Origin of the sequence: Pseudomonas sp. HTZ2 (genome assembly GCF_033173945.1) — a bacterium.
Lineage (GTDB): Bacteria > Pseudomonadota > Gammaproteobacteria > Pseudomonadales > Pseudomonadaceae > Aquipseudomonas > Aquipseudomonas guariconensis.
Map to the genome: position 1 here is coordinate 3,525,450 of NZ_CP137332.1, position 57,164 is coordinate 3,582,613.

Consider the following 57,164-nt stretch of genomic DNA (forward strand, 5'->3'; position numbering starts at 1 on the left):
CCGGCCAGTGCCTGTGCCGCCGCCGCGTTTCGCCCTGCAATTGCTGCGTGCCGGCAGTTGCCTGCTGTTGGTGGAGCTGGCCACCGGCCAGCCGTTCCAGAGCCGTGACCCGTCTTACTTGCTGCTCAAGGACATGCTGCGCGCCGCCGGCCTGCCCGATGCGCCGCAGATCATCGGCGAGCCGGTGCGCTGGCCGCTGCTGGTACGCGGCAACATGGACCAAGGCCCAGAGGCTGCGCGCGACTTCGTCCAAGGGTTCATTCAGGCTCGCCTGGAAGAGGCGCCCTGCACCTGCCTGTGGCTGGTCGGCCTGCCAGCCGTGCGCTTTGCCGGCCAAGCCGACAGCGAGGCCTACTACCAAGAACTGAAGGTCGAGGGCCTGGGCGATGCCTGGGCCTTGCCGGGCCTTGAACTGTTGATGGACGAGCCGCAACGCAAGGCGGACGTCTGGCAAGCGATGCGCCGGCTGATGGCGCGCTGGAAGAGCGTTGAATGAGTGACTCGATCAGTTTCCGCCGAATGACCGAGGCGGATCTGGATGCCGTGCTTAAGATCGAATATGCCGCGTTCAGTCATCCCTGGACCCGCGGGATCTTTCAGGATGCGCTCAAATCCTACGAAGTGTGGCTGATGTTCGACGGGCAGCAGCAGGTGGGGCATGGCGTGATCAACGTGATCATCGACGAAGCCCACTTGCTCAACATCACCGTCAAGCCCGAGAACCAGGGACGCGGGCTGGGCCTGCGCTTGCTCGAGCACCTGATGGCGCGGGCCTATCAGCTCAATGGTCGCGAATGTTTCCTGGAGGTGCGCGCCAGCAACCAGTCGGCCTATCGTTTGTACGAGCGCTACGGATTCAACGAAATCGGCCGGCGCCGGGACTACTATCCGGTCGCCGGCGGCCGCGAAGACGCCCTGGTGATGGCCTGCACCCTGCTCGAAGAGTGACCTTGCAGGAGCAGGTCGTGTCACACAGCCATACCCTGATGAGGCAACGACCATGCATGACCTGCAGGAACTGATCGACAACAATGAGCGCTGGGCCGATGCGATCAAGCAGCGCGACCCGGATTTCTTCGCCAAGCTGGCCCGCCAGCAAACCCCCGAATTCCTCTGGATCGGCTGCTCCGATGCCCGCGTGCCGGCCAACGAGATTGTTGGCATGCTGCCGGGCGATCTGTTCGTGCATCGCAATGTCGCCAACGTGGTGCTGCACACCGACCTGAACTGCCTGTCGGTGATCCAGTACGCGGTCGAGGTGCTCAAGGTCAAGCACATCCTGGTCACCGGCCACTACGGCTGCGGCGGGGTGCGGGCGGCCATGCAGGACCGCCAGCTGGGCCTGATCGATGGCTGGCTGCGCTCGATCCGCGACCTGTATTACGAAAAGCGCGGCGAGCTGGCCAAGCTGGAGAGCGAAGAGGCCAGGGTCGATCGGCTGTGCGAGCTCAATGTCATCCAGCAGGTCGCCAACGTGGCTCATACCAGCATCGTGCAGAACGCCTGGCATCGCGGACAGGAGCTGTCGATTCATGGCTGTATCTATGGCATCAAGGATGGTCGCTGGAAGAGCCTGGACACCACCATCAGCGGCTTTGCCCAGTTGCCGCCTCAATATCGCCTGCGGCCTCTTGAGTAGCTCGTGTCTCAATAGCGCGGGGCCCGTGCTTTACTCGGTGTAGGGACGAGCACAGGAGTGGTAGATGAAAGGCATGACGCTGCTGGCATTGGCGGCAAGTCTGGTGATGGGCGCCCATGCTCGCGCCGATGATCGAGACCTGTGGATGTTCGCCCAATGGGCGGGTGACCACGAGACGCGTGCCTTCCGCCAGATGCTGGTGGATGCACGCCTTTATGGTGTAGTGCCGATCCATCAACTGCTGCGCTCGGCCTCGGACTGGCGCCTGTGCCAGGCCTCGCCCTTCGCCGTGCCGCCGGCCGCCCAATGGCCCCAGGTGCGATCCACCTTGGCGCTGCTCAAGACCCTTGATGAACAAGGCATCCTGCGTCAGTTCGAAGTGGTCTCGGCCTATCGCGATCCGCGCCTGAACGCCTGTGCGGGCGGCGCGCCGGGTAGCGCTCACACGCGGGCTTTCGCGGTCGACGTGCTGCTGCCGGCGTGGTCAGATCCCAATCCGCTTTGCCGCTTCTGGCAGCAGCACGGCCAGGCCTGGAACATGGGGCTGGGGCGCTACCCGACTGGGCGCATTCATCTGGATACCGCAGGGTTTCGGACTTGGGGTGGCGACGGTCACTCGGGCTCGTCGTTCTGTATCAAGCCCAAGTGAGCCAGGCAGCTGTGGCACTCCTGAACCACCCACGTCGCGAAGCGCTGGCGCTTGTCACCGGCCTCCAAGGGGCGGGGGCTGAGCAGGTGATAGGCAGAGCCATCACGCAGGAAGCCAAACGGCGCCTGAAGCTGTCCGCTGTCGAGCTCGTCGCGAACCATCAAGGCTGAAGCGATCGCCAGGCCCAGGCCCGCGCTGGCGGCCTGTATCGACAGATAGAAATGCTCGAAGTCGCTACGCTCGGTCTCTCGGGCCTGTCTACCGTCCAGGCGCAGCCAAGTGCTCCAGGCGTTGGGGCGGGTGGCGCTGTGCAGCAGCCGTTGGCCTTCGAGGCTGCCTCCCAGGTTGGGTTGGCAGACCGGGCCGATCCATTCGTCGCAGATCTTCAAGCTGTGCAGCTGTCGGTCCCAATGGAAGTCGTCACGCCGCAGGGCCAGGTCGACACCCGCTCGTGCGAAATCCAGCGGGCCGCCAGCGGCCACCAGGTGCAGTTGCAGGTCAGGGTGGGTGGCGTGGAAGCGGGGCAGGCGCGGAATCAACCAGCGCATGGCGATGGTCGGCTCGCACGACAACACCAGGACGTTATCGCGCTCCTGGGTTTGCAGGCGCTGCACCGTGCCTTCCAGTTGTTCGAAGATCGATTGGGTGGTGCTGTGCAGTGTCCGGCCGGCAGCGGTGAGGAAGATCGCCCGGTTGCGCCGTTCGAACAGTTCGATGCCAAGGCTCTCCTCCAGCAGTCGCACCTGGCGGCTGACCGCACCATGGGTCACATGCAGGCGCTCGGCGGCGCGCACGAAGCTTTCGGTTTCGGCGGCGATGTCGAAGTAACGAAAAGCGGTAAGTGGGGGCAGTTTCATGATCGTGTCGGCGCGACAGCCCTGTGGGAGTGGGTTCGCCCGCGAAGGGAATCCTGTGTTTTCAAGAGCGAGTTCGCTCTCGAATCCGTGAAAGAAACTAGCGGATTTGTCGCACTATAAATCGATTTTTGCCTGTGGATAAGCCCTCGATAATTGGCGCTTCTGTGTATTTTCATCGCCTATCGAGGAGTTTTTTTTGTGAATGAACTGATCGCTGTCGCCCTGTTCACTGTGCTGGCTGTCATCAGCCCGGGCGCTGACTTCGCCATGGTCACCCGCAGCAGTTATGCGCAAGGGCGCAAGGCAGGACTTGCCGCTGCCATCGGCATCGCATTGGGGGTGCAGGTGCATGTGCTGTACACCGTCCTGGGTATTGCCGTGATCATCAGCCAGAGCCCGGTGTTGTTCATGGCGATGAAGGTGGTGGGGGCGGGCTACCTGATCTACCTGGGCTACAAGTCGCTGACCAACACCTCACGCATCTGCCTCGATGGCCTTGCGCAGGACGGCCAGGCGAGCACGTTGCAGGCGTTGCGCACGGGCTTTCTGACCAATGCGCTGAATCCCAAGACCATGCTGTTCGTCGTCAGCGCCTATACCCAGGTCGTGCAACCGGGTAGCCCGTTAGCCCTGGACTTTGTCTATGGTGCGTTCATGTCCTTTGCCCATTGGCTGTGGTTCAGCCTGGTGGCGGTGTTCTTTTCCAGTGCGGTATTGCGCAAGGCAATGATCGAGCGGCAGGTGATGGTCGATCGGGTGATCGGCGTAGCCTTGATCGGGCTGGGCGTCGCGGTGGTGGCGGCGGGGGTGCGATGAGTGATAGAGCTGGCGCGACTTTTCGCGGGCAAAGAAAAAGGGCTTATCTTTCGATAAGCCCTTTTCAATATGGTGGCTACACAGGGACTTGAACCCCGGACACCGGCATTATGAATGCCGTGCTCTAACCGACTGAGCTATGTAGCCAAGTGGCGCGCATTATTCGCCTGAAACGCGATTGTGTCAACACTCATTTCAAAAAAAATTTACGCGCTTTCAATCGCTTAGCCAGAAAGCCCTGAATCCGCGCATCACCAGACAATGGCCGAGCACCTTGACCAGGCGCGAATGCTGTTCGCCAGCCAAGCGTGCTGCGCGCTGTGTGGGGTGTCGATGGTGAAGTCATCACTGACGCGCCGCTGGAGAGATTGTGGCGACAATATAAAAAGGTAGCTATCTATCTACTTATTTCCGGATAATCGGATCCCAAATTCGCGGACGGAATACCTGCTATGGCCATCAGCAGCGCCCAGACTTCCACTGCCGCCAGCGCGACGGCCCAAGCCAACCCGCTGGTGATGCGCATCATCGCCTTCTGCGCTTTGGCGCATCTGATCAACGACTTGATCCAGTCGGTGTTGCCAGCCATCTACCCCATGCTCAAGGCGAACTATGACCTGAGCTTTGCCCAGATCGGCCTGATCACCCTGACCTTCCAGGTCACTGCCTCGCTACTGCAACCTTGGGTGGGCTTTTTCACCGACCGGCGACCGACGCCGAACCTGTTGCCTCTGGGCACGGTGTGCACGTTGGTGGGGATCGTGATGCTGGCGTTCGTCGGCAGCTTTCCGATGATTCTCCTGGCCTCGGCGTTGGTAGGCATCGGCTCGTCGACCTTCCATCCGGAAACCTCGCGGATCGCCCGTCTGGCCTCGGGCGGACGGTTTGGCCTGGCCCAGTCGACGTTCCAGGTTGGCGGCAATGCCGGCTCTGCCTTCGGCCCGTTGCTAGCGGCGGCGATCGTCATTCCCTTCGGCCAGACCCACGTGGCCTGGTTCGGACTGGCCGGATTGTTCTTCTTCGCCGTGACCTTGCTGCTGCGCCGCTGGTACACCGGGCACCTCAACCAGTTCAAGGCGCGCAAGGCCGTACAGGCCAGCCATGGCATCTCCCGCCAGCGAGTGATCCTGGCGCTGGTGGTACTGGGCCTGTTGGTGTTCTCCAAGTACTTCTACATGGCCAGCTTCACCAGTTACTTCACTTTCTACCTGATCGAGAAGTTCGACCTGTCGGTGGCCAGCTCCCAGTTGCACCTGTTCCTGTTCCTCGGCGCAGTGGCCGCCGGGACCTTCTTTGGCGGGCCGATCGGTGATCGCATCGGGCGCAAAGCGGTGATTTGGTTCTCCATCCTGGGCGTGGCGCCATTCACCCTGGTGCTGCCCTATGCCGATCTGTTCTGGACCACCGTGCTCAGTGTCGTGATCGGCTTCATCCTCGCGTCAGCCTTCTCCGCGATCGTGGTGTACGCCCAGGAACTGGTGCCTGGGAGTGTCGGCATGATTGCCGGGATCTTCTTTGGCCTGATGTTCGGGTTCGGGGGCATTGGGGCGGCGTTGCTCGGGTATCTGGCTGACTTGCGGGGAATCGAGTACGTGTACGGGTTGTGTTCGTACCTGCCGTTGTTCGGCCTGCTGGCGGTGTTCTTGCCGTCCACCAGCAAGCGCTGATGTCGTTGGGACCGCCTGGCGGTCCCGAGATTGACGAGTCGGCGGCCGTTGGCCTAGAGTGCCGGCTCTTTTCTTTCCACGTAGTCGATGCAATGCGCTGTTCCCTGAGTTCTCGCCTTGTTCGCCAGCCTGCTTTCCAGGCTGCACGTCGCACGTGGCCGAGCGACACGGTGCTCAAGCGTCGACGCAGCGTGCTGTTCGCCTTCACTTTCTCGCCACACCTTGCCCTGATCTGATCCGCGCTTACCTGCGCCGCGCCTTTGCGGTGCGCGTCTGCGCTTGCATCTGTTTTCAGTGATTTTTCCAGCCGACCGGGCCCCCATGGGGGCTGCCTGGCGGCGCGCAAGGAGTGGTACATGAACATGCGTTTACTGGCGGGCCTGTTGTTCGCCGTGTCAGTGGTGGGCTTCAGCCTCGGAGCGAGCCTGCCGCTGGTGTCGTTACGCCTTCACGAGGCGGGGGCCAGCACCCTTGAAATTGGCATCATCTCGGCCATTCCGGCGGCAGGAATGATGCTCTCGGCGTTCATGGTCGATGCCTGCTGCCGGCACCTGACCCGGCGCACCATCTACCTGTTCTGCTTTAGCCTGTGCACCCTGAGCATCGCCTTGCTGGAGTGGTCGTTCGCCTCGATCTGGTACCTGGCGCTGCTGCGCCTGGCGTTGGGGGTTGGCATGGGAATCGCGATCATCCTGGGTGAATCTTGGGTCAACGAGCTGTGCCCGGATCACAACCGCGGCAAGATCATGGCGCTGTACGCCACCAGCTTCACCGGCTTCCAGGTGCTGGGCCCGGCGATGCTGGCGCTGGTCGGTGCCAATAGCCCCTGGGTCACCGGCGTGGTGACGGCCTGTTACGGCCTGGCCCTGTTGTGCATCCTGCTGACGGTGCCCAAGGATCATGTGGAACACGGCGAGGAGGGCGAAAAGAGTTTCACCCTCGCCGGCTTCTTCCGCGTGGCACCAGCGCTGTGCGTGGCGGTGTTGTTCTTTTCCTTCTTCGATGCCGTGGTGCTGTCGTTGCTGCCGGTGTACGCCAGCAGTCATGGCTTTGCGGTGGGCGTGGCGGCGCTGATGGTGACGGTGGTGTTCGCCGGCGACATGATCTTCCAGTTGCCCCTGGGCTGGCTGGCCGACCGGGTCGAGCGCACCGGGTTGCATTTGGTGTGCGGGGTAGTGGCGATGTCGATCGGCATAGGTCTGCCGTGGCTGTTGCAGGCAACCTGGTTGCTCTGGCCGATGCTGGTGCTGCTGGGGGCAGTGGCCGGTGGCATCTACACCTTGGCGCTGGTGCTGATCGGCCAGCGCTTCAAGGGCCAGGACCTGGTCACCGCAAACGCCAGTGTCGGCTTGCTATGGGGTGTCGGCAGCCTGGTCGGGCCGCTGGTCAGCGGCGCGGCGATGGATGTGGCGCCCCATGGGTTGCCGATGGCGCTGGCGCTGATGGCGGGTCTGTTCGTGTGCTTTGCCCGGCAGTCGTATCGTCGGGCGGCCAGGCTGCGGGCTGTGACAGACTGACGCCAAGGCGCTGCCAATATCGGTCTGTTCGCAGGCATTTCGCGAAGAAGGCGCCACGGAGCAAGACCATTGAAAGCGGAATTACCCGCGCAAGATCCGTCGTTTAGCCGGTGAGCGATTGGTCTAAGCTGGGTGTTTTCCGCTCCCTGGAGGGCACTGCGCATGATCCACGCCGACCTCTCGCCCGCGGCCTACCGTGAAGCCACGGATTATCTGGCCGCTCTGGACCCGGACTGGGCCCGGCATATCGACACCATCGGCCCTTGCCTGCACAGCGCTGCGCCCGAGCGTGAACCCTTCGAAGCGCTGGTGCGGGCGGTGGCCTATCAGCAACTGCATGCCAGGGCAGCCGAGGCGATCCTGGCGCGGATGCTGGCCTTGTTTCCTGATGCCGCATTCCCCGAACCTGAGCAGCTGTTGGCGACACCGCCTGAGGTGCTGCGCGGCTGTGGCTTTTCTGCGAGCAAGCTGGCGACCGTGCAGGGTATCGCCCAGGCGCGCCTGGACGGTATCGTGCCCAGCCGCGAGCAGGCCATGACCTTGACCGATGACGCACTGATCGAACGGTTGGTCAGCCTGCGCGGTGTTGGCCGTTGGACGGTGGAGATGCTCCTGATCTATTGCCTGGAGCGCTCTGACATCCTGCCGGTGGACGACTTCGGCGTACGGGAGGGTTACCGGCGGCTCAAGGGCATGGACAAGGCCCCGACCCCCGCGCAGTTGCGTTCGTTGGGTGGGGTATGGAGCCCGTATCGGACGGTGGCGTCCTGGTATCTGTGGCGGGCTTGAACCGATGACGCACAGATTGCTCGGCAAGAATCGGAGTGCCACGCTCCAAGCACCCTGTCAGGCTTGAACCATCCGCAGCCAGGAGATGCCCATGAAGCCTGCCTCGACTTACCTCACCGATACCGACCGCTGGCACGCTGTGCAGGCGCGCGACGCTGCGGCCTGCGGTCATTTCGTCTATGCCGTGCGCACCACGGGGGTCTATTGCCAACCGGGTTGCAAGTCGCGGCTGGCCAAGCGCGAGAACGTCGAGTTCTTCGCCGATGGCGGGGCTGCCGAGGCGGCCGGTTATCGTGCTTGCCGACGCTGCACCGAGGCCAAGGCCGAGCAGGTTGCGCGACGCACTGAGCTGGTTGCTCGTGCCTGTCGCTTGATCGAGGCCAGCGACACCGCACCCAACCTCGAGCAACTGGGTGAGCAACTGGCACTGAGCCCGTTCCACCTGCATCGCCTGTTCAAGGCTGAAACCGGCCTTACGCCCAAGGCCTACGCCTCGGCCTTCCGCGCCCGTCGCCTGCGCGAGCGGCTCGATGATCAAGGCAGTTCCGTGACCGACGCGATCTATGACGCCGGTTACAACTCCAACAGCCGATTCTATGAAAGCGCAGGCCAACGCCTGGGCATGCGCCCGCGCGAGTACCGCGCCGGCGGGGCGGGGGCGAGGATCCGATTCGCCATTGGCCAATGTTCTCTGGGGGCGATCCTGGTGGCCCAGAGCGAGCGCGGCATCTGCGCCATTCTGTTGGGCGACGACCCGGAGCAGCTGTTGCGCGAGTTGCAGGATCAATTTCGCAATGCGCAGTTGATCGGCGGTGATGCCGGCTTCGAGCAATTGGTTGCGGTGGTGGTGGGCTTTGTCGAGCAGCCGGCACTAGGGCTGGCCTTGCCGCTGGATGTGCAGGGCACGGCCTTTCAGGAGCGGGTCTGGCAGGCGCTGCGTGAGGTGCCGCTGGGCAGCCGGGTCAGCTATACCGACATCGCCCAGCGCATCGGCGCGCCCAAGGCCGTGCGTGCGGTGGCCCAGGCCTGCGCGGCCAACCACCTGGCCGTGGCGATCCCCTGCCATCGGGTGGTGCGCCGCGATGGTGACCTCAGTGGCTACCGGTGGGGTGTCGAGCGCAAGCGGCAATTGCTGGAGCGAGAAACGGCACTCACGTGATCATCAGGAGCAGCGTAGAATTCCCGCCCAATCGAGCTTGTAAATAGGGGAATTCGATGGGGCGACTCAGCCATTGCCGTTTTTACGTGGGAATCCTCGCCTTGTTGCTGTGGGTGGCGACACCGGCCTGGTCGGCATCCGTCGGGCCGTTGAGCCTGGACGAACTGCCGGTGCTGGACGAAAACGCCAGCCTGAAGCAACTGACTGATCGGCTTGATCAGGTTCGCCAGGAACTGACCAGCGAAGCCAACGACGACCTGCTGTCACAGTTGCGTCAGGCCGCCTTGCAGGTGCAGCGCCAAGCGGACGCCTTGAGCGCCCAGCGTACGACCGATGTCGAGCGTCTGGACGACCAGCTCAAGGTCCTTGGCCCAGTATTGCCGGATGAAGCCGAGAGCATCACGCGTCAGCGCAAGCAGCTCAGTGACGAGAAAAAGCAGGTGCTGGCCGAGCAACAGCAGGCCATCAAGCTGACCCAGTCGGCGCGCGACCTGGCTACGCAGATCGTCAACCTGCGCCGCAGCCAGTTCAACTCCCAGGTCACCACCCGTGCTGCCAGCCCCTTGAGTCCGGCGTTCTGGTCGAGCCTGATCCGGCCGACCGACGAAGATGTCGCCCGCCTGCGCGATCTGCGTGGCGAGGCGACTGACGCTGTGGCCAGCGCCTTCAGTGCCGATCACCGCTGGTTGTTCATTGGCAGCCTGGCGGCCGCGCTGTTGGTCTGGACCTGGGTACGCCGCTTGCTCGAGCGCTTGCTGGCCAATGCCATGGTCCGCTGGTTGCCCGAGGGCCGCCTGCGTCGCAGCGCCTTGGCCTTGAGTGTCAGTCTGGCGACCTTGAGCACCATCGGCGGCTCGGTGTCGTTGGTGCGTTGGGGCCTGGAGAACAGCGCCGAGCTGGGCAATGACATTGCCAGCTTGACCAACCACATTCTGGCGCTGGTGGTGTTCAGTGCCTTCATTGCTGGCCTTGGCCGCGCCATGCTGATGCTCCAGCGTCCGTCCTGGCGACTGCCGCCGATTCCGGATGAAGTGGCCAGCGCCCTCGGCTGGTTCCCCAAGCTCCTGGCGCTGGCGTTGATGGTGCTGCTGACCCAGGAGCGCATCAACAGCGTGATCGGTACCAGCCTCGCGCTCACCGTGGCCACCAATGGCCTGACCGCGCTGGTGGTGTCGCTGATCTTCGTCGCAGCGCTGGTGCGCTATCGTCGTGCCCGCAAGCAGCATCAGCTGGAACGGGCACCTGGGCTTGCGGGGCTGATCCCGTTCGTGATCGTGGTGTGGGTCGCGTTGGTCCTGCTGGCGCTGCTCACCGGTTACCTGACCCTGGCTTATTTCCTCACCGCCAAGCTGCTTTGGGTCAGCGTGGTGGGCACCTGCGCCTACCTGCTGGTCACGGTGTTTGGCGATCTGTGCGAAACCTTGCTCTCGCCACGCCAGCCTGGTGGCCTGGCCCTGGCCGCTGCGCTGGGGCTGCAGCAGCGCCACCAGGCCCAGGCCAGCACGATCCTGGCAGGGATCGGCCGCACCTTCTTGTTGTTTGTCGCCGGCCTGCTGGTGCTCATGCCGTCGGGCACCAGCCCGGGCGAGCTGCTGCAGAGCCTGGCGGACTGGGATGACACCGGCGGCAAGCTGCTGGGCAACCTGAACATCGTGCCCCAGGACATCCTGCTGGCCGTGGCCATGTTCCTGGGCGGTCTGTTCGCCATTCGTGTGGTCAAGCGCTGGCTGAGCGAGCGCCTGCTGCCGGAGACGGACATGGATGCCGGCATGCGTGCCTCCCTGGTGACCTTGGTCGGCTACCTGGGCTTCCTGTTCCTGGCCATGCTGGTGATGACGACCCTGCGCATCAACCTCACCAGCCTCACCTGGGTAGTCAGTGCCCTGTCGGTGGGTATCGGTTTTGGCTTGCAGCAGATCGTGCAGAACTTCATCTCCGGCTTGATCCTGCTCACTGAGCGTCCGGTCAAAGTAGGTGACTGGGTGAGCCTGGCCGGTGTGGAAGGGGATATCCGCCGGATCAACGTGCGAGCCACGGAAATCCAGATGTCAGACCGCTCCACGGTGATCGTGCCCAACTCCCAGTTCATTTCGCAGAACGTGCGCAACGTCACCATGGGCAATGCCCTGGGTGTGGTCGGCATCACCCTGACCTTGCCGCTGGAAACCGATGCGAACAAAGTGCGCGAACTGCTGCTGACGGCCTTCCGCGAACATGAGTCGATCCTCGATGCGCCGGCCTCGTCGGTGACCTTCAAGGACCTCACCACCAGCGGTATGGTGCTCAGCGTCAGCGGCTATGTGGCCAGCCCCCGCCAGGTGTCGGGCGCGCGCAGCGACCTGTTGTTCACGGTGCTGGGGCGTCTGCGCGACGAGGGCATCGCACTGTCGTCGCCGCAGAGCATGGTGCTGTTGCAGGACAATGCACGGCCAGCGGACGGAGCTGTGTGAGGCCCATCGCGGGCACCCCGGTGCTTTTGAGCGAAGCGTAAATCCTGGAGTTGCCCGCGAAGCCGACGGCTCGGTCGTTCAGACCGGCGTTGTCGGTGTTCGTGGAATAGAGGCGTAAGCACCATCAGGCTCAATGCTGCTTCGCCCGCCGGATCCGCAACAGGATCATCCCCAGCAGCAGAATCACCGGCACCGCCATTCCCAGCAACGCCTCGCGCGCCGTCAGCCCAGCCCCCAGCACGTTCAGCCCGCCATACAGCAGCTTGAACAGGTTCAACAGGTAGTAGGTGATGGCGATGATCGACAGCCCTTCCACGGCCCGCTGGATCTTCACCTGGGCGTCAGCGCGGGCATTGAGGCTGCGCAGGATCTCGGCGTTCTGTTCTTCCATCTCCACTTGCACCCGAGCCTGCAGTAGGTCGCCCAGGTTGGCCACGTTCTTGGCCAATTGTTCCAGGCGTTGCTCGGTGGCCGCGCAGTAACGCACGGTCGGCTTGAAACGCCGCTCGATGAACACCCCTAGACGCTGGCAGTCGCCCACATGGCTTTCGCGCAGCTCCCCCAGGCGCTCGAACACCAGCTGTGCATAGGCCTGGGTCGCGCCGAAGCGATGACGGGTCTTGACCGTGCGGCTGACCACCTGGCGCGAGAGGTGGGCAATGGCTTCGAGCAGGGCTTTGGAGTCCTGGCCGTCGACGCTGGCACTGCGTTCGGAGAGGCTCACCAGGGTCCGGTCAAAGGCATCGAGCTCCTGGCTCAACGTCTTGGCCGTGGTGAGTGTCAGCGAAGCCATCATACGGTAGGTCTCGATCTCCAGCAGGCGCCGGATCATGCGACCTTGGCGGTAGGCATTGAGCCGCCGGTTGACGAATAGCAGGCGGTTGGTGCCGTCTTCGGTCAGGCGAAAATCGCTCCACACCACCGCATCACCGCCCCCGACGCAGGAGCCGCAGGGGTCCTTGAAACCGTACCGTGTCAGGTCCAGGTCCTGCTCGCCACGCACCAGCACCTGTACGGCATTGATCACTTGCGCCGCCTGCGGCGCGACGGCCTCGGCCAGGACCTGGGGCAGCCCCTGCCAGCCGGCATCGTGGGCGGCGCAGGGCACCACCAGCGTCAGGGTGAAGAACTCGGCGTGGCGCTCCCATTTGAACGGATGGCCCTCCAGCCGGGTGATGCCTTGGGCGGCCTCGGTGTCGAGTGCATCCGGGCAACAGCGCTGCAGCAAGGCCTGGCAGTCGGCCTCATCGCCCAGCAGTGCCAGGTGATGGACATGGGCAGGCTCGTTGAAATACAGCGAAGGTCGGGCGTGCAGTTCGTTGTGCAGGGCGGTGCGTTGCGGGTGCATGGGAGGTCTGGCCTGGTGTTGTGATTGTTGGGCTACCAGGGGTGGGACTCTTTCATTTTAGATAAAAGTCACCAGAGGCACAGAAATGTGCCGGCGGGTTGTGGGACCCGCTCGCTGCGTAACGTCATTGTGGCGACCGATCGCTTGCAGGATGCAATCGAACGAGCTCTGGTCGCGTCTGAAAGAGTGGGTTGCGTTGCGTCTGTCGTTCATCCGCGTACCGAGCGGCTTGAGCAGTTCTACGCAAACTATGCGGGGTTCAGGCACTGTCCTGATCTGTCACCCAAGACGATGATGCTGGCGCTTCGGTAGCCAGTGCCTTATTTGTGAAAGCCCCTTGTGACAGCCGTCAGCAAGGGGCTTTTCGTCTCCGGCTATCAGCCCAGGCAACGCGTCACATGCTTGACCGACTGATACGCCGACAAGCCCCACGGCCCGAGTTCACGGCCGATGCCGCTGCCCTTGGTTCCGCCCCAGGACGTCTCGACGAATACCGCCTGGACCGAGTTGATCCACACGTGCCCGACCTCCAGCACATCGGCCACACGTTCGGCGCGTTCGAGGTCGGCGCTGCAGACCGTGGCGACCAGGCCGAAGCGGCTGTCGTTGGCCTGGGCGATGGCTTGGTCTTCAGTGGCGAAGCGGCGGGCGCAAAGCACCGGGCCGAAGATTTCCTCGCTCCACAGGCGGCTGGATTCGGGCACGTCCACGTACAGGGTGGGGCTGACGAACCAGCCGTCACGGTCCAGTACCTGGCCGCCGGTCAGGCAGTGCAGGCCTTCTTCGCGCGCGGTAGCGAAGTAGCCGGCGACCTTCAGCCATTGCGCCTGGCTGGTCAGTGGGCCCATGGCCACCTCCTCGGTCAGCGGATTGCCCACCTGCATCTGCTCCAGGGCTGCCTGCAGACGTGGCAGCAGAGCATCGGCGATGCCGTCCTGCACGAGCAGGCGGGAGGTGGCCGAGCACATCTGGCCGGCGTTCCAGGTGATGCCTGCGACGATCCACTCCACTGCTTGGTCCACGTCACAGTCATCGAACACCACGATCGCCGACTTGCCCCCAAGCTCCAGGGTCACCGGCCGGCATTGGGCTGCGGCGGCGCGCATCACTTGGCTGCCGACGCCATTGCTGCCGGTGAACGACAGCTTGTCCAGGCCGTTGTGGCCACTCAGGGCGGCGCCGGTCTCGGCCTTGCCGTTGACGATGTTCAGCACACCGGCAGGCAGGTTCAAGGCCTCGGCAATCTGGCCGTAGGCCTGTTCGATCAGCGGGGTGACTTCCGAGGGTTTGAGCACCACGGTGCAGCCTGCGGCCAGCGCTGGGGCGAGTTTCCAGGCGCTGGTCACCAGAGGGAAGTTCCACGGCACGATCAGGCCGACCACGCCTACCGGCTCCAGGCGGGTGCGGGCGGTGAAGCCTGGGGCGGCCAGGGGCACGACGCGGTTCTTCTCGGGCAGTTGCTCGGCAAGGTCTGCGTAGTAGCCGAAAGTGGCGATGGCATCGTCCAGGTCGATCTCGGCTTCGTGGCGCGGCTTGCCGTTGTTGCGCATCTGCAGAGTGATCAACGCCTCGCGGCGTTGGCCGAGTTGATCGGCGAAGCCACGCAACAGTGCGGCGCGGGTGGCCGGGCTGGTGGTTTTCCAGGCAGGCAGGGCGCGGCGGGCGGCGGCCACGGCTTGGTCGACCTGAGCAGCGCTGGCCGACATCAGTTCGGCGAACGGCTGGCCCAGCGAAGGGTCATGCACGACGATGCAGTCGTTGCCTTGGCCTTCGACCCAGTGGCCATCGATGTAGTGAGGTGCGGTCATGATCGGATTCCAGTCAGGCGATTTCGGCGGAGGTTACCGGCGTGCGCGGCGCGCTTTTGCAGCGCACCCAGCGCGGGCCGTTCGGGCCATAGACGCCGGCAGGTTCAGGGAACAGATTGAGCAGGATCAGGTACAGCACGCCCGCCAAGCCCAAGGTGACTGGCAGGCTCAGGTCGATACCGCCGGCCAGTTCACCCAGGGGGCCGACGAACTGTCCGGGCAGGTTGACGAAGCATAGGCCCACCGCCGCGCTGGGGATCCAGGCGCCCATGCCGCGCCAATTCCAGCCATGCAGGAACCAGTAATGGCCGCCGCGTTGGCCCCGGGTGAACACTTGCAGGTCATCGGCGTGGTAGAAGCCGCGGCGTGTGATCAGGCCGAGGATCATGATCACCATCCAGGGGCTGGTGCAGGTAATGATCAGCACGGCGAAGGTCGACACGCTCTGCACCAGGTTGAGGTGAAGCGGCCAATGAAGATGAAGGCGATGGCAGCGACCCCGATCAGCAGGGTGGCGCCGGCGCGGCTGAGCAGGCGCGGGAAGACGCTGGACATGTCCAGACCTGTGCCGTACAGCGCTGTGGTGCCGGTGGACATGCCGCCGATCACCGCGATCAGGCATACTGGCAGGAAGAACCAGCTCGGCGAGATCGCCAGCAGGCCGCCGACATAGTTGTTGGCCGCGATGTAGTCCGGTGCCTGGGTGGCGACCAGGGTCGCGGTGCACAGGCCGAACAGGAACGGGATCAGCGTCGCCAGCTGGGCAGCGATCACCGCCAGCATGATGCGCGCCTTGGGCGTCTGGCGTGGGATGTAGCGCGACCAGTCGCCAAGGAAAGCGCCGAACGAGACCGGATTGCTCATCGCCAGTATCGCCGCGCCCACGAATGCCGCCCAGAAGCCTGGCTGACCGAGATTGACGCTGCCAGCGAAGTTGAGGTCGAAGGGGCCGGCGAAGGCGAGGATGCCTAGCAGGAACAGCAGGCTCGACGCCCATACCGCGATCTTGTTGACCCACAGCATGAAGCGGAAGCCAAAGATGCACACCACCAATACCAGCACCGCGAACAGGCCATAGGCCAGGCCCAGGGTCAGGTCGGTTTCCGGCACCCCGACCAGGCGCTTGGCGCCGCCGACCAAGGCGTCGCCCGAGCTCCACACCGACAGGGAAAAGAACGCTACAGCGGTGAGCAGCGACAGGAACGAGCCGACGATGCGCCCATGCACGCCGAAGTGCGCACCTGACGACACCGCGTTGTTGGTGCCGTTGAGCGCGCCGAACAGGCCCATGGGCGCGAGGATCAGGGCGCCGACCCCGACGCCGAGCAGGATCGCCCAGACACCGGCCTGGAACGACAGGCCGAACAGCACCGGGAAGCTGCCCAGCACCGCGGTGGCGAAGGTATTGGCACCGCCGAATATCAGGCGGAACAGGTCCAGCGGGGAGGCGTCGCGTTGATCGTCGGGGATCTGTTCGACGCCGTTGGTCTCGATACCGGTCGATTGACTCATGGCAAGGCTCCAGCGCGCATGTTGTAGGTCGTCGCGGGGCGCGACCCTATTGTGGTTGCGTTGGCAGTGCGGCAAGGCCGCGGAAAAGGTCAGGCGTCGGAGACGACCGACAGGTGCTCGTGGCAGGCCAGCCAGCCTTCGTCCTGGCGGCGGAAGACGATGGTTTCGCGTTCGGCGAGCGAGTGCTCCTGGCCTGCGATGCGGATGCGGGTGGCCACATCGTGCATGAAGATCGCTACGTCGCCCTGCAGGCTCACGTGCTGATTGCTGGACTGACACGCCAGCACGGCGAAGCCTTCGGCTTGCCATTGGGCCCACAGGTGCTCATAGGCCCGGCGCGACAGCAGCGGCTGCGCCAGGGTATGGAAGAGGAAGGTGGCGTCTTCGCTGAAACAGGCGAAATAGCGAGCGGTATCGTTGCTGGCGAAAGCGGCGACGAGGTCGGCGGCGGCCTGGCGTACCTGGAGGGTCTGGTCCACAGCAGTGGCCTCACGGTTATTGTGATTGTGGTGCAGCGATTCTGGTGAGCCTTGGCGGGGGGAAAAATCGCTGGGGATAAATAATCAGTTCAGGAATTTGTGAACCAAGTCATCCAAGGGGGGGCGGCCGCTGTGACGTTTTCCAGAACCTTGGAGTTTCCACACAGTCAGCGACGGCCGTTGCAACGCTGCTGAAACAGTGCGCGTTTTTTAGCCACAGAATGGTTGTCGAGATTTTGACGAGGCAGGGGAGGGGCCATTGAGATTTATCATGGTGGCGGTCTATTGACGTAGTGTCATGGTGCCCCATACTCAAGCCATATAAAAAGAAAGCTGTTTCTCAATTAAACAGTTTCAATCCTCTTTCAGGGAGGGGATCATGCGCTCGACACTGATCATCAAGTCGATTTTCTTGTTGGTGCTGATGAGTGGCGCAGCTGGCGCTGCGGATTCCTACATCAGCAAGGCGAGTGTAGTGCCTGCCGCGACGGCGGGATGGCTATTTTCCTTTGCGGTGATTGGGTTTATCGCCCTCGCCAACCGATCGAAAATATAGTGAAAGTTATTCGCTTTTCTGTGCATTAACACCTTGGTTTTAATGCGTACGTTTTAAACATTGGCGTGCGGTGTATTGCCCTGCGCCGATAAGTGAAAACGATGTGAAAGTTCCTGGAAGAACCGCGTTTTATCAGGACGGAGCAACGGCTTGTGGAATCCCATGCCGTTGCTATATTCCACTTGTCGGCGCCCCCCAGCGGACGCCGCGGGAGCAGGAAGCTTCGTCGATGTGTTTCATCGCGGAAACATCCTCCAGGACGGTCGAGGCGATTGCGGTCGGTACTTGTTTTACGGCAAAGGCGAGCGTTTTCGCCCCGTTCTATTGTGTAGCGCTGGGCATGGCTACTTGACCGGAGGGATCCCGATGTTCCGTTTCCTGATCTCCACACTCTGCGCACTGATGCTCCTGCCTTCGGCGGCCAATGCCACCGAGCCGAATGCGGCCTACCTGCTGAGCCCTGGCGATGTAATCCTGGTCTCGGTCTGGCAGGAAGAAAACCTTCGCCAGGAGGTGAAGGTGCTTCCCGATGGCAGCATCACCTTCCCGCTTGCCGGGCGCGTCGACGTCGCCGGCCTCGATGCCAGCACGGTCGCCCAGAAGATTGCCAAGAAACTCGAGCAGTACCTGCCCGAGCCGAATGTCAGCGTGGTCGTCACCAGCATCGCCGGCAACCTCGTTTATGTGCAGGGCAAGGTGCTCAAGCCCGGCCCGGTGCTGATGGAAGGCCCCATGGCGGTGTTGCAGGCCCTGAGCATGTCCGGTGGCCTGGACAAGTTCGCCGATGAAGGCTCCATCAAAGTGATCCGGCGCAAGGGTGAGAGCCAGCAAGTGCTGCCCGTGCGCTACCGGGACCTGGTTTCCGGACGTGACATGACCACCAATTTCCAACTGCAGGCCGGCGATACGCTGGTCGTTCCTTGATCCTGCTCTGAGCCTATCGTGTCTGTATTGAAAACTTCCCGGGTCGCCGCGGCGATCCTGATTCTTCCTTGCCCGGCCGTGGTCCAGGCAGCGCTCTGGCACACGTCGGTCGCCGTACCCATGACCGTCGAACATGACAGCAACCCGTTGCTGCTGACCTCTCAGGAGAAAGCAGTGACCAGCACCTACCTCGATCCGGAAGTCGGCCTGCTGGGCACTTTCGATCGCGATCAGTTCGACTTCGGTCTGGGGGCTCATGTGTTGCGCTCATCCGATCGCAACATCCTCGACAACCGCGAGGACCCTCGCGTGCGGCTGGGGTGGCAACGCGATTACGACAAAGGCCGTTATGGCCTGGTGGGGACCTACGTCGAGAGTTCGACGCTGTCCAGTGCGGTACTCGAAACCGGCGTGGTCACCACCGACGGTACGCAGAAGCTCTACACCCTGACCGGCAACTGGAGCCGGCAGCTCAGCGAGCGAGGCCTTCTGGAAAACGAGACCTCGTACGACGACGCCAGCTACGACGTGTCCACGCTGATCGGCTACAAGGAATACGCCAACCGGTTGAGCTACACCTATGCCTGGACCGAGCGCACCGACCTGTTCACCCGGTTCATCTACCGGCGTTACGAACCGGATGATCGCGATGCGGCGATCGCCTCGAACAGCTACACGCCAGTGATCGGCATGACGCACCAGTTCACCGAACGCCTGGAGGGGAGCGTGAACGTCGGCGTCAACGAAGTCTCCGGTGACGGCGGTGGACGCAAGGGGCAGGGCGGCGTGTCGTTGCGCTATCGGGGCGAGCGCATGGACGCCAACGTCGCCGCCGACCGCAGTTCGGTGGCCAGCGGTCAGGGTGGGTTTTCCGAGATCGACACGTTGCGCGGCTCCTGGAGCTACCTGGTCGCCGACACCGATCGGGTCGGGTTCGATGCCAGCTGGCAGGACAGCAAAGGGCAAACGCCCAACAAATTATGGTCGGTTGGCGCCTGGGCCAGTCGAGAGCTCTCGCCATTTTGGGTAGCGCGCCTATCCTTGGTGTACAGAGAGCGCCAGCAAGACAACCTGCCAGATGCCACCGGCACCATTATCGGACTGAGCTTGACCTATAGATTTCCCGACTACTGATTTTTCAGCGGTGTGGTGACTATGAAATCTGAATACGAGCTGTCGATCAGGGACTACATCTCCATCATCAAGGATCGTGCACTGGTGCTGGCGATTGTCATCGTGGTGATCCTCGCGGCGACCGTGGCGGTCGCCGTGGCGGTGCCGCCGGTCTACCAGTCGACCGGGACTATCCTGGTGGAGTCCCAGCAGATATCTCCGGATCTGGTCGCCAACAACAACAACAGCTTTGCCGACGAACGCATCGAGGTGATCCGCCAGCGGGTGATGACCCGCGAAAACCTGCTGCGGATCATCGACAAGTACGGGCTGTTTTCCAGCAAGGCCCGCCAGCTCAGTGACGCCGACAAGGTCGAGCTGATGCGCACCGCGATCTTGGTCGAGACCTTGAGTACCTTCATAAAAGGGCGTGGCGAGGCCACGGTCGCCTTCAATGTGTCCTTCGAACACAAGCAGCCGGAGGTGGCCAGGGAGGTCGCCAACGAGCTGGTGACCTTGTTCCTCAACGAGAACATCAAGCAGCGTACCGAGCGCGCCAGTGAGACCACCGAGTTCCTCAGCCAGGAAGCGGACAAGCTGGGCGCCGAACTGCAGAGCCTCGAGAACCAGTTGGCCGACTTCAAACAAGCGCATGCCAACGCACTGCCGGAACACCAGACCCTGCGCATGAACATGCTGTCGCGCTCGGAGATGGAGTTCAGGGAAATCGATCGTGACTACAAGGCCGCCCAAGAGGAGTTGCGCTACCTGGACTTGGAACTGGCCGGGGCCAAGGCCGGCGTGCCTAGCACACTCGATGGCGGCAGGCCTCGTACGGCGGAGCCGCCGCAGGATCTGGCCAGCCTGCAGGCCGAGTACACCCAGTTGCTCTCCCGCTACAAGGAAGCGCACCCCGACGTACGTGCGGTCAAACGCAAGATCGACGCCTTGAAAGCCGGCGGCGGCGCCGGTGGCATTGGCGTCGAGGGTAACCTGGACGTGGCCAAGGTACGCACCCGCATGGCCGCGGCGCAGGAGCGCGTTGCCTCGCTGGCCCAGCAAAAGCGCGACATGTCGCAGAAGATCAACGCCTACGAGGCCGAGATCCTTGAGGCACCCCAGGTCGAGCGTGGCCTGGTCAACCTGATGCGCGACCACGACAACGCCCGCAAGAAGTACGAAGAGATTCGTGCCAAGCAAATGGCGGCGAAGATTTCCGAAAGCCTGGAGCAGGAGAACAAGGCCGAGCGCTTCGTGCTCCTGGAGCCGCCGATGTTGCCGGAAAAACCGGTGAAGCCTAATCGCAAGAAGATCGTCGCGCTGGGCTTCGTTCTGGCCCCGGCCGGCGGTGGCGCACTGGTGATGGTGCTGGAAATGCTCAACCAGCGCGTGCGCGGTGTGGGGGCCCTGGAAAGCATCGTGGGCAAGCGGGTCCTGGTCAGCATTCCGCATATCCCGACCCAGGCCGAGCTTGCGCAGCGGCGGCGTTGGCGCGTGTGGCTGGTGGTCTCGATCCTGGCACTGGCGGTGCTAGGGGTGGTGTTGCTGCACTTCTTCTATATGCCGTTTGACCTCTTGCTGATGAAGGCCATGAGTCGGTTCGGATAGGGACAGCTGCGATGAACAAGATCACGCCGATAGACGAAACGAAAAAGACCGGCGCATCAGCGCCTTCCTCCATCGTGCCGGTCAAGCATCCGGAAGTGCCAGGCCTGTTCGACTATGTGCGCACCAAGGTCGTGCCCTTGCGCCCGGACCATCTGGAGCGTCACCGCATCGTGGCCTACAAGAAGAACTCGGCGATCAGCTCGGCCTTCGACCTGCTGCGCACCCAGGTGCTGCAAGCCATGGAGGAGAACGGCTGGCGCACGCTGGCCATCACCTCGCCGACGCCTGAGGCGGGCAAGACGGTGCTGGCGATCAACCTGGCGATGAGTATCGCCCACCACACCACCAAGACCGCGTTGCTGGTGGATTTCGACCTGCGCAGGCCACGGGTCGGCGCCTGCCTGGGGTTGCCGATGGAGAAGTCACTCAACGACTACCTGGCCAACGAAGCTGAGTTGTGCGATGCCATGGTCAACCCGACCTTGCCACGCTTTGTGGTGTTGCCGACCCGCGAGCCCATTCCGCTGTCGACCGAATTGCTGTCCTCGCCGCTGGTGAGCAACCTGATCCACGAGTTGCGCGAGCGTTACGAGTCGCGCATCACCATCTTCGACCTGCCGCCGCTGCTGAGCTCCGATGACGCCATCACCCTGCTGCCGAAATTCGATTGCGTGTTGCTGGTGGTGGCCAATGGCATGAACAGCAAGAAGGACATCGAGGACAGCCTGTATCACCTGGGTACCAGTAACCTGATCGGGACGGTGCTGAACAAGGCCGAGGAACAGCCGCGCACCTACTACTGAACTGCTGGCCACTGGGCAAGGGCTGCCGATCAGTTCGGGGAGTACCAAGGGTACTTTTGCTCCCAATGCCAGGCATGCGAGACGATCTGCTCCAGCGCCGCGAAGGCCGGTCGCCAGCCCAGCACGGTCCTGGCCCGGCTGGCATCTGCCACCAGGCGGGGCGGGTCGCCGGCGCGGCGGGGGGCGTCGCTGGTGGCGATCTTGCGCCCGGTCACGCCGCAGGCGGTGTCGATCACTTCCTGCACCGAGAAGCCCAGCCCGTTGCCCAGGTTGAATGCCGTGCTCGCACCACCGGCGAGCAGGTAGTCCACCGCCAGTGAATGCGCCGCAGCCAGGTCTGCCACATGAATGTAGTCGCGGATACAGGTGCCATCCGGCGTGTCGTAGTCCCGGCCGTACACCGTGATCGTCTCACGCCGTCCGGAGGCCGCCTGCAGAATCAACGGCAGTAGGTGGGTCTCAGGCTCATGGCATTCACCCAGTTCGCCCTCCGGGTCCGCGCCCGCGGCGTTGAAGTAGCGCAGGCACACTGAGCGCAAGCCATAGGCGCGGTCGAAATCCTCGAGGATCTGCTCGACCATCCACTTGCTGCGTCCATAAGGATTGATCGGCTGCTTGGGATGCGCTTCGTCGATGGGCACATGCTGCGGGTCGCCGTAGACGGCGGCGGTCGAGGAGAAGATCAGGTGACGGACATTGGCGCGCACCATCGCCTGCAACAGGGTCAGGGTCGCGACGACATTGTTCTGGTAGTACTTGGAGGGTTCGACCACCGACTCGCCCACCTGGATGAACGAGGCGAAATGAAACACCGCGCTGAATTGATGCTGGGCGAACAAGGCATCCAAAGCATGGGCGTCGGCGATGTCCAGCCTGACCCAGTTCGGACGCGGCCCGCAGGCGCAATTGTCCGCCACGATGACGTCGTGCCCTGCGCAACGCAGGTGTTTGACCATGTGCGAGCCTATGTAGCCCGCGCCGCCGACAACCAAGAACTTCATCCAAGCCTCCTGGAATCTGTTTGATGTGCAAGCGCGCTCCGGAGGGGCCGGGCGGTCATCCTTAGCAAGCGGATCAGGTGGTCAGCGGGTTGGCCATCTGCATGGGCACGCCCCTGGTTTCTTGGAGCCTAGATGCCTATTTCAAGAACAGCCAATTCGTCATCTGCCTGCCGTCGAAATGGATCAGATAGCGCCCGTCCTGATAGCTGACGGGGTATTCCTGAAGCTGTCCCTGGGCGTTTCGACTGAACAGTTTCAAGCCGTCGACGGCCTGGATCGACAAGGTGCCGTCCAGCGGCTCGACACGAAACGGGGTCCGCTTGTTCGGCTGGGGCTCGGCCCGGGTGCCCAGGGAGATCAACAGGTTTCGCGACTGTTTCAGCGGTTTGCCGTCCAGGCTCTGCACCGCCACGCTCGCGCTGGCGGTCTTGAGCTTAAGCTGGATGTCACCGAGCGCGAGCGTCTTGCCGCCGAGCCAGCCGATGGCCGCCTGGGTCAGCGGTGTGTCGATGGTGTAGAGCCCTTGTTGCCAGTTGCGTCTGAGCTCGCCGGTGTCGCTGCGGGCCTCGCTGGCGTTGGCCGGCAGCAGGGACTGGTTGGGATCCTGGATAACCTTGGCGCCGGCGGGCAGTGCGCTCGCCTGCAGCCACGGCAGCGCCGGTGTCTTTGGCATGGCAATCTGCAATTTGCCTTTTTCCATGGCTGTGCGCAGCAGCACCGAATCGGCTGGCGAGATGGACTGGTTGAACAAGGTGTCCGAGGTGGGGGCGAAGACGTAGCTTTGGTCGGCTTCACGTACATCGCCGCGGCGATAGACCAGGGCAGCGGCCGGGAGTGTGGCCAGCTGGCTGGGGTCGTTGTAGGCGTGCCAGTTGCTCGCCGAACGATCCTGCTCGCGGAACGGCTCCTGGCTGTAGGCGTAGTGCATCAAAGCATCCCAGCCCTGATAGCGGGCCGTGGCGGCGACATACAGCGCCAGTGTGTAGCGATCGGCCACAGGCTGGGTGTCGCTTTGCCATTCGTTGTTCCACTCGGTCACGCTCAACGGCCGGCCCACGACCTGGGCCGCGGCGAGCCAGTTGACCAGGTTGTCGCTGGTCAGCGGGTTCTTTTCCAGCTGGCCTGCGCCGCCATAGCTGTGGACGTCGATCAGGTCGCCACTGGTCAAGGCCGGCAAGGCGCTCAGGCCATTGCGTCCCCAGGTGCTGGTGGTGACGATGGGCACCTTCACGCCCAAAGTACGCAGGTGATCGATCATCTGCTGGTCGAAGCGTTGCTCCAGGTCGTTGAGGAACAGCTTGGATGGGCCATGTTCCCAGGCGCGCCAGGTCTGCTGCTTCGCGAGCCCATGTTGCTTGGCGAAGGCTTCGGCCAATTCCATGTAGCGCTTGATGTGCTGGGTGGGTGTCTTGTCTGGAAGCAGGGCATTGCCGTAATGCCCGGTGAGGTCGTTTTCATTGGTGATCAGTACGGCGGCGATGGCCGGGTCATCCTTGTAGGCAAGGCCGGTGTAGGCGTTGACGTGCCCCAGGTACTGCTCGGCGAAGCGCTTCATCGTCTGGGCGATGGTGTCGTTGACATAGTTGTAGCCCTTGAGGTCGGCGATGGGCTGTTTGTCGCGGTCGGTCAGGCCTTCGCGCTTGGGTAATTCATCGAAGCCGCGGATCTTGTCCCTGGCCATCAGGGCGCGCTGGACGTGCAGGTCCAGCCACACGTAGATCCCTTCGTCCTTGAGGCATTTGATCCACCAGTCGATCTTTTGCAAAGACTCAGGGCTCAGGTTCTGGGTGTCCCGCACTTGGTCGTGCCGGCCGAAGATGCTCGGTGTCACCCAATACGAATCGTGGTGATGCAGGCGCACGAGGTTGAATCCCAGGGCCGACAGGCGCTTGGCCTGGGCACGGATTTCGTCGTCCGTGGTGTTGAACAGGGCATAGGCCGAGACGTTGGTGCCCCAGAAGCGCGCCGGGGTGCCATCGGCGAATTGCAACCGATCGCCCACTGCCTTGACGAAGCCACGCTTGCCGGCCGGTTTTTCTCCAGCGTTGAGGAACGACAGGTCCACCGGCGAGGTGCGCCAGTCGGTCTGGTCCAGCGGCCAGCGGCTGGTGTCGCCCAGGCCGAAGCGCTCATCGGAGGTCTGGGCCAGCTCTATGCCCTGCGAGACCGTGAGCACGCCTTTGATCTGCTGGGTGCCGGGAACGATCTGGTCTTTGTAGAAGAACGCCCGTACTTCGGCGTCGTCGATGGGCTCGATGTACACGCTCGTCAGGGGCGGATCGAAGCGCATCTCGATGTACGGTCCCTTGGCGCGGTCGCCCCAGGTCCAGCCTCGATTGCCCGGCAGCAGGCTTGGCTTGCCCATTTCAGTGAACAGGGCGCGGTCGAACTGGAACGAGATGCCGCCGCCCATCACATTGGTTTTGCGGCTGTGGGCCTGCAAGTCGAAAGCCCAGGTCAGGCTCTGCTGCGTGGTCTTGGCGATCTGGGCCTTGAGGTCGAACCCCAGTGTGGAGTTCCTGGCCTGCAGGCTGTAGGTGAAGGGGGCCTCTACCTTGAAGGCGCCGCTGTCGAAGTTCGCCCATTTCCAGTCGGCAGCGAAGAACTTGAACTTGGCCTGCATCGCCAGGTTACCGCCACGGGTCAACTGTGGCAGGCCCTGGCTTTCGTCGATACTGGCGACCCAGTCCTCGGCGTGAGTGACGGGGGGCAATGCCAGCAGCAGGGTGAGCAGCAGGGATGAAACCAGGCAGCGTCGTGTCATGCGGGTCACCGGGCGGGCAGGCCGACACCAACGATGCCGGCAGCGTGGGCGAGTTTGAACCGGCGCACCATCTGCACATAGGCAACGGCTACACCGGCGAGGGACCAGTACACCACGGGGATGAACGTGATGCTGCTGACGGTGAAGATCGTGACCAGGATGCCAAGCAGGGTGGCCAGCAAACTGCGCCCGAGTCGGCACAGGTGCTCGTCCTTGTCGGCAAACGTACGCAGTGTCTTGCGCAGGCTCAGCAGCGAGGAGGCGAAGAAGGCGACGAACAGGGCCAGGCCGACCACGCCAAAGCGCAGGGCCAAGTTCAGGTAGGTATTGACGATGTCGATGATGCCTTGGCCCTGGACCATCGACTGCATTTCCGGCGTCTTGCGAAAATCGAACGAGCCGAACCACAGGTTGCGCTCGATGACGATCAGTGAGTTGTCCAGCAGCCGCTCCCGATAGGTGATGTTGTCTTTTTCCAGCGTGCCGATGTACGGCAGCATGTCGATCACCTTCTCGCCCCCCGGCACCACGGCCAGCAACGGCAAGCAGAGCAGGCCGGCGACCGCCAGCATTCCCAGGCGCTTGACCGCGCCACGCCCGGTGGCGATGAACACCACGATGATCACGCCCGTGCCGACCCAGGGCCCGCGCGACAACGGCACGAACAGTCCGGCTGCCAGTAGCAGGGCGCCCAGGGTGCGTTGCAGTGTGCTGCGTACATAGCCTTGGACGAACAGGTACAAGCCGATGCCGACCATCATCAGGTAGCCCAGAACGATCGCCTGGCCTGTGGTGGCGCTGGCGCGCAGCGCACCGCCCCGGCTCAGGTAGCTGGTCATGTCCATGTGGATGCCCAGCACGTAGGTCAAGGCGTTGTACAACAGCCAATGGCGCGCCGACTCGAAGGTTCCGATCAGTGCTAGCAACATCGTGGCGATCACGAAGCTGAGCAAGGCGTCCTTGAAATGGCTGAGTTCCTTGAGTGCCCGGCTGGCCACGTAGTACGGCAGGAAGATATCCAGGAACAGGTACAACGTCTGGCGCAACGTGTCGGTCAGGCTGGTCTCGCGCAGGTAGAGCAGGTTCATCAGTACCAGGCTGGCGAGCAGGAAGCGGTCAGGCCAGGTGCGCCCGAACGGCAAGGTGTCCGACTCTTGGCGCAGGGCCAGGGCCGCGGGCAGCAGTACGCTCAGGCTGAGCAGGCGGATATGGTCCAGGTCGACCAGGTAGTTGATCACGCCAAAGCCAGGCACCGGTATCGCCGCCGCCGGCATCAGGAACAGCAGCATGAGGAACAGCGCCATCGGGTTGTGCTCGCGCCGTCCGGCAACCAGCAGCACCAGGACGGCAATGACGGCATACACCCAGAAGTTGCCGGACACGAACACCAGCAAGGTGAGCGCGAACCAGAGGTTGCGCCGACGCTTGAAGTCGGCTGAACGGATCAGGTCCAGCGCCGGCCGTCGTGCCATGGTGAACACCACGGTGGCCAGGAACAGGATGACGATCAATGCGCGAAGGTGTTCTGGCATAGGCGGTGATGACCTGTCCCTTTGTGATGGACGACGGCTAGCGACATGGCAGATTGAGACTATAGTGACTTTAGCCAATAGGTCAGGGAATGTAGTCATGCCGTCAGTCGACTTATCGCCGCCGACCAGCCTGCGCAAACGCGCATTGGGAGCGGGTGCGTGGAACATGGTCTCCCTGGTCGGTACGCAGGCCCTGCGCCTTGGCGGCAACCTGATCATGGCACGGCTGCTGGTGCCGGACATGTTCGGCATCATGGCCATCTCCACTACCTTGTCGGTGGTCCTGCACCTGCTGTCGGATGTCGGCCTGCGCCAGAACATCATCCAGAGCCCGCGCGGCGACGATCCGCTGTTTCTCAATACCGCCTGGACCGTGCAACTGCTGCGCGGCATCCTGCTGTTCGCCGTGACGCTGCTCATCGCCTTTGGCTCCTGGGCGACCCAGCAGATCAACCTGTGGCCAGCCGGATCCTCCTATGCCGCTCCGGAGCTGCCGTTGGTGCTGGCGGTCACCGGCATTTCCGCAGTGATCTACGGCTTGCAGTCCAACACCATCGACCTGGCCGTGCGGGCGTTCCAGCAAAAGCGCGTGGTGATTCTCGAGCTCACGGCGCAGTTCGTCGGATTGCTGGTCATGCTGGTGTTCGGCTACCTCACCCGGTCGATCTGGTCGCTGGTGGCCGCCGGGATCGTCTCCACCCTCGTCTCCACCGTGATGAGCCACTTGCTATTCGAAGGGCCACGCAGCCACTTGTGCTGGGACAAGTCTGCGCTGACCGAGCTGATCAACTATGGCCGCTGGATTCTGTTGTCCTCGATGGTGGGCGTGCTGGCGATGAACGGCGACCGCATCTGGTTCGGCGGGGTGATGTCCACTTTCGACATGGGCGTCTACTCCATCGCGGTGCTGATTCTCTCGGCCGTGCAGGTCGGCTTGCTGAAACTGGGCGGGGCGGTGGTGCTGCCGGCCTTCAGCGAGGCCACTCGCGCTGGCGACAAACCCCGGCTGCTCAAGCTGTACAACCACTTCAGGCTGTACTTCGACACCGCCTGCCTGTTCGCCTGCGGCCTGTTCCTCACGGTCAGCCCGCTGATCATCAGCTGGTTGTACGACGACCGTTACCAGGATGCGGGCCGGATCTTGGCTATTCTTTCATGGTCGTTCTTCACCTTGCGTTACAGCTTGGCCCATCAGGTGTGGCTGGCCGTGGGGCTGACCAAGTACCAGGCCATGGACAACATCATCCGGGCCGTTTCGCTTTGGGTGGGGATGCCAGTGATGCTGGCCATCGGCGGCGTGGACTACGCGATCTGGTGGGTGGCGCTGCATACCTTCCCCACGTTGATCCTGGTGTTCTACGTCAATCGCAAACTGGAGATGTTCAGCCTCAAGCGTGAGCTGATGGTCTTGCCGATCATCGCGGTCGGCGCGTTGTGTGGTGAGCTGGTGACGCGGCTTTTCAACGGGTTCTGATTCCATCGCGAATACGCTGTCTGTCGCCGTCGGAAACCTAGAATTCCAAAGTGAATTTCACGGCATGGGTCTTGGAATCATGGGAAAGCATGACTCTGTTTCCCCGCTGCTAGGACGCAGGGGCTTTCTCAAGGGATGCGCGGTATTGGGTGCAGGCGGGCTGGTCTTCGGGCTTTCCGGGACCGCCACGCGCAAAGTCACTCAGACCGGGGGCTTCGTGGTGATCAACGGATGGGTGTTGCCCGCCGAATACTTTCGCAAGGCCTGAGCATGATCAAGGATTATCAGACGCACAAAGCACTGCGTGATGACTACGACTTCTGCATCATCGGCGGGGGACCTGCGGGCATCACCCTGGCCTTGCGCCTGGCCGAAGCAGGCTGGCGCGTGGTGTTGCTCGAAGGCGGCGGACACGAGTATTCCCAGCAATCCCAGGATCTTTATCAATGCACCTCCTCCGGTCTGGAGGCGTATATCCACAATACGCGCCTGCGCTTTCTGGGCGGCACCTCCAACCATTGGGCCGGGCGCTGCCGGCCATTCGAAGCCTCGGACTTTTCTGTCCCGCCGCCGGGCGGCATTCCTGGCTGGCCCATCGCCTATGCCGAGATCGAGCGGTACCTGCCGGCCGCCATGGCCATCGTCGACCTGCCGGAAGGCGCGCACTTCCAGGCGATCAATGTCAGTCGGCTCGGTGATGACTTCGTACCTGACGAGTTCTTGCTCAGCCCGCCCACTCGGTTTGCCCAGAAGTACGCCAAGGCGCTGGAGCAGACGCCAGGGCTGGATGTGTTCATCCACTGCAATTGCGTCGACCTGGAATTCGATCACGCTGCCGATAGGGTCAAGGCTGTAGTGGTGTCCGATTACGATCTGCACCGGGAGCGGGTGATCGCCCGGCAGTTCGTACTGGCCATGGGCGCTGTGGAAAATGCCCGGCAACTGCTCAATAGCGAGTCACTGGCTGCCGCGGGCGTGGTCAAGCCCGATGGTTTTGTCGGGCGCTGTTTCATGGAGCACCTGAATGTCGACCTGGGCACGTTCATCCTCAATAGCGGAAAAGTGGACAAGCCTCGCCAGTACTTCACCACCGATGCGTTCGTGGCCGAGTATCACGCGGGCAAAGGCAACGTCTCCGCGACGGTGCTGGACGAGGTGACGAACTATGGCCGGACCGCCCAGGTCAAGGACTTCCTCGAGACCCTCAGCTGCGATATGGGAATCGCCCACAAGATCGATTTCATCGCCAAGTTCAACTGCCCCGGCGATGGCGTGCTGAGCACCATGATCGAACAGTTCCCCAACCTGCAGAGCCGCCTTTCGACATTGCAAGAAAAGGACGCGCTGGGCGTGGCCAAAGTGAACATGAACTGGGTACTGAGCGGCGATGACCGTCAGACCATCAAGTGCATCGGCGTCGAGCTGGCAAAGCGTTTCGCCGAAAGCGGGCTGGCCTTCGTCAAGTTGAACGACTTCGTCCACGACACGTCCCTGCCCCTGAAAATGTCGCCCCACGCGCACCACATGGGCACCACGCGCATGGCGGCCTCGCCCGATGCCGGGGTGGTCGACCCGGACTGCAAGGTGTTCGGCACAGACAATCTGTATATCGCTGGCAGCAGCATTTTCGCCAAGGGCGGGGCGAGCAATCCGACGATGCCGCTTCTGCAGTTCACCTTGCGGCTGGCGGACCATCTGGACGCAAAGATGAAGTCTCAGGCGGGAGAGTTCGCCTGAAGGGTGTGACAGCGCGCCTGCAACCTGTGGATGTCTGGCAGCTGCGCTGATGGGGCAGGTACCGTGCGAGGAACGTGCGGCCTGGGTTCGGTTCGACATCGATAGGTTTGCGAGGGCAACAGCATGATGGGATGGCTGAGAAAAATCGTGGCGCATTACGCCATGTCCACCGGACGTGGGGCCGGACTGTACAGGCGCCTGTGCCGCCCCAACGCTATCCAGTGGGGCGCGTACCTGTCGCGCTGGGGGCGGTTTCACTCCACCGGGACCAACGTCCAGATAAACCCGGGGTGCAATATCACCGACCCTTCCCTGGTGCGCCTGGGCAACAATTGCGGTCTGTCGGATTGCACGCTGATCGGGCACGACGGTGTGGTGGAGCTGATCGAGGTCATCTACGGCAAGAAGCTCGACTCGGTGGGTTTCATCGATGTCCGTGACAACAGCTGGGTCGCCCATGGGGCGATTGTCATGCCGCGGGTGACCATCGGGCCGAACTCCATCGTGGCCGCAGGGGCGGTGGTGACCAAGGACGTGCCGCCGGGCACGGTCGTTGGTGGCAACCCGGCCAAGGTCCTGTGCACGCTCGAAGACCTGGTCAAGCGGGTCGAGGCGCGCTGCGAGGCCTACCCGTGGATCGACCTGATCAAGAATCGGGCAGATGTCTTCGATCCACAGCTGGAGCCGAAACTGGCTGCCATGCGCGCCGAGTACTTTTACGGCACCGGGAGGCAGGAGACATGACTGAAAAGCTCGTCGATGTGCTGATCGTCAATTACAACACCGCAGGGCTGCTGCAACCGATGTTCGATGCCCTGCGCCGTGGCGAGGGCGCGGATCTGGCGAGCTACTTGGTGGTCGACAACGCCTCGGTCGATGACTCCCTGGAGCGCCTGGCGGCGGTCTGCCCCGAGGCGCTGCTGGTGGCCAATCCGAAGAACGTCGGTTTCGGCCGCGCCAACAACCAACTGGTCGAGCACCTGCAGGGCAAATACGCTTTGCTGCTCAATACCGACGCCTTCGTCGCGCACGACACCCTGGTGCGAACGGTCGAATACATGGAAGCGCATCCGCAGTGCGGCGTGCTCGGGGTGCGTCTGGTGGGGCGCGAGGGAGACCTTCAGCCCAGCTGCCGGTACTTTCCGACGCCGCTGAACATGTTTGCCGCGCGCACGGGGCTGGAGCGCTTCTTCCCTGGGCTGCAGACCATCGACGAGATGAACTGGGACCACGACTCGGTGCGTGAATGCGACTGGTTGCCAGGCTGTTTCTACCTGGTCCGACGCGAGGTCATCGAGCAGGTAGGTTTGTTCGACCCGCGCTACTTCCTCTATTACGAGGAAGTGGACCATTGCAAACGGGTCAAGCAGGCTGGCTGGAAAGTCGTGTATTACCCCTACACCACGGTGGTGCACATTGGCGGCGAAAGCTCCAAGTCAGTCACCGAGCTCGAAGCGGCCAGCCGGCAGATCTCGGTGATGCAGATCGAAAGCGAGCTGCTGTATTTTCGCAAGCACCATGGCGTGCCAGGGCTTGTGCTGCACATGCTGCTGGTGAGCCTCGGGGACACCTTGCTGGCGCTCAAGGCATTGCTCAAACGACGTGGCTGGGGGGCCGTGAAAGCCAGCTGGAAGCATGCCCGGGCGACCTGGGCGTTGCTCTTCGACACGCGCTTTGCAAGCCAGCCGACACGCTAGGGGGCCGTATGTTCGAGAACGTTCGCGCGGACCTGCGGGCCCATGGAGGCGACTGGGCGGCACAGGGCTTCTGGGTGATGCTGGTCTACCGTTTCGGGCGCTGGCGCTACGGGGTGCGTCCGGCGTTGCTGCGCAAGCTGCTGTCGTTCATCTACAAGGTGCTGTTCAAGCTGGTGCAGATCCTCACCGGCATCGAACTGCCCTGCGAGGTGGAGCTGGGGCGCAACTTCGTCATCGATCATTTTGGCGGCATCGTGGTCAGCGGCTATGCCCGCTTCGGCGATGACTGCCGCATTCGCAATGGCGTGGTGGTGGGCTTGAAGAACGTGCAGGAGCCCATCGCGCCGGTATTCGGCAACAACGTCGATATCGGCACCGGGGCCAAGGTGCTGGGCAATATCCGCATCGGCAACAACGTGATCATCGGGGCCAACGCGGTGGTGTTGACCGATGTGCCCGACGATTCGCTGGCTGTCGGTGTGCCCGCGGTCATCAAGCCCCGACGCAGTGGCGGATGAATCCATGATGACCGGCATCGGTGTGGTGGTGATCGGGCGCAACGAGGGCTCGCGGCTGGAGCGCTGCCTGGCGTCGCTGGCCGGTGCGGCGGATCAGGTGGTGTATGTCGACTCAGGCTCCACCGACGGGTCTGTGCAGATGGCGCAGGCGCGGGGTATCGAGGTGCTGGCCCTGGACATGACGCAGCCCTTCACTGCCGCGCGTGCGCGCAACGAAGGCTTTGCCTGTTTGCATCGCTTGATGCCTTCGGTGCGTTACGTGCAGTTCGTCGATGGCGATTGCGAAGTGGTCGCCGGCTGGCTGCCCGCGGCGCAGGCCTTTCTCGACCAGCACCCTGAGGTCGCCGTGGTCTGTGGTCGGCGCCGCGAGCGATACCCCACACGTTCGATCTACAACCAATTGTGCGACCTGGAGTGGGACACCCCGGTCGGCCAGGCCAAGGCCTGTGGCGGCGATGCGCTCATGCGCGCCGATGCCTTCGTCCAAGTGAATGGCTACCGCGCTGACTTGATCGCCGGCGAGGAGCCGGAGTTGTGCGTGCGCCTGCGCGCCCAGGGCTGGAAGGTCTGGCGTCTGGACGCCGAAATGACCCTGCACGACGCGGCCATGACCCGCTTCAGCCAATGGTGGCGGCGCAGCCTGCGCGGCGGCTATGCCTTTGCCGAAGGCGCGTTCCTGCATGGCGCGGCACCCGAGCGCCATTGGCTGCGTGAGTCGCGCCGAGCCTGGGTGTGGGGGCTGGGGATTCCCTTGGCGACCCTGCTGGCCTGCACGTTGTTCGGTTGGGGCGGGCTGTTGCTGTTGCTCGTCTACCCGCTGCAGGTGCTTCGGCTGATGCGCCGGGGGCGCGGGTCGTTGCAGCAGAACGGGTTGCAGGCGGGGTTTCTAGTGTTGGGCAAGTTTCCCGAAATGTGTGGGCAGGTGAAGTTCTTGCTGAAAAGGTTCGGTGTCGGCAAATCCGTGTTGATCGAATACAAGTGAGATGTCCATGACATATCGGTCACTGGTCAAAAGCGTGTTCACCTTGCACCCCGGTTACTCGCTGCGGGCGCTGCACAACAAGCTCCGTCTGGTACGGCACATGGCGCGGGAATGGTCCGGCCTCAATGCGTTCCAGCGGCGTCTGTCGCTTGCCTTGGGCGACAGTGGCCGGGAGCGGCTGGGCATCGATTGCATCGGCCTGGTCCAGTGGCCGTACATCAGCAAGGACTGGCCGGCGTCGATGCGCTTCGATGCGCTGGCCTCGCACTACGAAGTGGTCAGCAGCCGGTGCCCGAGCCTGCTGCTGCTGGGGCGCGAAGAGCGGCTGCTGCTCGATGACCTGTCGCGCTATTCACCGGCATGCTCTTTGGTGCTTGATCGGGCGTTCTGGTTCATGCGCGAAGGGGAGTTGGTGCTGAACCTGTTCCAACATGATCTGCGGGTCGCGTCGCTGGCCTTCAGCCTGGGCCTGGAGGACGGCGAGCTGTGCGTGTTCATCGGCGCAGTGCAGGGCATTCACAAAGGCATCGACAGCGAAACGTCACTGTCGATCTATCGGACGCTGACCAAGGATTTCGAAGGGCTGCGCCCGCGCAGCCTGTTGATCGAGGTGCTCCGCCACCTGGCCACGCGCCTGGGCGTCACGCGGCTCTACGCCGTGGGAGATAGCTACCGGCATCATCGCCATGCCTACTTCGGTGCGCAAAAGGCCCAGGAGTTGCCGACCAACTACGATGTCATCTGGCAAGAGCACGGTGCGCTGCCTTCGCAGCGCCAGGACTTCTACGTCATGCCGATCGACGAGGCCCGGCGCAGCCTGGACGACGTCGCGCCCAAGAAGCGCGCGATGTACCGCCGCCGTCATGACCTGCTGGACGATGTATTCGCCCAGGTGGACGCCACGTTGCGTTTGCAAGGTAAACAATCGGTGAGCGTGAAGGAGGCAGGCTACCCTGAGTCAGGAGTGCACCCATAATCAATCGAACACGCATTCAGTCGGGTCCCTATGCGCATTACGTATTTCGTCAATCAGTACCCGAAGGTCAGCCATAGCTTCATACGCCGTGAAATCCTGGCGCTGGAGCGTCAGGGCTTCATCATCCAGCGCATGGCCTTGCGGGGTTGGGATGCGCAATTGCTGGATGCCGACGACATGGCCGAGCGGGATCAGACCCAGTACGTCCTGCAAGGTGGCCTCAGAGGGCTGATCAAGCCCTTGCTACAGGTGCTGCGGGCCGACCCGCGACGGTTTTTTACCGCATTCTGGCTGGCCTTGCGCCTGGGCTGGCGCGCCGACCGGCCATTGCCTTACCACGTGGTCTACCTGGCTGAAGCCTGCTGGGTGCTGCAGCGATTGCGGGCATTTGGCAGCGAGCATGTGCATGCGCACTTTGGCACCAACTCCACCGAAGTGGTGATGCTGGCCAATGCCCTTGGCGGGCCGGCGTACAGCTTTACCGTGCACGGGCCGGAAGAGTTCGACAAACCCCAGTTTCTCCACTTGGGCGAGAAGGTCCGGCGCGCCGCGTTCGTCGCGGCGATCAGCTCCTACGGGCGCAGTCAGTTGTTCCGTTGGGTCGCCCATGGGCATTGGGCCAAGGTGAAGGTGGTGCATTGCGGCCTGGAGCGGATGTTCCACGACGTGCCGGCAGTACCGGCTCCGGCGGTACCACGGCTGGTGTGCGTGGGGCGGCTGTGCGAACAGAAAGGGCAACTGCTGTTGCTCGAGGCGGCGCGGCGCCTGGCCGAGCGCGGTGTGGCCTGCGAATTGGTGCTGGCGGGCGATGGCGAGATGCGGGCGGATATCGAGGCGCTGATCGCCCGGCACGGCCTGCAGGCCCAGGTGCGCATCACCGGCTGGATCAGCAGCGCGCAGGTGCGTGCCGAGATCCTGGCGGCGCGCGCCCTGGTGCTGCCGAGTTTCGCTGAGGGTCTGCCGGTGGTGATCATGGAGGCCATGGCCCTGCGCCGACCTGTCTTAACGACCTATGTGGCGGGCATCCCCGAGCTGGTCCGCCAGGGTGAGAACGGCTGGTTGTTCAGCGCCGGGGCCGTGGAGGAACTGGCGCAGGCCATGGCCGACTGCCTGGCGCAACCGGTGGAGGTGCTTCAGCGTATGGGGGAGGCGGCGTATGCGCGGGTGCTTGAGCGCCATGACATCGACACCGAGGCCGGTAAGCTGGCCGCACTGTTCAGGGCTCCGGCATGACAGGGCTCGCGGCGGCTATACTGGGCGCGCTGGCGTTGCTCGTGCTGTTGCCGACGCTGGTGTTGTTCATCGAGGTGCTGATGGCCTGCCTGCCGGCACGGCTGCCGCCTGCGGCCCGCGTGCCGCGTCCGCGTTTGGCGGTGCTGGTGCCGGCCCATGATGAGGCCTCGATCATCATCGCCACGCTGGACAGCATCCGTGCGCAGCTGTGCGAGGGTGATCGACTGCTGGTGGTGGCGGACAACTGCACCGATGACACCGCAGCGCTTGCGCGGGCAGCAGGTGCCGAGGTGGTCGAGCGCTTCGATGCACAGGCGCGGGGCAAGGGTTATGCGCTGGACTTTGGAGTGCGCTACCTGGGTTTCGACCCACCGCCGGTGATCGTCGTGGTCGATGCCGATTGCCAGCTGGGCGAGGGCGCGCTCACGCGCCTTGCTACCTGCTGCATCGACAGCGGGCGTCCGGTTCAGGCGTTGTACCTGATGCAGGCGCCTGAGGGCGCAGGACTCAAGACCCGCGTGGCCGAGTTCGCCTGGCGCGTGAAGAACCTGGTGCGTCCACGCGGCTGGGCGCGGCTGGGCCTGCCTTGTCAGTTGATGGGCGCTGGCATGGCGTTCACCTGGCGTGACCTGGCCTCGCTGGAGCTTGCCAGTGGCCATTTGGTCGAGGACCTGAAGATGGGCCTGGACCTGTGCCGCATCGGCAAGGCGCCGTTGTTCTGTCCCGATGCCAGGGTCACCAGCTGGTTTCCCGTCAGCAACGAAGGGCTGGGGGCGCAACGCCGACGTTGGGAGCACGGGCACCTGGGCGTCTTGCTCAAGGATGCGCCACGGTTGTTGATCGAAAGCCTCGCCCGTCGCAATGGTGCGTTGTTGGCCCTGGCGCTGGACCTGATGGTGCCACCGCTGGCCTTGCTGGTGTTGGCCTTGGCCGGGGTTTTCTGCCTTTCGTGGTTGGCCTGGTTGCTGCTGGATGTCAGCACCGCGCCGTGGCTGGCGAGCTGCGCAGTGGTATTGCTGGGCATCGCCGTCCTGCTGGCCTGGTACCGGTTCTGCCGAGGGCTGATCGCATTTTCAGTGCTGCTCTACGCGCCGCTCTACGCGGCGAAGAAAATCCCTATCTACCTGGGGTTCCTGGTCAAACGCCAGGTGGACTGGGTGCGCTCCAAACGGGATGGCAACTGATGCCTATGTCGATCTGGCAAGGCCACTGGAGCACCATCGTCGACAAGCTGCGGGTGGTCGAAGACGCAGAGGATGAGCAGCGCTTGCTGGCCCAGTTATCCACACCTGGGGCGCGGCGGGTGCTGGGTTTCGTCAACGCCCATGCCATGAACTTGGTGACCCGCGACCGCGCTTACCTCCAGGCGCTGGCTTCGGCGGACGTGCTGTTGCGCGACGGTTCGGGCATGGCGATCCTGTTGCGCCGGCTGGGGTTGGCGCCTGGCTTGAACATGAACGGCACCGACTTCATTCCCAAGTTGCTGATGGCCTTCAGCGGGCGGCGTGTGGCGTTCTGGGGCACCGAAGCGCCTTATCTGGAAAACGCAGCGCGCAGCAGCGAAGCCCGCTTCGGGGTTCAGGTGACGTCTGTTCACCATGGTTTCGATCAGATCGATACCTACCTGGCCCTGGCGCACCGGCAGCGGCCGGAGCTGATCGTACTGGGCATGGGCATGCCCAAGCAGGAGGCGGTCGCTGCCCGGCTGGCGCAAAGCGGCGCGCCCTGCGTGGTGGTGTGCGGCGGGGCGATCCTGGATTTTCTCGGCGACAAGGTGACGCGTGCGCCTCGGTGGATGCGGCGCCTGGGCTGCGAGTGGTTGTTCCGACTGCTGCGTGAGCCCAGGCGGCTGTTCAGCCGGTATGTGCTCGGCAATCCATTGTTCCTCTGGCGCACGTTGAGCTATGCGCGAGCGCGTGGTCACTGACAGGGAGTGGTGTCTGCTTCGCGGGTAAACCTGCGAAGGGGGCGACGCGCCTCTGCAACGGCCCAAAAGGGTAAATCCCCGGCGCGGTTCCAAAGTACTGCTACAGTGATATCAAACGCACCCATGTGCCGAGGACCCTCGGCAAACGGGTCGCACTATCGCCCTGGGGAGCAGTCCGCGCATTAGCGTGTGATTCAGGTGATCGATAGTCACGGGGACGATCTCCTACGTCATTGACCAGGCGGCACTCGCTGAGTGCGCGTCGGGTCTTTGTCTTTTCAGGATGAATGCGGTTGTTCTTGGCTTGGTAGGAAAGCGTGTGGTTTCTCGGCATCAGTGAGGACGAGCAATGGTTTTCGAACCCAGAAGTAACCGTTCCCTACTCCAGCGCAGACGCAGCATCAGCAACGCCATCCAGGCCGGGCTTGACGGCATCGCGGTGACCGGAGTCGCCTGGTACCTGATCTACCTGCACGTCGGTTACATCACCCCCGACTACGTCATCATGCTGCTGTTGCTGATCGGCGCCCTGGCGGTGGTCTATGACCACTACGCCATCTACCGCAGCAACGTGGGCCTGTCGATCAAGGCGTTCAAGCTGTTCAAGGCCTGGACGGTGACGTTCTGCTTTCTCGTGGCCATGGCTTTTCTCACCAAACAGAGCGAGCAGTATTCGCGCCTGCTGGTGGGCGAGCTGTTCGTCATCGGCTATTTCATCCAGTTGCTGCTGCATTTTCTGGTACGTGAAATCCAGGTGAAATTCCTGACGCTGCCCTACAGCCAGGAGAACGCCTTGATCATCGGCTCCGGTGAACTGGCGACCTTCCTGCATAAGAAGATCAGCAACAACCCCTGGCTGGGCGAGAAGATCGTCGGCTGCGTGCACATCGGTGAGACGGAGCTGCAAGTAGGGGCGCAGGAGGGAGAGGGTGGCCCGGTGATCCTGGGCGATATTTCCCAGCTGGATGACATCGTGGTACGTCATGGCATCAAGACCGTCTACCTGGTCACGCCGCTGGAAGGCTCGCAACTGATCCGCGATGTGTACCTGCGGCTGCTGGACAAGTGCGTTTCGGTCAACTGGATTCCCGACATCTTCTCGCTGCGGCTGATCAACCATAGCGTGCGCGAAATTGCCGGTATCCCTGTGCTCACGCTTTCCGAAACGCCACTCACCGGCACCAGCCTGTTCCTCAAGAACCTCGAAGACAAACTGCTGGCCGCATTGATTGTGCTGTGTGCCGCACCGGTCCTGCTCATCATCGCTGTGGCCATCAAGCTCGACAGCCCGGGGCCAGTGTTCTTCCGCCAGGAGCGCATGGGCTGGAGCGGCGAGACCTTCCGCATCTGGAAATTCAGAAGCATGTTCGTGCACCAGCCCGAAACCGGGGTGCTCCAACAGGCGCAGAAGAACGACCCGCGCATGACCCGGGTCGGGGCGTTCATTCGCCGCACCAGCCTCGACGAGTTACCGCAGCTGTTCAATGTATTGATGGGCGAGATGTCCCTGGTGGGGCCACGTCCGCACGCCATCCAGCACGACACTCAGTATTCCAGGGACATCGCCGACTATTTCGCGCGCAACAACATCAAGCCCGGCATGACAGGGTTGGCGCAGGTGCGCGGTTACCGGGGAGAGACCAAGGATCTGGGACAGATGATCCAGCGGGTCGACTCGGACATCGAATACATCAACAACTGGTCGGTGTGGCTGGATTTCATCATTCTCGTGCGCACGCTTTCGGCGTTCACCGGCAAGCAGGCGTACTAGCGCGTCAGACGTGTCTGGATTATCGGCATCGGGTTCAGGTGCGCGTAGCGGCTGCGCAAGGTCTCGATCAAGGACGGGCTTGGTACCTGGGAGCAATGCAAGTACACCTTGGACAACCCGCCAAAGCCCATTTCCCGGTAGCGGCTGGCGATCTCTTCATCGCTCGGCCCTTCGGGCACACCCAGGTGCAAGGTCAGCCGGCCATCCTCCACCGCGAACAGCGGCGTACTCCAGAGGAACCATTCCGAGCCGGTGCGGGGGAGCCTGACAAAGAAGTGGGCATGGTTGCCTAAGGTATCGACGTCGCCGCCGCGGCGTCTTTTCCATTCCAGCAGCCCATCGTCGGGGCGGGCCAGGCAGCAGCCAATGTCGTAGTAGTCGAAGCCGTTTTCCAGCGCCCACTCCAACGCCATGAAGGTGGTAATCGAGTTGACCTCGCGCAGCTGCTTGGCATCGGCGAAAACCGACTCGGGGTAGCCGAAGCGAATGGTGCTCCAGTAGCGCTTACCGGCACGGGTGATGACGCAGCCCAGGTGGCAGGCCACCACTTCATCGTCGCGCAGGATCAGGTCCAGCCGGCCTGCGGACTTGGCGAGCCTGAAAACCTCGGCAGTGGCAATCTGCGAGGCGGACGCCCCATGGCGAGCCTTGGCGTAGGGTTGCAGCATCGTCGTGTCGGCATGGGCGATCTCTTCGTCGGTGACTGCCGGGCGCATGTGATAGCGCGGCCGGTGCTTGCGCAGGCTGCGCCGCAACTCACTGTTGTAGGTGGCGACGATGCTGTCCAGAGAGCGCCCCAATGGCACCACGGCGCTCAAAAAATGCGGCACCTGCAGGGCTCCGGGCACCGGCACTTCGCTGGCCAGTACCACGGCATCGCTGGTCGCGCTGGCCGGCGTGGTCGCCCCCATCAGTAACTTGGCCAGGTCGCGGTGGGCTTTGCGGCCCAAGTAAACCACCTCGTGGCTGCTCTGTTGGTCGGGCTTGAAGCGGCTGCGCTCCCAGCGCCACAGGCAGGCGCGGCTGGCCAGGTCCTTGAGCCTGGCGGACGTGGCCCTGATTTCGAAGCGGACCGACGGCGAAATGCACTGCCTGGCCAGTAGGGCGAGCTGTTCTTTCATCGCGGTGCTGACGCTCCTTCAAGGGGCATGTGCATACCTAGAACGAGTAAAGATGTGAAACGGCCAGCTCGCAAGGCAGGGCCACAGTGTTCACCCAATGGAACGCTGAGGTCTGATTTGAGTATCTAGCGACTGTCCACTCGTCGGACTAACGTTGTGTCTATTGTTTTTTCAGAAGGGGCGCCGACCGCCGAATCGAGCCGACTGACGGTCGCTTGGCATGGCCGGTGTTGCCTACGCTGATAGTCCCGCACATGAATTGCGGGCAGGCGGCAACTGGATTGCGTACGTCTAAAAATCCCACCGAAGAAAGGAGCATTACCATGGCTTTCCAATACAAGCGTCTGGACAAGAACGACGCCGCTGTCTTGCTGGTCGATCACCAGACGGGTCTGCTCTCCCTGGTGCGTGATATCGAACCGGACCGCTTCAAGAACAACGTGCTGGCCCTCTCGGACTTGGCCAAGTACTTCAAGCTGCCGACCATCCTCACCACAAGCTTCGAAAACGGCCCCAATGGCCCGCTGGTGCCTGAGCTCAAGGCGCAGTTCCCAGATGCGCCCTATATCGCCCGCCCCGGCAACATCAACGCCTGGGACAACGAAGACTTCGTCAAGGCGGTGAAGGCCACCGGTAAGAAGCAACTGATCATCGCCGGTGTGGTGACCGAGGTGTGCGTGGCCTTCCCGGCGCTGTCGGCCCTGGAAGAGGGCTTCGATGTGTTCGTGGTCACCGATGCCTCCGGGACCTTCAACGAACTGACCCGTGATTCTGCCTGGCGCCGCATGGAGGCGGCCGGTGCGCAGTTGATGACCTGGTTCGGCGTGGCCTGTGAGCTGCACCGCGACTGGCGCAACGACATCGAAGGCCTGGGCACACTGTTCTCCAACCACATCCCGGACTACCGTAACTTGATGACCAGCTTCAGCACGCTGACGAAGTAATCCGGCGTGGGAGCTTTGCCTTAGGGGCTCATGCGCCTGGGGCAGGGTTCCCCGTCCGTATCCAGAGGTACCGGATGGGTCCACTGATCGGCTATTTCAAACTGGCCCTCAATCCCGGGCGTGGGGTGTTGCTCTTCACCTTACGCACCATCGTCGCAGGCCTGCTGTGTCTGTATCTGGCGTTCATCTTCGATCTGGAACAGCCCAAGTGGGCGCTGATGACCGTGATCATCATCAGCCTGCCCTTGGCCGGCATGACCCTCAAGCGCAGCTTCGCGCAGGTGATCGGCACGGCGGCGGGCGCGGCGGTGGCGGTGGTGCTGATGGCGCTGTTCCCCCAGGCACCGATGCCCTTCATCGTTTGCCTGGCCTTGTGGCTGGCGTTCTGCACGGCAGGGGGCACGCTGCTGCGCTATACCGACGCCCATGCCTTCGTCCTCAGTGGTTTCACTGCCGTGGTGGTGGCGATGCTGGCGGTGCCCGAACCGGACGGCATCCTGCTGCTGGCCATCACGCGCCTGACCGAAACCCTGCTGGCAGTGGCCTGTGTAGCCGTGGTCAGCCTGCTGACAGCGCGTCCGCAGGCGGTCGCTCAAGGTTACTTCGCCCAGGTCGACAGCCTGGTCAAGCTGATCGCTCGGCATGCCGCCGAGGTCATCAGGACCGAGGAAGACGAAGCCGCTTTCAACCAGCGCCAAGCCCAGCTGATCGCCCAGGTCAGCGCGCTGGAAGGCCTGCGCCGACATCTTTATTTCGATGCCCCGCACCTGCGCAACGCCGATGGCCTGGTGCAACTGCTGGCCAACCAGCTGGTGCTGCTGGTGTCGCGCCTACTGGTGTTGCGACAGCAACGTGAGCTGATCAAGCAGCACTGGCAAGGGCCGCTGCCGGTCGACATCCAACTGTTGCGCAACGATGAGCTGGACAGCCTCGATGCCCTGGCCAATGAGGGTGTGGCCTTATCGGCGCAGCGTCGCCAGGCCATACACCGCCTGAACCAGCGCTTCGAGCAGGCCGCCGACCGTGCGGAATTTCTCAGCGAACCATTGCCACCGCGTCTGCGTTCACTGGCGTGGGCCCTGCGTTGGGAGCAGGCGCGTCTGTTGCAACAACTGAACGAGCTGATCGAGCTGAACGAGGCGATCCAGCAGGGCAGGGCTGCCAGCTGCCCCCATGCCCAAGGGCGGGTCAGTGCCCTGCACCTGGATTTTCGCCTGGCCGGCATGAACGCCGCGCGGGCCTTCCTGGCGTTGTTCCTGGCAGGGTGGCTGTGGATCGAGACCGCTTGGGACGGCGCCCGCTCTGGAGTGATCCTGATCGGCGTCATGTGCTCGCTGATGGCCACTTTGCCTCGACCGCTGCTGGCCAGTCAGAACTACAACCGCGGATTGCTGGTGGCGCTGGTACTCTCAGCGGTCTATCAGTTCGGCCTGCTGCCGATCTTCACCGATTTCGAAATGCTCGCCCTGTGCCTGACACCCTTGCTCTATCTGGCCGCCGTCGGTCTGGCCAACCCCATGACCGCCGGGATCGGCATGGGCATCGGCCTGGTGGGCCTGCTGATGATCGGCCCGCAGAACGTCGGGGCTTACCACAACAGCGCCATCCAATGGTTCGAGTTCGCCGGGGCCTACCTGGCCGGGGGGCTGCTGGCGATGGTGGTGTTTGCCCTGGTCTTCCCGTTCAACCCGCAAAGGCGCATGGCCCGCCTGTTTCGCCTGAGCCGGGAAGATGTGTACCAACACGTGACTGCCCCCTCCAGCCTGGTGCGCCAGTTCGATTTCGAGAGCCGCATGCTCGACCGGCTCTCGGCCATGATCGGCCTGCTGCCGGCCACCAGCGATGCGCGTTCGCGGGAGCTGTTCGAGTGCAATCTGGTGTGCCCGGCATTGGCTATCGTCCTGGCCAAGGCACAGGCCCAGTGCGTCACCAGCGAGACCTTGCCGGAAGGCGTAAAGGCGCGATTGCGCCTAGGGTTGCAAGAGATGGCGGACTTCATCGGTGCGCGTCGTCAGGTGGACCTGGACGCACTGCTGCACGAGCTCGAAGCGCTTGGCGAAACCCTGGACGCCTTGCATCAGGCGCATTTCGAGGCGGGCCGGGAGGCGCTGCGTCAGTTGTTCATCCTGCGGGTCGCCTTGGCGATCGCCGGCCAGTTGCTCCAGCGCTACCGCCAGGTACTGGCGCCGACCACGCAGCCTGAAGAGGAGGGCGCCTATGCCCATTGATTTCGAGTTCGGCGGTGTCTACCTGCCGCCGATCGCCCAGGCGTTGTTGCTGGGCTTGCCGTTGTTTCTGCTTGCCGACGCCTTGCTGCGTCGAGTTGGGGTGCTGGCGTTGGTGTGGCATCCCGCCTTGTTCCAGGGTGCTCTGTATGCCGCGATCTGCGCGGCCCTGGTGTTATCGATGGGAGTGAGTGTCTAACAATGCCTGCCTTGCAACCTGTATTTTCCAAGGCACTGACCTTGGCCGTGCTGGCCCTTGCCCTGGTGCTGGGCTGGTTTGCCTGGGACTACTACACCCGTGCGCCCTGGACCCGCGACGCCCGGGTGAGGGCGGACGTGGTGACCCTGTCGGCCGAGGTGGCCGGTCGCATCATCGAACTGCCGATCCATGACAACCAGTTCGTCAAGCAAGGCGAGCTGCTGCTGCAGATCGACCCCGCCCGTTATGAGCTTGCGGTACTGCATGCCGAGCGCGCGGTCGAGGTCGCTCGCGCCGCACTGGGGCAGTCCAAGGCATCGATCGTCGCCAACGAAGCCCTGCTCAAGCAACGGCGCAGCGAAGAGCAACGCCGGCGTAGGCTTCAGTCCTTGTCGGCGATTTCCGCGGAAGAGTGGGAGAAGTCCGGCACGGACGTGGCCGTGGCCCAGGCCGATCTTCTACGCGAGCAGTCCAACCTGGGGTTGGCCCAGGCCAACGTGCAGCTCGCCGAGGCCACATTGAAGCAGGCCCGCCTGGACCTGGAGCGCACACGGGTCACCGCGCCGGTCAGCGGCTATGTAACCAACCTGTTGACCCGCCAGGGGGATTTCGCCCAATCCGGCACGCCGCTGTTGGCGCTGGTCGACAGCAGCTCGTTCCACGTCAGTGGCTATTTCGAAGAAACCAAGCTGCCGAAGATCAAGGTGGGCAGCCATGCGCGCATCGCCTTGATGAGCGGCGAGGTGCTGGAGGGCACGGTGGAAAGCATCGCCTACGCCATCACCGATCGCGAGAACCAGCCGGGCAACCGCCTGCTGGCCAACGTCAATCCGAGCTATACCTGGGTCAAGCTTGCCCAGCGGATCCCGGTGCGCCTGCGTCTGGAGCGCAGCGCCGACGCACCGCCGCTGCGCGCTGGGACCACGGCGACGGTCACCATCGTGGATTGAGTTGGGTGAGTCTGTCGCATGTTCGATCTGAATGATTTGTACCTGTACACCAAGGTGGTGGAGCACGGTGGCTTCGCCCCCGCCGGCCGTGTCCTCGGCTTGCCCAAGTCGCGCCTTAGCCGTCGTGTGGCCCTGCTGGAAGAGCGCCTGGGCGTGCGCCTTATCCAGCGCTCCACCCGCCAGTTCGCCGTCACCGAGGTGGGCCTGGAGTACTACCATCACTGTGTATCGATGATGGACCGGGCGTATGCCGCCGAAGACGCGATCGAGCGCAGCCGTGCGGTGCCCAGCGGTATTATCCGCCTGGCCTGCAGCACCTCGCTGCTGGACTCGCGCCTGGCGCCGATGCTGGCGCGCTTCATGGCCGAATGCCCAGTGGTGGAGTTGCTGGTCAAAAGCTACAACCGGCGTGTCGATGTCATTGGCGAGGGCTTCGACCTGGTCCTGAGCGTGCGCCATCGGCCACTGGAGAGCAGCGAGCTGGTGATGCGCAAGTTGGCCGATAGTCGTCAATGCCTGGTAGTCGCCCCCAGGCTGCTGATCGGACATGAGCAACCGCTGCGCCCCTCGGACCTGTTCGAACTGCCGAGCCTGGGCTGGGGCGCCAATGTACAGGAGTACACCTGGGACCTGGACGGGCCGGACGGCGCCGTGGCGTCGATTCGCTACCGGCCCCGCCTGGTGTCGGACGATGTCGCGGTGCTGCGCCAGGGTGCGTTGGCAGGTGCCGGTGTGGTGTTGCTCCCCGAGGAACTGGTGCGCGCCGACCTGGCAGCCGGGCGCCTGGTGCCTGCCTTGGAAGACTGGACCCCACGCAAGGGCGAGATCGTTGCGCTGTTCCCGTCACGACGCGGGGTGATGCCTGCGGTGCGCAAGCTGATCGACTTTTTGGTGGCGGCGTTCGAGCGAGAGGCTGAAGGCCAGATGCGACAAACCCTTTGAAACGGGGAGGTCACGAAGTGGGAGGCCAGGGAGCTGCAAGGCTCGGTGTCCGCTTCGTAGAGAGCGGATCATAAAGCCGTGCGCTTGAGTATTTCTTTAATGGCATCCAGCGCTTTGGGCCTTCGCGGGATGGATTTATACAGTAAAACGAGTTGGCGTATGTAGTCATCGGAGTCTGAGACGGGCGTGGCGAACACCTCCCCACTTTTCAAACCTGCCCATGCGGGAACGAGCGATACGCCCATCCCTTTCTCTACCATGATGTAAATGGCGTCAAGCGCATCGAGGTTGCACAGTAGATCTGGGCTTAGATCGTTGTCATGCAAGTATTGCAGGGCTATCTGCCCGCCCCAGGCATTTGAATCGTATCGAATCAACGGGTGGGTGAGAATGGTCGTATTTATATTGCTCTGTTCAATGGGTTCCTTTGTCAACAGCATTAAAGGTTCATGCCGCAGCGTTTGCATCTTGATGGATTTCGGTACGGAAAACGGGGGGCAGACCATAAGCCCGGCATCGAGTTCACCTGTTACCACCTGCTCATACAGCGCGCGCGAGTCGCCAGGTGTGATTCTAAGCCTCAGGTGCGGTGCCGTTATCGTTAATTGGTGCATTAATTCTGGAAGCAGGCCTGTCAACGCAGTTGAAATAGCGTCTAACTTGAAATCACCTGCAAGCCCATTGCTGTCGAATCCATCCCTGAGTTCCGTGGCGCACTGAATTAAGTTGCGCATTTTCGGCAACAGTGCCAGGCATTGTTCAGAGGGATCAACTGAGTGGGATCCACGGTTCAATAGTTCACAGCAGAGCGATTTCTCAAGCGCTTGAATACGCTGGCTGATGGCAGGTGCAGTAAGGTTTTCTCGGCGGGCGGCTGCCGCGATGGAACCTGTTTCAATAACCGCGACCAGACTTTCGAGAAATCGAATATCCAAAACAATTCCTTTCGGTCAGAGATGGAAAATCACGCTCCAGAACAAGCGAAAGGATAGGGTAGGCTGCACGAAATTCCCACCCAAACAAGAGGGCGTTTCCGTGACCGCATTTTTCCATGCCTCCTATCATGTAACAAACCTTGAAGAGTCTCGTAAGTTTTACGGCGAGGTGCTGGGCTGTAAAGAAGGCCGCTCCAGCGAGACGTACATCGATTACGACTTATTCGGTCATCAAATTTCCCTTCACGAAGGCACGCCATTTCCGACCACGCGCACCGGCAAGGTCGGCGAGCACATGGTGCTGATGCCGCACATCGGCCTGGTGCTTCAGTTGGATGATTGGATGGCGATGGCAGAGCGCCTGCAAGCCCATGGGGTGAAGTTCGATATTCCCCCCGTTGTGCGCTTCCCGGGTCAGCCGGGTGAGCAGCGGACAATGTTCTTCCTCGATCCAAGTGGCAACCCAATCGAGATAAAAGGTTTCAAGGACTTCAAAGAAGTCTTTGCTGTTTGAAGGCGTGCTTTTATCCAAGCAGCACGCTTTGTCGATCACGCTGTTTATCATGAGCACCAACGCATGAGTGCGAATACCGGATGCTTGAGTGTGCGCGGCGTTTACCAGCCAGTTGACAGTCCAAATTATAATAATGGGAGGACGTATGGCGAAGGCGAGTCTGGTCACAAGAATCATCGTGGGTCTGGTGTTGGGCATTATAGTGGGTGCCCTGTTAAATATTTATCCAGATTACAAAGTATGGGTGAGTAGTCAGGTCCTGCAGCCAGCCGGTGATATTTTCATCAAGATGATGAAAATGATCGTGGCGCCACTGGTCTTTGCCTGCATGGTCAGTGCCGTTGCCGGTAATGGCGACAGCAAGGCAATCGGGCGGGTGGGGGCCAAAACCATGTTCTACTTCTTTGTCGTCACGGGTATCGCCATTGTTTGTGGTTTGATCATAGGTAATGTGGCCCAGCCAGGTACCGGCGCAAACTTGAGCACCCTTTCGGCTGCCCAGTCACTGACGTTGCCCTCTTCTTCGGAGGGTGGCGATGTCGGAAGTGTGATTCTTGGTGTCATTCCGGATAACATCGTGAATGCAATGGCGCAGGGTAACTTGCTACCCATCTTGTTCTTTTCGATCCTGTTCGGTTTTGGTGTGAATGCGCTTGATGCGGATAAGAAGCGACCGCTGATCGCTGTGTTCAACGCCTTTTCCGGAGCGATGTTCAAAGTCACGCACATCGTCATGCACTATTCTCCGATCGGCATTTTCGGTCTCATTGGCGTGACGGTGTCTAACTTCGGACTTTCTGCGCTGTTGCCGTTGGGTAAATTGATTCTTGTCACTTACGCCGCTGTCCTGCTGTTCGGACTGGTCGTACTTGGCGGAATAGCCAAAGCGGTTGGCATTAACATCTTCGACCTGATCACGTTCATCAAGGATGAACTGATTTTGGCATTCAGTACCGCCACTTCGGCTACCGTGATGCCACAGCTCATCGAGAAGGTGGAGGCTTACGGCGCGCCGAGGTCCATTGCTTCCTTGGTGATTCCTACTGGGTACTCGTTCAATCTGGATGGCGCATCGCTCTTCGTGGGCATTGGTACGCTTTTCATCGCCCAACTGTATGAAATCCCATTGAGCCTCGCTGACCAGGCGGTGCTGGTGCTCATCATGGTTTTGACGTCCAAAGGCGCGGCGGGTGTGCCAGGGGCGATGTTCGTCATCCTCACCGCCACGCTGACCAGTGCCGGGCTTCCCGTGGAGGGCATCGCTTTCATCGCCGGTGTCTACAGGCTCATGGACATGCCGATCACCGCGTTGAATGTGCTGGGCAACGCCTTGGCGCCCTTGGTGATCTCCAAGTGGGAAAACCAATTTCGAATAGCACCTAGCCAACAGCCTGACGCAGTTGCGGGTGAGCGCCCTATGAACGCGTTGGCAAGCGAAGGGGGGGGCTGAACCGGACACTCATGGGCAATAAAAAACCCCTTGAATCGGCTGTATTCAAGGGGTTTTGATGTCCATCAGGAGCTCGTGCGATCTCGACTCCCGATTAGACGTTGAAGCGGAAGTGCATCACGTCACCGTCCTTGACGATGTAGTCCTTGCCTTCCAGACGCCATTTGCCGGCTTCCTTGGCGCCGCCTTCACCCTTGTACTGGATGAAGTCGTCATAGGCCACGACTTCGGCGCGGATGAAGCCTTTCTCGAAGTCGGTGTGGATCACGGCGGCGGCTTGCGGCGCGGTGGCACCGACACGCACGGTCCAGGCGCGGACTTCTTTCACACCCGCGGTGAAGTAGGTCTGCAGATTGAGCAGGGCGTAGCCGGCGCGGATCACGCGGTTCAGGCCAGGCTCTTCCAGGCCCAGGGCCTCGAGGAACATGTCCTTCTCCTCGCCTTCTTCCAGCTCGGCGATCTCCGCTTCGATCTTGTTGCACACTGGCACCACGACCGCGCCTTCTTCCTCGGCGATGGCCTTGACCACGTCCAGGTGCGGGTTGTTCTCGAAGCCGTCCTCGGCCACGTTGGCGATGTACATCACCGGCTTGCTGGTCAGCAGGTGGAAGCCGCGGATCACGGCTTTCTCCTCGACGCTCATGTTCTTCATCAGGCTGCGCGCAGGCTTGCCATCGGTGAAGTGGGCAATGAGCTTTTCCAGCAGGGCTTTCTGGGCCAGGGCTTCCTTGTCACCGCCCTTGGCGTTGCGCGCGACCTTCTGCAGTTGCTTCTCGCAGCTGTCCAGGTCGGCGAAGATCAGTTCCAGGTCGATGATCTCGATGTCACGCTTGGGGTCGACGCTGTTGGAGACGTGGATCACGTTCTCGTCTTCGAAGCAGCGCACCACATGGGCGATGGCGTCGGTCTCGCGGATGTTGGCGAGGAACTTGTTGCCCAGGCCTTCGCCCTTCGAGGCACCGGCGACGAGACCTGCGATGTCGACGAATTCCATGGTGGTCGGAATCACACGCTCAGGCTTGACGATCTCGGCCAGGGCGTCGAGGCGTGCATCGGGCATCGGCACGATGCCGCTGTTCGGCTCGATGGTGCAGAAGGGGAAGTTCTCCGCCGCGATACCGGACTTGGTCAGGGCGTTGAACAGGGTGGACTTGCCGACGTTGGGCAGGCCGACGATGCCGCAATTGAAACCCATGGGAATTCCCCTCTCTAGGAAATCAGGCCTTCTGGCTGTGCAGTTCGCGCATCGCCTTGGCGAAATCGCCTGCGAGCACGTCCGGCATCACGCCGAGGGCAAAATCGATGCTGGCGTCGAGCTTCTCCTGCTCGGCGCGCGGTGCGCGGCCCAGGACGAAGTTGGAGACCAGTTTGGCGTCACCTGGGTGGCCGATGCCGAGCCGCAGGCGATGGAAGTCGTTCTGGTTGCCGAGCTGCGCGATGATGTCGCGCAGGCCGTTGTGCCCACCATGGCCGCCGCCTTTCTTGAGCTTGGCGACGCCCGGGGGCAGGTCGAGTTCGTCATGCGCCACCAGGATGGCCGCCGGTGGAATCCGGAAGAAATTGGCCAGTGCCGCGACGGACTGGCCGCTGCGGTTCATGTAGGTGGTGGGAATGAGCAGACGAACGTCTTGGCCCTGATGGCTGAACTTAGCCGTCAGGCCGAAATACTTGCGGTCAGCGGTCAGCGATACACGCTGGGCGCTGGCGAGGCGTTCAACGAAAAGAGCCCCTGCGTTATGCCGGGTCTGTTCGTATTCGGGGCCGGGGTTACCCAGGCCGACGATCAACTGGATGGCGGTCACGTCAGGGGCTCTTCCTTGGAGTTGGTGGGTTACGGTGCGCGCGGCACTGTAACCCGATCAACGCCGGCGTGCGAGTGGATTACTCGGCAGCGCCTTCAGCAGCGTCAGCGGCTACGCGCGGGGCGTGGACGTTGGCAACAGCTTTGTCATCACCGTGGGCCAGAGCGACGAACTCTACGCCTTTCGGAGCTTTCAGGTCCGACAGGTGGATGATGGTGCCGATTTCAGCCTTGGCCAGGTCGACTTCGATGAACTCAGGCAGGTCTTTGGCTTCGCAGGAAACTTCGATCTCGGCTTCTACGTGGGAGATCTCGCCGCCTTTCTTGACCGGGGCTTCTTCGTTGATGAAGTGAACCGGTACCTTGGCGGTCAGCTTCTGGCCAGCAACGACGCGAACGAAGTCGGCGTGCATGATGAAGCCTTTGGCTGGGTGACGCTGCAGGGCCTTGACGACGACGTTCTGCTTGGTGCCGTCGACGTTCAGTTCCAGAACGTGGCTGAAGGCAGCTTCGTTATCGAACAGCTTGGTGATTTCCTTGGCCAGGATGGTCAGGGATTGGGCTTCTTTGCCACCACCGTAGACAACGGCTGGGATGTTGGCGGAATGACGCAGGCGGCGGCTCGCACCTTTCCCCAGGTCAGTACGCGCTTGGGCGTTCAGGATGAAATCGGTCATTTTGTATCTCCAAAATAGCCTCCCGTATGGCGTTTGCGACCAGCGCCATCGGGATTGGCAAAAAAGCCCCGCCCCGACAAGATGCCGGGGCGGGGCGCTTTTCGTCAGCGAGCGTTCCGCTTAGCGGAACATCGCGCTGATCGATTCTTCGTTGCTGATGCGGCGAACCGCTTCAGCGACAACCGGTGCGATATCCAGCTGGCGGATACGGTCACAGGCTTGAGCAGCGGCGGACAGCGGGATGGTGTTGGTCACCACCAGCTCGTCCAGCACCGACTTCTCGATGTTCTCGATCGCACGGCCCGACAGTACCGGGTGCGTGCAGTAGGCGTAGACCTTGGCCGCGCCGTGGTCTTTCAGGGCCTTGGCCGCGTTGCACAGGGTACCGGCGGTATCGACCATGTCGTCTACCAGGATGCAGGTGCGTCCTTCGACGTCGCCGATGATGTGCATCACTTCGGAGTGATTGGCCTTTTCACGGCGCTTGTCGATGATACCCAGGTCGACACCCAGGGACTTGGCGACGGCACGTGCGCGCACGACACCACCGATGTCCGGGGAGACGATCATCAGGTTCTCGAAACGCTGGTCTTCGATGTCGTCGACCAGTACGGGCGAGCCGTAGATGTTGTCGACGGGAATATCGAAGAAGCCCTGGATCTGGTCAGCGTGCAGGTCGACAGTGAGTACACGGTCGATACCCACGACAGTGAGCATGTCAGCGACGACTTTGGCGCTGATGGCTACACGTGCCGAACGCGGACGGCGGTCCTGGCGGGCGTATCCGAAGTAAGGAATCACGGCAGTGATTCGTGACGCTGAGGAGCGGCGGAAGGCGTCGGCCATCACTACCAGTTCCATCAGATTGTCGTTGGTAGGGGCACAGGTTGGCTGAATGATGAAAACGTCCTTACCACGAACATTTTCATTGATCTCAGCACTGATTTCGCCGTCGGAGAATTTACCGACAGAAACATCACCCAGTGGAATATGCAGCTGACGTACGACACGCCGAGCCAGATCGGGGTTGGCATTCCCCGTGAAGACCATCATCTTGGACACGCGCAGTACCTGAAGGCTGAGGGTAACCTGGATGAGTATAAGGAAAATGGCAGGGGCGGCTGGATTCGAACCAACGCATGGCAGGATCAAAACCTGCTGCCTTACCGCTTGGCGACGCCCCTGTATCTGTTGCTGCGAGTACCGAATACTCGACTTCTAGAGCAGGCTCTGCAGCTTGCGATGCAACATCGAAATGTTGCTTCCCTTTGCCACAAACCCTGTTTGGGTCTCTGAAAGAAGGGCCAGAACTTTATCAGCTTCGGCTTTGCTTGGGAAGGCCCCAAACACACAACTTCCAGTGCCGGTTAGACGAGCTTCAGTGTATTTACCCAGCAGATTCAACGCATTGCGAACTTCTGGATAACCTTGCTCTACCACCGGTTGGCAGTCATTTCGACTGTTTCCCTCGGGAACGGGGCGCATCTTAAGGGGGAGGGAATCACGTGTCAACTCTGGATGCGAAAAAATTTCCGCTGTGCTGACAGACACTTGCGGCACCAGTACGACGTACCAGGGCTCTTCGGGGTCCACCGGGGTCAGTTGCTCACCCACACCTTGGGCGAAGGCGGCGTGGCCGCGGACGAACACCGGTACATCGGCGCCAAGCCCCAGGCCCAGGCCGGCCAGGCGGTCTTCGTCCCAGCCCAGTTGCCACAGATGATTGAGGGCCAGCAGCGTGGTCGCGGCGTTGGAGCTGCCGCCACCGATGCCGCCGCCCATGGGCAGGATCTTGTCCAGCCAGATGTCGACGCCGAGCGCGCAGCCTGATTGTTGTTGCAGCTGGCGTGCAGCTTTCACGATCAGATTGCTGTCGTGGGGCACGCCGGCGATTTCGGTGCGCAAGTGGATCTGGCCATCGTCACGCAGGCTGTAGTGCAGCTGATCGGCATGGTCGAGAAACTGGAACACGGTTTCCAGCTCGTGGTAACCGTCTGGGCGGCGACCGATGATATGCAGCCACAGGTTGAGCTTGGCCGGGGCGGGAAGGGTGAGCGTGGCCATCGATCAATGCCCCAGCTGACGTGGCTGCCAGTCCTTGACCACCAGGGTGACGTCCAGGTCCTGGCCGTGCAGCTTCAGGCGTTCAGGTAGCCAGTAGCCGTTCTGTTGGGTGTAGCTCAGGTACTGCACCTGCCAGCCGTCCTGGGTCAGGCTGGCCAGGCGGCTGTCGCCATCCAGGGTCAGTTGGCTCTTGCTGTCGGGGGCAGGCAGGCCACGGACCCACCAGACCAAATGCGAGACCGGCAGTTGCCAGCCCAGCTGTTCTTCGAGCAGTGCCTCGGGGCTTGGGGCTTCGTAGCGGCCCTGGTTGGCCACCTCCAGGACCACGCCGCCGGGGCGTCCGGTCAGGCGTGCCGCCCCGCGACCCAGGGGGCCGGCCAGGCGGATGTCGTAGTAGTCCTGGCGTTGCAGCCAGAACAAGGTACCACTGCCCGAATCACGGGGGGCGCGAATGCCGACCTTGCCGTTGATCTGCCAGCCGTCGAGGTTGCTCAGTTGCTCTTTATGGGCGCGCCACAACTGTGGATCGCCGTGGCCTTGCAGGGATTCACGGCTACCGAATCCGGCGCAGCCGGCCAGCAGGGCGATCAGGGTAAAGGTGATGCAATGACGCAGGAACATGGTTTACAGGGTCTCTGATCCGGTCAGGCGCAGGAGAGTCTTGCGCAGGATTTGGCTGTCGGGTTGGCCCTCGAAGGCCTTGGCCCAGACCTGGCGGGCTTCGCGGCGTTTGCCGTTGGCCCAGAGCACTTCACCCAGGTGGGCTGCCACTTCGTGGTCGGGGAAGCGCGCCAGGGCCTGGCGCAGCAGGCGTTCAGCTTCGTCGAGGTTGCCCATGCGGTAGTTGACCCAGCCCAGGCTGTCGAGCACAGCGGGGTCGTCCGGGGTGAGCTGGTGGGCTTTTTCGATCAGCGCCTTGGCTTCGGCGTAGCGCGTGGTGCGGTCGGCAAGGGTGTAGCCGAGCGCGTTCAGGGCCATGGCGTTTTCCGGTTCGCGCTGGATGATGGCGCGCAGGTCTTTTTCCATTTGCCCCAGGTCATCGCGCTTCTCCGCCAGCATGGCGCGGGTATAAAGCAGGTTGAGGTCATCCGGGTAGCGCTTGATCGCCTGGGCCAGGACTTGTTCAGCCTGGGCTTCCTTGGCGTTGTTGCCGTAGCTTTCCGCCTCGATCAGGTACAGCTGGATGGCGTAGTCCGGCTGGGCCTCTCGGGCTTCGCCGAGCAGGCGCGACGCCTCGCTGGAGCGGCCGTTAGCGATGAGGATGTCGGCCTGGCGCAATTGCGCCGGCAGGTAATCGGGGCCAGGGCCTACCAGGGCGTATTCACGCAGGGCGGCCTCGGGATCGCCGCGCTCTTCGTGCAGGCGGCCCAGGTTCAGGTGTGCGGCGTCGACATTGCTGTCGCGCTCCACCAGCTCCTGCAGATACCCCTCGGCCTCGTCCCAGTTCTTGGTTTCCAGGCAGACCAGAGCGAGCGAATAGCGCAGCTCGTCATCTTCGGGGTACTGCTGAAGCAGGCTCTCGAATTCGGCCTTGGCATCTGCCATGCGGTCCTGCTCGACCAGAGTGCGGGCGTAGGTCAGGCGCAGGCGCTTGTCGTCGGGATTGTCGCGAATAGCCCCGCGCAGCAGTGGCAAAGCCTCCGAACCACGGTCCAGGGTCTGCAGCAGACGGGCGCGCAGCAACACCGGGGCGACTTCGCCGTTTTGCGGCGGGTGCGATTCGAGTAGTTCGAGGGCTTGCTCGGTCTTGCCATCCTGGTTCAGCAACAGTGCTTTGCCAAACACCAACTGGCCGTTGTCCGGATACTTGACCAACAGGCGGTCGAAGCTTTGCAACAAGCCGTCGCGGGTGTTCTGGTCGGTTTCGGCTGCGGACAGCGCGAGGAAGTCGAAGTGGGTGTCGCCCTGGCCCTGGAGGACCTTTTCCATGTAGGCCATGGATTCGTCGTAGCGTCCGGCGCGGGCCAGTTGAATGGCCGCGGCCCGTTGAGCGTCGAGGTTCTGCGCATCGTTGCGTGCCCAGATCATCGCGGTGTCCAGCGCGGGCTCGTCGGCACCGAGGTATTCGGCGATGCGGTAGGCGCGTTCGGAGACGGCTGGGTCTTGGGTCTTCTCAGCCTGGTCGACATAGTTGGCCAGGGCAATGTCAAAGCGGTTACGTTGCCCGGCCAGTTCCGCTACCAGCAGGCTGTAGAGCGTTTCCTCTTTGAACGAGCCGTACACCACAGGCTTTTCCGGTGCGCTTTTGCCTGCCGCGGCAACGGGCGACGCGGCCTCGTTCTTCTGCGGGGCCAGGCTTTGGCAGCCCTGGAGCAGGGCGAGAGCAAGCAACAATGCGTAGGACTTGTTCATAAAGAAGGCTTTGGATACCGGCGGTCGGAGCATGATGACACAAGCGCGATGGCAAACCCACCTGCGAAGGTCGAGGTTGCGAGGTTTCGGATTGTTCGGACCATTCTATTAGCGGGTTGTTCTGGACTTTCGAAATCACCGGACCAAAATCCCAATCCCAATCCCAATCCCAATCCCAATCCCGCTTTTGCTTTTAATTGCACAAATTAGTTCAGGCGCCGCCAATCGCGACTTCAGGAGGCCGAGTGCAGGTGCCTGTAGCGGCAGGCGCGCAGCGCCCTTCGGCGTCAGCCGAAGTTGCGAGATGGAGACTTGCGAAGCAAGTCGGAGGCCGCGAAGCCCCGGAAGGCGCCGCAGCGTAGGGGCCGGATGCAGGAGCAAGCGGTTTTTGCCTCCTTTTTGCCAAGACAAAAAGGAGGTCGCCGTAAGGGCGAAAGGTGAGTCTGCGCCGGCGCAGGGAACGGATATTCCCACGCTGTAAATGCCCACCGGCGGTGTTTGAGCCATCGTGCACCAAAAAGCCAAAGCCGATAGGGTGAGAGCGAGGGCTGTCAGTCACTGTATGTGCTCGTAGCGTCTGGCCGGCGCAACGGCCCGCCACCGTCGATAGCCCTCGGGTATCGCGACAATAGCGAACGGTGGTTGTTCTGAAACCTGCGAAGTAGGACAATTATCGGCTTCTCGTCACAACCAGCGACCTTGCATGGCCTTTCTTGCACTTGGTATCAACCATAAGACTGCCTCGGTAGACGTACGCGAGCGCGTGGCGTTTACGCCAGAGCAGCTGGTCGATGCCCTGCAGCAGCTTTGCCGACTGACCGCCAGCCGTGAGGCGGCGATCCTGTCGACTTGCAACCGCAGTGAACTCTATATCGAACAGGACCACCTGGCCGCCGACGCCGTGCTGCAGTGGCTGGCCGAGTATCATCAGCTCAACCTCGAAGAGCTGCGTGCCAGCGCCTATATCCACGAAGAGCATGATGCGGTCAGGCACATGATGCGTGTGGCCTCGGGCCTGGATTCGCTGGTGCTGGGCGAGCCACAGATTCTCGGCCAGATGAAGTCGGCCTACGCCGTGGCCCGCGAGGCCGGGACCATCGGCCCGCTGCTCGGGCGCCTGTTCCAGGCCACGTTCAGTGCTGCCAAGCAAGTGCGCACCGACACCGCCATCGGCGAGAACCCGGTTTCCGTAGCCTTCGCCGCCGTCAGCCTGGCCAAGCAGATCTTCAGCGACCTGGGTCGCAGCCAGGCGCTGCTGATCGGCGCTGGCGAGACCATCACCCTGGTCGCCCGCCACCTCCATGAGCAGGGTGTACGGCGTATCGTCGTGGCCAACCGTACCCTGGAGCGCGCCAGCATCCTGGCCGAACAGTTCGGTGCCCATGCGGTGCTGCTTTCGGACATCCCTCAGGAGCTGGCCAACAGCGACATCGTCATCAGTTCCACCGCCAGCCAGTTGCCGATCCTCGGCAAGGGCGCGGTGGAAAGCGCCTTGAAGCAGCGTCGGCACAAGCCCATCTTCATGGTCGATATCGCCGTGCCAAGGGACATCGAACCGCAGGTTGGCGAGCTCGATGACGTCTACCTATATACGGTCGATGACCTGCATGACGTCGTCGCGGAAAACCTCAAGAGCCGCCAAGGCGCGGCCCAGGCTGCCGAGGAGCTGGTATCGGTCGGTGCC

Annotated in this window: 51 protein-coding genes, 2 tRNA genes and 1 pseudogene (2 of these 54 cut by a window edge); 35 read left to right on the top strand and 19 right to left on the bottom strand. The window is 62.4% G+C overall.

Annotated features, from left to right (window positions below):
• The 4 genes from R6G97_RS16320 to R6G97_RS16335 all read left to right on the top strand — a co-directional run.
• A protein-coding gene (locus R6G97_RS16320) for an energy transducer TonB (RefSeq protein WP_317848159.1) crosses the window boundary here: on the top strand, positions 1-496 show its 3' portion. 293 nt of this gene lie to the left of the window's left edge; 496 of the gene's 789 nt are visible here — the last part of the coding sequence; its start codon lies off the left edge, out of view; the stop codon is at positions 494-496.
• Positions 493-948: a ribosomal protein S18-alanine N-acetyltransferase gene (gene rimI, locus R6G97_RS16325; protein ID WP_043208488.1), complete on the top strand. Its 456-nt coding sequence runs from the start codon at positions 493-495 to the stop codon at positions 946-948. Before R6G97_RS16320 ends, rimI begins: the two co-directional genes overlap by 4 nt.
• A 52-nt stretch (positions 949-1,000) precedes the next feature.
• Positions 1,001-1,639, top strand: a complete 639-nt coding sequence (gene can, locus R6G97_RS16330) for a carbonate dehydratase (RefSeq protein WP_070576852.1) — start codon at positions 1,001-1,003, stop codon at positions 1,637-1,639.
• Between the two features lie 73 nt (positions 1,640-1,712).
• A complete protein-coding gene (locus R6G97_RS16335) occupies positions 1,713-2,288 on the top strand; it encodes a D-Ala-D-Ala carboxypeptidase family metallohydrolase (protein WP_180962693.1) in 576 nt (191 codons plus the stop codon).
• Here R6G97_RS16335 and R6G97_RS16340 read toward each other — a convergent pair.
• The gene (locus tag R6G97_RS16340) at positions 2,252-3,145 is read right to left on the bottom strand and encodes a LysR substrate-binding domain-containing protein (RefSeq protein ID WP_102081201.1); all 894 of its coding nucleotides are present in this window, start codon (positions 3,143-3,145) and stop codon (positions 2,252-2,254) included. The two genes, R6G97_RS16335 and R6G97_RS16340, sit on opposite strands and share 37 nt — an antisense overlap.
• A gap of 198 nt (positions 3,146-3,343) precedes the next feature.
• Between R6G97_RS16340 and R6G97_RS16345 the strand changes: the two genes are divergently transcribed.
• The gene (locus R6G97_RS16345; protein WP_043208491.1) at positions 3,344-3,961 is read left to right on the top strand and encodes a LysE family translocator; all 618 of its coding nucleotides are present in this window, start codon (positions 3,344-3,346) and stop codon (positions 3,959-3,961) included.
• 70 nt (positions 3,962-4,031) lie between these two features.
• Here R6G97_RS16345 and R6G97_RS16350 read toward each other — a convergent pair.
• Positions 4,032-4,108, bottom strand: a tRNA-Met gene (locus R6G97_RS16350).
• 305 nt (positions 4,109-4,413) lie between these two features.
• On the opposite strand from R6G97_RS16350, the gene R6G97_RS16355 reads away from it, so the two are divergent.
• From R6G97_RS16355 to R6G97_RS16375, 5 genes are all read left to right on the top strand, one after another.
• The gene (locus R6G97_RS16355) at positions 4,414-5,628 is read left to right on the top strand and encodes an MFS transporter (protein ID WP_043208494.1); all 1,215 of its coding nucleotides are present in this window, start codon (positions 4,414-4,416) and stop codon (positions 5,626-5,628) included.
• A 356-nt stretch (positions 5,629-5,984) separates the two neighbouring features.
• Positions 5,985-7,145: an MFS transporter gene (locus tag R6G97_RS16360; protein ID WP_043208496.1), complete on the top strand. Its 1,161-nt coding sequence runs from the start codon at positions 5,985-5,987 to the stop codon at positions 7,143-7,145.
• A gap of 162 nt (positions 7,146-7,307) precedes the next feature.
• Positions 7,308-7,934 carry a DNA-3-methyladenine glycosylase family protein gene (locus tag R6G97_RS16365; RefSeq protein WP_043208497.1) on the top strand — a complete coding sequence of 209 codons (627 nt, stop codon included), beginning with the start codon at positions 7,308-7,310 and terminating at the stop codon, positions 7,932-7,934.
• 91 nt (positions 7,935-8,025) lie between these two features.
• On the top strand, positions 8,026-9,093 hold the full coding sequence (ada, locus tag R6G97_RS16370) for a bifunctional DNA-binding transcriptional regulator/O6-methylguanine-DNA methyltransferase Ada (RefSeq protein ID WP_182817152.1): 1,068 nt from the start codon (positions 8,026-8,028) through the stop codon (positions 9,091-9,093).
• A 56-nt stretch (positions 9,094-9,149) separates the two neighbouring features.
• A complete protein-coding gene (locus tag R6G97_RS16375) occupies positions 9,150-11,543 on the top strand; it encodes a DUF3772 domain-containing protein (protein WP_043208504.1) in 2,394 nt (797 codons plus the stop codon).
• A gap of 130 nt (positions 11,544-11,673) precedes the next feature.
• Here the strand turns inward: R6G97_RS16375 and R6G97_RS16380 are convergent, their stop codons facing one another.
• From R6G97_RS16380 to R6G97_RS16395, 4 genes and pseudogenes are all read right to left on the bottom strand, one after another.
• Positions 11,674-12,891: a DUF3422 domain-containing protein gene (locus R6G97_RS16380; RefSeq protein WP_043208505.1), complete on the bottom strand. Its 1,218-nt coding sequence runs from the start codon at positions 12,889-12,891 to the stop codon at positions 11,674-11,676.
• Positions 12,892-13,268: 377 nt separating this feature from the next.
• Positions 13,269-14,699, bottom strand: a complete 1,431-nt coding sequence (locus tag R6G97_RS16385; protein WP_317847235.1) for an aldehyde dehydrogenase family protein — start codon at positions 14,697-14,699, stop codon at positions 13,269-13,271.
• A gap of 13 nt (positions 14,700-14,712) precedes the next feature.
• Positions 14,713-16,211: pseudogene (locus R6G97_RS16390) on the bottom strand (purine-cytosine permease family protein).
• 89 nt (positions 16,212-16,300) lie between these two features.
• Positions 16,301-16,690, bottom strand: coding sequence for a YybH family protein (locus R6G97_RS16395; RefSeq protein ID WP_090345182.1), 390 nt, complete (start codon positions 16,688-16,690; stop codon positions 16,301-16,303).
• A gap of 379 nt (positions 16,691-17,069) precedes the next feature.
• On the opposite strand from R6G97_RS16395, the gene eppA reads away from it, so the two are divergent.
• The 5 genes from eppA to R6G97_RS16420 all read left to right on the top strand — a co-directional run bounded on the left by eppA (position 17,070) and on the right by R6G97_RS16420 (position 21,694).
• Complete coding sequence (eppA, locus tag R6G97_RS16400) at positions 17,070-17,246, top strand: EPS-associated small membrane protein EppA (protein WP_167358099.1); 177 nt, start codon at positions 17,070-17,072, stop codon at positions 17,244-17,246.
• Between the two features lie 366 nt (positions 17,247-17,612).
• Positions 17,613-18,170: a polysaccharide biosynthesis/export family protein gene (locus R6G97_RS16405; RefSeq protein ID WP_043208513.1), complete on the top strand. Its 558-nt coding sequence runs from the start codon at positions 17,613-17,615 to the stop codon at positions 18,168-18,170.
• An 18-nt stretch (positions 18,171-18,188) separates the two neighbouring features.
• Positions 18,189-19,304: a hypothetical protein gene (locus tag R6G97_RS16410; protein ID WP_043208514.1), complete on the top strand. Its 1,116-nt coding sequence runs from the start codon at positions 18,189-18,191 to the stop codon at positions 19,302-19,304.
• Positions 19,305-19,325: 21 nt separating this feature from the next.
• Positions 19,326-20,891, top strand: a complete 1,566-nt coding sequence (locus R6G97_RS16415; protein WP_090345184.1) for a GumC family protein — start codon at positions 19,326-19,328, stop codon at positions 20,889-20,891.
• 11 nt (positions 20,892-20,902) lie between these two features.
• A complete protein-coding gene (locus tag R6G97_RS16420) occupies positions 20,903-21,694 on the top strand; it encodes a CpsD/CapB family tyrosine-protein kinase (protein ID WP_043208519.1) in 792 nt (263 codons plus the stop codon).
• A gap of 29 nt (positions 21,695-21,723) precedes the next feature.
• Here the strand turns inward: R6G97_RS16420 and galE are convergent, their stop codons facing one another.
• The 3 genes from galE to R6G97_RS16435 form a co-directional block, all read right to left on the bottom strand.
• Entirely contained in the window at positions 21,724-22,695 is a 972-nt protein-coding gene (gene galE / locus R6G97_RS16425; RefSeq protein ID WP_317847236.1) for a UDP-glucose 4-epimerase GalE, read from the bottom strand.
• Positions 22,696-22,831: 136 nt separating this feature from the next.
• The gene (locus R6G97_RS16430) at positions 22,832-25,468 is read right to left on the bottom strand and encodes a glycosyl hydrolase family 5 (RefSeq protein ID WP_415627934.1); all 2,637 of its coding nucleotides are present in this window, start codon (positions 25,466-25,468) and stop codon (positions 22,832-22,834) included.
• Positions 25,465-26,991, bottom strand: a complete 1,527-nt coding sequence (locus R6G97_RS16435) for an O-antigen ligase family protein (RefSeq protein WP_317847237.1) — start codon at positions 26,989-26,991, stop codon at positions 25,465-25,467. The genes R6G97_RS16430 and R6G97_RS16435 overlap by 4 nt, the downstream gene beginning before the upstream one ends.
• A gap of 97 nt (positions 26,992-27,088) precedes the next feature.
• On the opposite strand from R6G97_RS16435, the gene R6G97_RS16440 reads away from it, so the two are divergent.
• The 12 genes from R6G97_RS16440 to R6G97_RS16495 all read left to right on the top strand — a co-directional run bounded on the left by R6G97_RS16440 (position 27,089) and on the right by R6G97_RS16495 (position 39,306).
• Entirely contained in the window at positions 27,089-28,465 is a 1,377-nt protein-coding gene (locus tag R6G97_RS16440) for an oligosaccharide flippase family protein (RefSeq protein ID WP_317847238.1), read from the top strand.
• A 79-nt stretch (positions 28,466-28,544) separates the two neighbouring features.
• A complete protein-coding gene (locus R6G97_RS16445; RefSeq protein ID WP_043208541.1) occupies positions 28,545-28,733 on the top strand; it encodes a twin-arginine translocation signal domain-containing protein in 189 nt (62 codons plus the stop codon).
• Between the two features lie 2 nt (positions 28,734-28,735).
• On the top strand, positions 28,736-30,202 hold the full coding sequence (locus R6G97_RS16450; protein WP_317847239.1) for a GMC family oxidoreductase: 1,467 nt from the start codon (positions 28,736-28,738) through the stop codon (positions 30,200-30,202).
• A 123-nt stretch (positions 30,203-30,325) separates the two neighbouring features.
• Positions 30,326-30,946, top strand: coding sequence for an acyltransferase (locus R6G97_RS16455; protein ID WP_043208529.1), 621 nt, complete (start codon positions 30,326-30,328; stop codon positions 30,944-30,946).
• A complete protein-coding gene (locus R6G97_RS16460; RefSeq protein WP_043208530.1) occupies positions 30,943-31,899 on the top strand; it encodes a glycosyltransferase family 2 protein in 957 nt (318 codons plus the stop codon). The genes R6G97_RS16455 and R6G97_RS16460 overlap by 4 nt, the downstream gene beginning before the upstream one ends.
• An 8-nt stretch (positions 31,900-31,907) precedes the next feature.
• On the top strand, positions 31,908-32,417 hold the full coding sequence (locus tag R6G97_RS16465; protein ID WP_043208531.1) for a serine O-acetyltransferase: 510 nt from the start codon (positions 31,908-31,910) through the stop codon (positions 32,415-32,417).
• A gap of 4 nt (positions 32,418-32,421) precedes the next feature.
• Complete coding sequence (locus tag R6G97_RS16470; RefSeq protein ID WP_043208532.1) at positions 32,422-33,399, top strand: glycosyltransferase family 2 protein; 978 nt, start codon at positions 32,422-32,424, stop codon at positions 33,397-33,399.
• Positions 33,400-33,406: 7 nt separating this feature from the next.
• Entirely contained in the window at positions 33,407-34,375 is a 969-nt protein-coding gene (locus R6G97_RS16475) for a DUF535 family protein (RefSeq protein WP_090345323.1), read from the top strand.
• 30 nt (positions 34,376-34,405) lie between these two features.
• Positions 34,406-35,608 carry a glycosyltransferase family 4 protein gene (locus tag R6G97_RS16480; protein ID WP_090345195.1) on the top strand — a complete coding sequence of 401 codons (1,203 nt, stop codon included), beginning with the start codon at positions 34,406-34,408 and terminating at the stop codon, positions 35,606-35,608.
• Positions 35,605-36,792: a glycosyltransferase family 2 protein gene (locus R6G97_RS16485; protein WP_090345197.1), complete on the top strand. Its 1,188-nt coding sequence runs from the start codon at positions 35,605-35,607 to the stop codon at positions 36,790-36,792. Before R6G97_RS16480 ends, R6G97_RS16485 begins: the two co-directional genes overlap by 4 nt.
• Before the next feature lie 5 nt (positions 36,793-36,797).
• Entirely contained in the window at positions 36,798-37,535 is a 738-nt protein-coding gene (locus R6G97_RS16490; RefSeq protein ID WP_253131262.1) for a WecB/TagA/CpsF family glycosyltransferase, read from the top strand.
• A 349-nt stretch (positions 37,536-37,884) separates the two neighbouring features.
• Entirely contained in the window at positions 37,885-39,306 is a 1,422-nt protein-coding gene (locus R6G97_RS16495; RefSeq protein ID WP_043214886.1) for an undecaprenyl-phosphate glucose phosphotransferase, read from the top strand.
• Here R6G97_RS16495 and R6G97_RS16500 read toward each other — a convergent pair.
• Entirely contained in the window at positions 39,303-40,427 is a 1,125-nt protein-coding gene (locus tag R6G97_RS16500) for a hypothetical protein (RefSeq protein ID WP_317847240.1), read from the bottom strand. The genes R6G97_RS16495 and R6G97_RS16500 overlap by 4 nt on opposite strands.
• Before the next feature lie 323 nt (positions 40,428-40,750).
• Here R6G97_RS16500 and ycaC point away from each other — a divergent pair, with 323 nt between their 5' ends.
• The 5 genes from ycaC (at position 40,751) to R6G97_RS16525 (ending at position 45,687) form a co-directional block, all read left to right on the top strand.
• The gene (gene ycaC, locus R6G97_RS16505; protein WP_043214892.1) at positions 40,751-41,371 is read left to right on the top strand and encodes an isochorismate family cysteine hydrolase YcaC; all 621 of its coding nucleotides are present in this window, start codon (positions 40,751-40,753) and stop codon (positions 41,369-41,371) included.
• A 74-nt stretch (positions 41,372-41,445) separates the two neighbouring features.
• Positions 41,446-43,599, top strand: coding sequence for an FUSC family protein (locus R6G97_RS16510; RefSeq protein WP_317847241.1), 2,154 nt, complete (start codon positions 41,446-41,448; stop codon positions 43,597-43,599).
• A complete protein-coding gene (locus tag R6G97_RS16515; protein WP_043214896.1) occupies positions 43,589-43,795 on the top strand; it encodes a DUF1656 domain-containing protein in 207 nt (68 codons plus the stop codon). Before R6G97_RS16510 ends, R6G97_RS16515 begins: the two co-directional genes overlap by 11 nt.
• A 2-nt stretch (positions 43,796-43,797) precedes the next feature.
• The gene (locus R6G97_RS16520) at positions 43,798-44,745 is read left to right on the top strand and encodes an HlyD family efflux transporter periplasmic adaptor subunit (protein ID WP_439245812.1); all 948 of its coding nucleotides are present in this window, start codon (positions 43,798-43,800) and stop codon (positions 44,743-44,745) included.
• 18 nt (positions 44,746-44,763) lie between these two features.
• Positions 44,764-45,687, top strand: coding sequence for a LysR substrate-binding domain-containing protein (locus R6G97_RS16525; RefSeq protein WP_197853191.1), 924 nt, complete (start codon positions 44,764-44,766; stop codon positions 45,685-45,687).
• A 68-nt stretch (positions 45,688-45,755) separates the two neighbouring features.
• Here R6G97_RS16525 and R6G97_RS16530 read toward each other — a convergent pair whose 3' ends face one another.
• The gene (locus tag R6G97_RS16530) at positions 45,756-46,622 is read right to left on the bottom strand and encodes a LysR family transcriptional regulator (protein WP_317847242.1); all 867 of its coding nucleotides are present in this window, start codon (positions 46,620-46,622) and stop codon (positions 45,756-45,758) included.
• Between the two features lie 100 nt (positions 46,623-46,722).
• Here R6G97_RS16530 and R6G97_RS16535 point away from each other — a divergent pair, with 100 nt between their 5' ends.
• Positions 46,723-47,136 (top strand): VOC family protein, encoded by a 414-nt coding sequence (locus tag R6G97_RS16535; protein WP_043214904.1) that lies wholly within the window; start codon positions 46,723-46,725, stop codon positions 47,134-47,136.
• A gap of 145 nt (positions 47,137-47,281) precedes the next feature.
• On the top strand, positions 47,282-48,586 hold the full coding sequence (locus R6G97_RS16540; protein ID WP_043214906.1) for a cation:dicarboxylate symporter family transporter: 1,305 nt from the start codon (positions 47,282-47,284) through the stop codon (positions 48,584-48,586).
• Between the two features lie 94 nt (positions 48,587-48,680).
• On the opposite strand, the gene ychF is transcribed toward R6G97_RS16540, so the two are convergent.
• The 8 genes from ychF to R6G97_RS16580 form a co-directional block, all read right to left on the bottom strand.
• A complete protein-coding gene (gene ychF, locus R6G97_RS16545) occupies positions 48,681-49,781 on the bottom strand; it encodes a redox-regulated ATPase YchF (protein ID WP_043214908.1) in 1,101 nt (366 codons plus the stop codon).
• Positions 49,782-49,803: 22 nt separating this feature from the next.
• Complete coding sequence (gene pth, locus R6G97_RS16550; protein WP_043214910.1) at positions 49,804-50,388, bottom strand: aminoacyl-tRNA hydrolase; 585 nt, start codon at positions 50,386-50,388, stop codon at positions 49,804-49,806.
• A 79-nt stretch (positions 50,389-50,467) separates the two neighbouring features.
• Positions 50,468-51,064, bottom strand: coding sequence for a 50S ribosomal protein L25/general stress protein Ctc (locus R6G97_RS16555; RefSeq protein WP_043214913.1), 597 nt, complete (start codon positions 51,062-51,064; stop codon positions 50,468-50,470).
• Between the two features lie 120 nt (positions 51,065-51,184).
• Positions 51,185-52,126 carry a ribose-phosphate pyrophosphokinase gene (locus R6G97_RS16560; protein ID WP_043214915.1) on the bottom strand — a complete coding sequence of 314 codons (942 nt, stop codon included), beginning with the start codon at positions 52,124-52,126 and terminating at the stop codon, positions 51,185-51,187.
• Positions 52,127-52,173: 47 nt separating this feature from the next.
• Positions 52,174-52,248: transfer RNA gene (locus R6G97_RS16565), tRNA-Gln, on the bottom strand.
• 34 nt (positions 52,249-52,282) lie between these two features.
• Positions 52,283-53,128 carry a 4-(cytidine 5'-diphospho)-2-C-methyl-D-erythritol kinase gene (ispE, locus tag R6G97_RS16570; protein WP_043214917.1) on the bottom strand — a complete coding sequence of 282 codons (846 nt, stop codon included), beginning with the start codon at positions 53,126-53,128 and terminating at the stop codon, positions 52,283-52,285.
• A 3-nt stretch (positions 53,129-53,131) separates the two neighbouring features.
• The gene (lolB, locus tag R6G97_RS16575) at positions 53,132-53,749 is read right to left on the bottom strand and encodes a lipoprotein insertase outer membrane protein LolB (protein ID WP_043214919.1); all 618 of its coding nucleotides are present in this window, start codon (positions 53,747-53,749) and stop codon (positions 53,132-53,134) included.
• 3 nt (positions 53,750-53,752) lie between these two features.
• Positions 53,753-55,480: a tetratricopeptide repeat protein gene (locus tag R6G97_RS16580; protein WP_090345209.1), complete on the bottom strand. Its 1,728-nt coding sequence runs from the start codon at positions 55,478-55,480 to the stop codon at positions 53,753-53,755.
• Positions 55,481-56,183: 703 nt separating this feature from the next.
• On the opposite strand from R6G97_RS16580, the gene hemA reads away from it, so the two are divergent.
• Positions 56,184-57,164, top strand: the 5' portion of a protein-coding gene (hemA, locus tag R6G97_RS16585) for a glutamyl-tRNA reductase (RefSeq protein ID WP_043215333.1). 297 nt of this gene lie beyond the right edge of the window; only the first 981 of its 1,278 coding nucleotides appear in the window; it begins with the start codon at positions 56,184-56,186; its stop codon lies off the right edge, out of view.

Coding starts and splice junctions, on each gene's coding strand:
- rimI (WP_043208488.1), top strand. CDS start 493: ATGAGTGACTCGATCAGTTTCCGCCGAATGACCGAGGCGGATCTGGAT.
- can (WP_070576852.1), top strand. CDS start 1,001: ATGCATGACCTGCAGGAACTGATCGACAACAATGAGCGCTGGGCCGAT.
- R6G97_RS16335 (WP_180962693.1), top strand. CDS start 1,713: ATGACGCTGCTGGCATTGGCGGCAAGTCTGGTGATGGGCGCCCATGCT.
- R6G97_RS16340 (WP_102081201.1), bottom strand. CDS start 3,145: ATGAAACTGCCCCCACTTACCGCTTTTCGTTACTTCGACATCGCCGCC.
- R6G97_RS16355 (WP_043208494.1), top strand. CDS start 4,414: ATGGCCATCAGCAGCGCCCAGACTTCCACTGCCGCCAGCGCGACGGCC.
- R6G97_RS16360 (WP_043208496.1), top strand. CDS start 5,985: ATGAACATGCGTTTACTGGCGGGCCTGTTGTTCGCCGTGTCAGTGGTG.
- R6G97_RS16365 (WP_043208497.1), top strand. CDS start 7,308: ATGATCCACGCCGACCTCTCGCCCGCGGCCTACCGTGAAGCCACGGAT.
- ada (WP_182817152.1), top strand. CDS start 8,026: ATGAAGCCTGCCTCGACTTACCTCACCGATACCGACCGCTGGCACGCT.
- R6G97_RS16375 (WP_043208504.1), top strand. CDS start 9,150: ATGGGGCGACTCAGCCATTGCCGTTTTTACGTGGGAATCCTCGCCTTG.
- R6G97_RS16380 (WP_043208505.1), bottom strand. CDS start 12,891: ATGCACCCGCAACGCACCGCCCTGCACAACGAACTGCACGCCCGACCT.
- R6G97_RS16385 (WP_317847235.1), bottom strand. CDS start 14,699: ATGACCGCACCTCACTACATCGATGGCCACTGGGTCGAAGGCCAAGGC.
- eppA (WP_167358099.1), top strand. CDS start 17,070: ATGCGCTCGACACTGATCATCAAGTCGATTTTCTTGTTGGTGCTGATG.
- R6G97_RS16405 (WP_043208513.1), top strand. CDS start 17,613: ATGTTCCGTTTCCTGATCTCCACACTCTGCGCACTGATGCTCCTGCCT.
- R6G97_RS16415 (WP_090345184.1), top strand. CDS start 19,326: ATGAAATCTGAATACGAGCTGTCGATCAGGGACTACATCTCCATCATC.
- R6G97_RS16420 (WP_043208519.1), top strand. CDS start 20,903: ATGAACAAGATCACGCCGATAGACGAAACGAAAAAGACCGGCGCATCA.
- galE (WP_317847236.1), bottom strand. CDS start 22,695: ATGAAGTTCTTGGTTGTCGGCGGCGCGGGCTACATAGGCTCGCACATG.
- R6G97_RS16435 (WP_317847237.1), bottom strand. CDS start 26,991: ATGCCAGAACACCTTCGCGCATTGATCGTCATCCTGTTCCTGGCCACC.
- R6G97_RS16440 (WP_317847238.1), top strand. CDS start 27,089: ATGCCGTCAGTCGACTTATCGCCGCCGACCAGCCTGCGCAAACGCGCA.
- R6G97_RS16445 (WP_043208541.1), top strand. CDS start 28,545: ATGGGAAAGCATGACTCTGTTTCCCCGCTGCTAGGACGCAGGGGCTTT.
- R6G97_RS16450 (WP_317847239.1), top strand. CDS start 28,736: ATGATCAAGGATTATCAGACGCACAAAGCACTGCGTGATGACTACGAC.
- R6G97_RS16455 (WP_043208529.1), top strand. CDS start 30,326: ATGATGGGATGGCTGAGAAAAATCGTGGCGCATTACGCCATGTCCACC.
- R6G97_RS16460 (WP_043208530.1), top strand. CDS start 30,943: ATGACTGAAAAGCTCGTCGATGTGCTGATCGTCAATTACAACACCGCA.
- R6G97_RS16465 (WP_043208531.1), top strand. CDS start 31,908: ATGTTCGAGAACGTTCGCGCGGACCTGCGGGCCCATGGAGGCGACTGG.
- R6G97_RS16470 (WP_043208532.1), top strand. CDS start 32,422: ATGATGACCGGCATCGGTGTGGTGGTGATCGGGCGCAACGAGGGCTCG.
- R6G97_RS16475 (WP_090345323.1), top strand. CDS start 33,407: ATGACATATCGGTCACTGGTCAAAAGCGTGTTCACCTTGCACCCCGGT.
- R6G97_RS16480 (WP_090345195.1), top strand. CDS start 34,406: ATGCGCATTACGTATTTCGTCAATCAGTACCCGAAGGTCAGCCATAGC.
- R6G97_RS16485 (WP_090345197.1), top strand. CDS start 35,605: ATGACAGGGCTCGCGGCGGCTATACTGGGCGCGCTGGCGTTGCTCGTG.
- R6G97_RS16490 (WP_253131262.1), top strand. CDS start 36,798: ATGTCGATCTGGCAAGGCCACTGGAGCACCATCGTCGACAAGCTGCGG.
- R6G97_RS16495 (WP_043214886.1), top strand. CDS start 37,885: ATGGTTTTCGAACCCAGAAGTAACCGTTCCCTACTCCAGCGCAGACGC.
- R6G97_RS16500 (WP_317847240.1), bottom strand. CDS start 40,427: ATGAAAGAACAGCTCGCCCTACTGGCCAGGCAGTGCATTTCGCCGTCG.
- ycaC (WP_043214892.1), top strand. CDS start 40,751: ATGGCTTTCCAATACAAGCGTCTGGACAAGAACGACGCCGCTGTCTTG.
- R6G97_RS16510 (WP_317847241.1), top strand. CDS start 41,446: ATGGGTCCACTGATCGGCTATTTCAAACTGGCCCTCAATCCCGGGCGT.
- R6G97_RS16515 (WP_043214896.1), top strand. CDS start 43,589: ATGCCCATTGATTTCGAGTTCGGCGGTGTCTACCTGCCGCCGATCGCC.
- R6G97_RS16520 (WP_439245812.1), top strand. CDS start 43,798: ATGCCTGCCTTGCAACCTGTATTTTCCAAGGCACTGACCTTGGCCGTG.
- R6G97_RS16525 (WP_197853191.1), top strand. CDS start 44,764: ATGTTCGATCTGAATGATTTGTACCTGTACACCAAGGTGGTGGAGCAC.
- R6G97_RS16540 (WP_043214906.1), top strand. CDS start 47,282: ATGGCGAAGGCGAGTCTGGTCACAAGAATCATCGTGGGTCTGGTGTTG.
- ychF (WP_043214908.1), bottom strand. CDS start 49,781: ATGGGTTTCAATTGCGGCATCGTCGGCCTGCCCAACGTCGGCAAGTCC.
- R6G97_RS16555 (WP_043214913.1), bottom strand. CDS start 51,064: ATGACCGATTTCATCCTGAACGCCCAAGCGCGTACTGACCTGGGGAAA.
- ispE (WP_043214917.1), bottom strand. CDS start 53,128: ATGGCCACGCTCACCCTTCCCGCCCCGGCCAAGCTCAACCTGTGGCTG.
- lolB (WP_043214919.1), bottom strand. CDS start 53,749: ATGTTCCTGCGTCATTGCATCACCTTTACCCTGATCGCCCTGCTGGCC.
- R6G97_RS16580 (WP_090345209.1), bottom strand. CDS start 55,480: ATGAACAAGTCCTACGCATTGTTGCTTGCTCTCGCCCTGCTCCAGGGC.